Source organism: Mesorhizobium sp. B2-4-7, assembly GCF_006442685.1.
Taxonomy (GTDB): domain Bacteria; phylum Pseudomonadota; class Alphaproteobacteria; order Rhizobiales; family Rhizobiaceae; genus Mesorhizobium.
The window spans coordinates 166,224-221,624 of the sequence record NZ_VFVH01000012.1 but is presented as its reverse complement, the minus strand read 5'-3'; the positions used below and the strand labels follow the sequence as shown (position 1 = coordinate 221,624).

Annotated in this window: 57 protein-coding genes and 1 pseudogene (1 of these 58 cut by a window edge); 22 read left to right on the top strand and 36 right to left on the bottom strand. The window is 63.3% G+C overall.

Annotated elements, in window-relative coordinates; translation table 11 throughout:
* Positions 1-244: 244 nt before the first annotated feature.
* The 3 genes from FJ946_RS26890 to FJ946_RS31335 all read right to left on the bottom strand — a co-directional run bounded on the left by FJ946_RS26890 (position 245) and on the right by FJ946_RS31335 (position 2,126).
* The gene (locus FJ946_RS26890; RefSeq protein WP_140516721.1) at positions 245-601 is read right to left on the bottom strand and encodes a hypothetical protein; all 357 of its coding nucleotides are present in this window, start codon (positions 599-601) and stop codon (positions 245-247) included.
* Positions 602-858: 257 nt separating this feature from the next.
* Entirely contained in the window at positions 859-1,305 is a 447-nt protein-coding gene (locus FJ946_RS26885; RefSeq protein ID WP_140567158.1) for a YcgN family cysteine cluster protein, read from the bottom strand.
* Between the two features lie 380 nt (positions 1,306-1,685).
* Complete coding sequence (locus FJ946_RS31335) at positions 1,686-2,126, bottom strand: hypothetical protein (protein ID WP_246681597.1); 441 nt, start codon at positions 2,124-2,126, stop codon at positions 1,686-1,688.
* Between the two features lie 99 nt (positions 2,127-2,225).
* On the opposite strand from FJ946_RS31335, the gene FJ946_RS26880 reads away from it, so the two are divergent.
* Complete coding sequence (locus FJ946_RS26880; protein ID WP_246681598.1) at positions 2,226-3,710, top strand: OmpA family protein; 1,485 nt, start codon at positions 2,226-2,228, stop codon at positions 3,708-3,710.
* Between the two features lie 363 nt (positions 3,711-4,073).
* Here the strand turns inward: FJ946_RS26880 and FJ946_RS26875 are convergent, their stop codons facing one another.
* From FJ946_RS26875 to FJ946_RS26865, 3 genes are all read right to left on the bottom strand, one after another.
* Positions 4,074-4,940, bottom strand: a complete 867-nt coding sequence (locus tag FJ946_RS26875) for an NAD(P)-dependent oxidoreductase (protein ID WP_140555964.1) — start codon at positions 4,938-4,940, stop codon at positions 4,074-4,076.
* A 186-nt stretch (positions 4,941-5,126) separates the two neighbouring features.
* The gene (locus FJ946_RS26870) at positions 5,127-5,807 is read right to left on the bottom strand and encodes a helix-turn-helix transcriptional regulator (RefSeq protein ID WP_140566933.1); all 681 of its coding nucleotides are present in this window, start codon (positions 5,805-5,807) and stop codon (positions 5,127-5,129) included.
* An 8-nt stretch (positions 5,808-5,815) separates the two neighbouring features.
* Positions 5,816-6,688 carry a S1C family serine protease gene (locus FJ946_RS26865; protein ID WP_140566936.1) on the bottom strand — a complete coding sequence of 291 codons (873 nt, stop codon included), beginning with the start codon at positions 6,686-6,688 and terminating at the stop codon, positions 5,816-5,818.
* Between the two features lie 168 nt (positions 6,689-6,856).
* Here FJ946_RS26865 and FJ946_RS26860 point away from each other — a divergent pair, with 168 nt between their 5' ends.
* Positions 6,857-7,807, top strand: a complete 951-nt coding sequence (locus FJ946_RS26860) for a trypsin-like peptidase domain-containing protein (protein WP_140566939.1) — start codon at positions 6,857-6,859, stop codon at positions 7,805-7,807.
* Positions 7,808-7,817: 10 nt separating this feature from the next.
* Here the strand turns inward: FJ946_RS26860 and FJ946_RS26855 are convergent, their stop codons facing one another.
* Positions 7,818-8,243: a VOC family protein gene (locus tag FJ946_RS26855; protein ID WP_140495899.1), complete on the bottom strand. Its 426-nt coding sequence runs from the start codon at positions 8,241-8,243 to the stop codon at positions 7,818-7,820.
* A 66-nt stretch (positions 8,244-8,309) separates the two neighbouring features.
* Here FJ946_RS26855 and FJ946_RS26850 point away from each other — a divergent pair, with 66 nt between their 5' ends.
* A complete protein-coding gene (locus FJ946_RS26850) occupies positions 8,310-8,903 on the top strand; it encodes a TetR/AcrR family transcriptional regulator (protein ID WP_140495900.1) in 594 nt (197 codons plus the stop codon).
* A 42-nt stretch (positions 8,904-8,945) separates the two neighbouring features.
* Here the strand turns inward: FJ946_RS26850 and FJ946_RS26845 are convergent, their stop codons facing one another.
* Positions 8,946-9,899, bottom strand: a complete 954-nt coding sequence (locus tag FJ946_RS26845) for a LysR family transcriptional regulator (protein ID WP_140560664.1) — start codon at positions 9,897-9,899, stop codon at positions 8,946-8,948.
* A gap of 108 nt (positions 9,900-10,007) precedes the next feature.
* Between FJ946_RS26845 and FJ946_RS26840 the strand changes: the two genes are divergently transcribed.
* Positions 10,008-10,643 (top strand): FMN-dependent NADH-azoreductase, encoded by a 636-nt coding sequence (locus FJ946_RS26840; RefSeq protein WP_140495902.1) that lies wholly within the window; start codon positions 10,008-10,010, stop codon positions 10,641-10,643.
* Positions 10,644-10,697: 54 nt separating this feature from the next.
* Here the strand turns inward: FJ946_RS26840 and FJ946_RS26835 are convergent, their stop codons facing one another.
* Together FJ946_RS26835 and FJ946_RS26830 are read right to left on the bottom strand one after the other, a co-directional pair.
* Positions 10,698-10,997, bottom strand: a complete 300-nt coding sequence (locus tag FJ946_RS26835; protein WP_140516733.1) for an AzlD family protein — start codon at positions 10,995-10,997, stop codon at positions 10,698-10,700.
* Entirely contained in the window at positions 10,994-11,725 is a 732-nt protein-coding gene (locus FJ946_RS26830) for an AzlC family ABC transporter permease (protein ID WP_140566944.1), read from the bottom strand. Before FJ946_RS26830 ends, FJ946_RS26835 begins: the two co-directional genes overlap by 4 nt.
* A 171-nt stretch (positions 11,726-11,896) precedes the next feature.
* On the opposite strand from FJ946_RS26830, the gene FJ946_RS26825 reads away from it, so the two are divergent.
* Together FJ946_RS26825 and FJ946_RS26820 are read left to right on the top strand one after the other, a co-directional pair.
* Entirely contained in the window at positions 11,897-12,355 is a 459-nt protein-coding gene (locus FJ946_RS26825; protein ID WP_140495905.1) for an Lrp/AsnC family transcriptional regulator, read from the top strand.
* Between the two features lie 147 nt (positions 12,356-12,502).
* Entirely contained in the window at positions 12,503-13,705 is a 1,203-nt protein-coding gene (locus tag FJ946_RS26820) for an MFS transporter (protein ID WP_140566947.1), read from the top strand.
* 77 nt (positions 13,706-13,782) lie between these two features.
* Here FJ946_RS26820 and FJ946_RS26815 read toward each other — a convergent pair whose 3' ends face one another.
* The 8 genes from FJ946_RS26815 to FJ946_RS26780 form a co-directional block, all read right to left on the bottom strand.
* Positions 13,783-14,076 (bottom strand): HlyU family transcriptional regulator, encoded by a 294-nt coding sequence (locus FJ946_RS26815; protein WP_140495907.1) that lies wholly within the window; start codon positions 14,074-14,076, stop codon positions 13,783-13,785.
* 113 nt (positions 14,077-14,189) lie between these two features.
* Positions 14,190-14,864 (bottom strand): PadR family transcriptional regulator, encoded by a 675-nt coding sequence (locus tag FJ946_RS26810; RefSeq protein WP_140555979.1) that lies wholly within the window; start codon positions 14,862-14,864, stop codon positions 14,190-14,192.
* 168 nt (positions 14,865-15,032) lie between these two features.
* Positions 15,033-15,401 carry a DCC1-like thiol-disulfide oxidoreductase family protein gene (locus tag FJ946_RS26805; RefSeq protein WP_140556197.1) on the bottom strand — a complete coding sequence of 123 codons (369 nt, stop codon included), beginning with the start codon at positions 15,399-15,401 and terminating at the stop codon, positions 15,033-15,035.
* A 20-nt stretch (positions 15,402-15,421) separates the two neighbouring features.
* A complete protein-coding gene (locus FJ946_RS26800) occupies positions 15,422-15,643 on the bottom strand; it encodes a DUF333 domain-containing protein (protein ID WP_181167697.1) in 222 nt (73 codons plus the stop codon).
* 155 nt (positions 15,644-15,798) lie between these two features.
* Positions 15,799-16,092: a GYD domain-containing protein gene (locus FJ946_RS26795; protein WP_140495910.1), complete on the bottom strand. Its 294-nt coding sequence runs from the start codon at positions 16,090-16,092 to the stop codon at positions 15,799-15,801.
* Between the two features lie 209 nt (positions 16,093-16,301).
* Entirely contained in the window at positions 16,302-18,326 is a 2,025-nt protein-coding gene (gene rpoD / locus FJ946_RS26790) for an RNA polymerase sigma factor RpoD (protein ID WP_140495911.1), read from the bottom strand.
* Between the two features lie 521 nt (positions 18,327-18,847).
* A complete protein-coding gene (gene dnaG, locus FJ946_RS26785) occupies positions 18,848-20,782 on the bottom strand; it encodes a DNA primase (protein WP_140566949.1) in 1,935 nt (644 codons plus the stop codon).
* A gap of 141 nt (positions 20,783-20,923) precedes the next feature.
* Positions 20,924-21,319, bottom strand: a complete 396-nt coding sequence (locus FJ946_RS26780; protein ID WP_140495913.1) for an RcnB family protein — start codon at positions 21,317-21,319, stop codon at positions 20,924-20,926.
* A gap of 247 nt (positions 21,320-21,566) precedes the next feature.
* On the opposite strand from FJ946_RS26780, the gene FJ946_RS30885 reads away from it, so the two are divergent.
* From FJ946_RS30885 to FJ946_RS26765, 4 genes are all read left to right on the top strand, one after another.
* On the top strand, positions 21,567-21,713 hold the full coding sequence (locus tag FJ946_RS30885; RefSeq protein WP_181165210.1) for a hypothetical protein: 147 nt from the start codon (positions 21,567-21,569) through the stop codon (positions 21,711-21,713).
* Positions 21,710-23,371 (top strand): Na/Pi cotransporter family protein, encoded by a 1,662-nt coding sequence (locus FJ946_RS26775; protein WP_140566952.1) that lies wholly within the window; start codon positions 21,710-21,712, stop codon positions 23,369-23,371. The genes FJ946_RS30885 and FJ946_RS26775 overlap by 4 nt, the downstream gene beginning before the upstream one ends.
* 218 nt (positions 23,372-23,589) lie before the next feature.
* On the top strand, positions 23,590-23,799 hold the full coding sequence (locus FJ946_RS26770; protein WP_140495915.1) for a DUF2061 domain-containing protein: 210 nt from the start codon (positions 23,590-23,592) through the stop codon (positions 23,797-23,799).
* A 122-nt stretch (positions 23,800-23,921) separates the two neighbouring features.
* Positions 23,922-25,106 carry an MFS transporter gene (locus tag FJ946_RS26765; protein WP_140566955.1) on the top strand — a complete coding sequence of 395 codons (1,185 nt, stop codon included), beginning with the start codon at positions 23,922-23,924 and terminating at the stop codon, positions 25,104-25,106.
* A gap of 114 nt (positions 25,107-25,220) precedes the next feature.
* Here the strand turns inward: FJ946_RS26765 and FJ946_RS26760 are convergent, their stop codons facing one another.
* On the bottom strand, positions 25,221-25,778 hold the full coding sequence (locus FJ946_RS26760; RefSeq protein ID WP_140495917.1) for a GNAT family N-acetyltransferase: 558 nt from the start codon (positions 25,776-25,778) through the stop codon (positions 25,221-25,223).
* Between the two features lie 51 nt (positions 25,779-25,829).
* A complete protein-coding gene (locus FJ946_RS26755; protein WP_140495918.1) occupies positions 25,830-26,534 on the bottom strand; it encodes a DNA helicase in 705 nt (234 codons plus the stop codon).
* 289 nt (positions 26,535-26,823) lie between these two features.
* Between FJ946_RS26755 and FJ946_RS26750 the strand changes: the two genes are divergently transcribed.
* The gene (locus FJ946_RS26750; protein ID WP_140495919.1) at positions 26,824-27,813 is read left to right on the top strand and encodes a hypothetical protein; all 990 of its coding nucleotides are present in this window, start codon (positions 26,824-26,826) and stop codon (positions 27,811-27,813) included.
* A 46-nt stretch (positions 27,814-27,859) separates the two neighbouring features.
* Here the strand turns inward: FJ946_RS26750 and FJ946_RS26745 are convergent, their stop codons facing one another.
* Entirely contained in the window at positions 27,860-28,651 is a 792-nt protein-coding gene (locus FJ946_RS26745; RefSeq protein WP_140566957.1) for an alpha/beta fold hydrolase, read from the bottom strand.
* A 100-nt stretch (positions 28,652-28,751) separates the two neighbouring features.
* On the opposite strand from FJ946_RS26745, the pseudogene FJ946_RS26740 reads away from it, so the two are divergent.
* Positions 28,752-29,679 (top strand): annotated as a pseudogene (locus FJ946_RS26740) (LysR family transcriptional regulator).
* Positions 29,680-29,715: 36 nt separating this feature from the next.
* On the opposite strand, the gene FJ946_RS26735 reads toward FJ946_RS26740, so the two are convergent.
* A complete protein-coding gene (locus FJ946_RS26735; protein WP_140524847.1) occupies positions 29,716-30,165 on the bottom strand; it encodes a GatB/YqeY domain-containing protein in 450 nt (149 codons plus the stop codon).
* 278 nt (positions 30,166-30,443) lie between these two features.
* Between FJ946_RS26735 and carA the strand changes: the two genes are divergently transcribed.
* A complete protein-coding gene (gene carA, locus FJ946_RS26730) occupies positions 30,444-31,655 on the top strand; it encodes a glutamine-hydrolyzing carbamoyl-phosphate synthase small subunit (protein ID WP_140555988.1) in 1,212 nt (403 codons plus the stop codon).
* A gap of 13 nt (positions 31,656-31,668) precedes the next feature.
* Here the strand turns inward: carA and FJ946_RS26725 are convergent, their stop codons facing one another.
* From FJ946_RS26725 to mntR, 3 genes are all read right to left on the bottom strand, one after another.
* Positions 31,669-32,970, bottom strand: a complete 1,302-nt coding sequence (locus FJ946_RS26725) for a TCR/Tet family MFS transporter (protein ID WP_224680421.1) — start codon at positions 32,968-32,970, stop codon at positions 31,669-31,671.
* A 121-nt stretch (positions 32,971-33,091) separates the two neighbouring features.
* Positions 33,092-34,024 carry a neutral zinc metallopeptidase gene (locus tag FJ946_RS26720; RefSeq protein ID WP_140524850.1) on the bottom strand — a complete coding sequence of 311 codons (933 nt, stop codon included), beginning with the start codon at positions 34,022-34,024 and terminating at the stop codon, positions 33,092-33,094.
* Positions 34,025-34,228: 204 nt separating this feature from the next.
* Positions 34,229-34,678, bottom strand: coding sequence for a manganese-binding transcriptional regulator MntR (gene mntR / locus FJ946_RS26715; protein WP_181165236.1), 450 nt, complete (start codon positions 34,676-34,678; stop codon positions 34,229-34,231).
* 232 nt (positions 34,679-34,910) lie between these two features.
* Between mntR and FJ946_RS26710 the strand changes: the two genes are divergently transcribed.
* The 3 genes from FJ946_RS26710 to FJ946_RS26700 all read left to right on the top strand — a co-directional run bounded on the left by FJ946_RS26710 (position 34,911) and on the right by FJ946_RS26700 (position 37,917).
* A complete protein-coding gene (locus FJ946_RS26710) occupies positions 34,911-36,275 on the top strand; it encodes an Nramp family divalent metal transporter (protein ID WP_140524851.1) in 1,365 nt (454 codons plus the stop codon).
* A gap of 46 nt (positions 36,276-36,321) precedes the next feature.
* Positions 36,322-37,164 (top strand): protein-L-isoaspartate O-methyltransferase, encoded by an 843-nt coding sequence (locus FJ946_RS26705; RefSeq protein ID WP_181167698.1) that lies wholly within the window; start codon positions 36,322-36,324, stop codon positions 37,162-37,164.
* A gap of 102 nt (positions 37,165-37,266) precedes the next feature.
* Entirely contained in the window at positions 37,267-37,917 is a 651-nt protein-coding gene (locus tag FJ946_RS26700) for a dihydrofolate reductase family protein (protein ID WP_140524852.1), read from the top strand.
* Positions 37,918-37,978: 61 nt separating this feature from the next.
* On the opposite strand, the gene FJ946_RS26695 is transcribed toward FJ946_RS26700, so the two are convergent.
* The gene (locus tag FJ946_RS26695; protein WP_140524953.1) at positions 37,979-38,848 is read right to left on the bottom strand and encodes a LysR substrate-binding domain-containing protein; all 870 of its coding nucleotides are present in this window, start codon (positions 38,846-38,848) and stop codon (positions 37,979-37,981) included.
* A 95-nt stretch (positions 38,849-38,943) separates the two neighbouring features.
* On the opposite strand from FJ946_RS26695, the gene FJ946_RS26690 reads away from it, so the two are divergent.
* The gene (locus FJ946_RS26690) at positions 38,944-39,543 is read left to right on the top strand and encodes a LysE family translocator (protein WP_140495928.1); all 600 of its coding nucleotides are present in this window, start codon (positions 38,944-38,946) and stop codon (positions 39,541-39,543) included.
* Between the two features lie 62 nt (positions 39,544-39,605).
* On the opposite strand, the gene FJ946_RS26685 is transcribed toward FJ946_RS26690, so the two are convergent.
* Entirely contained in the window at positions 39,606-40,400 is a 795-nt protein-coding gene (locus FJ946_RS26685) for an SDR family oxidoreductase (RefSeq protein WP_140560656.1), read from the bottom strand.
* A gap of 192 nt (positions 40,401-40,592) precedes the next feature.
* Between FJ946_RS26685 and FJ946_RS26680 the strand changes: the two genes are divergently transcribed.
* Positions 40,593-41,057, top strand: coding sequence for a MarR family winged helix-turn-helix transcriptional regulator (locus tag FJ946_RS26680; RefSeq protein WP_140495930.1), 465 nt, complete (start codon positions 40,593-40,595; stop codon positions 41,055-41,057).
* A gap of 41 nt (positions 41,058-41,098) precedes the next feature.
* On the opposite strand, the gene FJ946_RS26675 is transcribed toward FJ946_RS26680, so the two are convergent.
* The gene (locus FJ946_RS26675) at positions 41,099-42,277 is read right to left on the bottom strand and encodes an MFS transporter (protein WP_140560655.1); all 1,179 of its coding nucleotides are present in this window, start codon (positions 42,275-42,277) and stop codon (positions 41,099-41,101) included.
* A 194-nt stretch (positions 42,278-42,471) separates the two neighbouring features.
* On the opposite strand from FJ946_RS26675, the gene FJ946_RS26670 reads away from it, so the two are divergent.
* From FJ946_RS26670 to carB, 4 genes are all read left to right on the top strand, one after another.
* Positions 42,472-42,828, top strand: a complete 357-nt coding sequence (locus FJ946_RS26670; protein WP_140566960.1) for a helix-turn-helix transcriptional regulator — start codon at positions 42,472-42,474, stop codon at positions 42,826-42,828.
* Between the two features lie 70 nt (positions 42,829-42,898).
* Positions 42,899-43,657 (top strand): metallophosphoesterase family protein, encoded by a 759-nt coding sequence (locus tag FJ946_RS26665; protein ID WP_140495933.1) that lies wholly within the window; start codon positions 42,899-42,901, stop codon positions 43,655-43,657.
* Between the two features lie 218 nt (positions 43,658-43,875).
* Positions 43,876-44,721, top strand: a complete 846-nt coding sequence (locus FJ946_RS26660) for an SH3 domain-containing protein (RefSeq protein ID WP_140566962.1) — start codon at positions 43,876-43,878, stop codon at positions 44,719-44,721.
* 256 nt (positions 44,722-44,977) lie between these two features.
* Positions 44,978-48,481 (top strand): carbamoyl-phosphate synthase large subunit, encoded by a 3,504-nt coding sequence (carB, locus tag FJ946_RS26655; protein WP_140566965.1) that lies wholly within the window; start codon positions 44,978-44,980, stop codon positions 48,479-48,481.
* A 57-nt stretch (positions 48,482-48,538) separates the two neighbouring features.
* On the opposite strand, the gene FJ946_RS26650 is transcribed toward carB, so the two are convergent.
* The 8 genes from FJ946_RS26650 to FJ946_RS26615 all read right to left on the bottom strand — a co-directional run.
* Complete coding sequence (locus tag FJ946_RS26650; RefSeq protein WP_140732290.1) at positions 48,539-49,942, bottom strand: RNA-directed DNA polymerase; 1,404 nt, start codon at positions 49,940-49,942, stop codon at positions 48,539-48,541.
* 103 nt (positions 49,943-50,045) lie between these two features.
* Positions 50,046-50,834 carry a type I restriction enzyme HsdR N-terminal domain-containing protein gene (locus tag FJ946_RS26645; protein ID WP_140566970.1) on the bottom strand — a complete coding sequence of 263 codons (789 nt, stop codon included), beginning with the start codon at positions 50,832-50,834 and terminating at the stop codon, positions 50,046-50,048.
* 162 nt (positions 50,835-50,996) lie between these two features.
* Entirely contained in the window at positions 50,997-51,389 is a 393-nt protein-coding gene (locus tag FJ946_RS26640; RefSeq protein WP_140516779.1) for a RidA family protein, read from the bottom strand.
* Positions 51,390-51,682: 293 nt separating this feature from the next.
* The gene (locus FJ946_RS26635) at positions 51,683-52,147 is read right to left on the bottom strand and encodes a cupin domain-containing protein (protein WP_140566972.1); all 465 of its coding nucleotides are present in this window, start codon (positions 52,145-52,147) and stop codon (positions 51,683-51,685) included.
* Between the two features lie 295 nt (positions 52,148-52,442).
* A complete protein-coding gene (locus FJ946_RS26630; RefSeq protein ID WP_140495937.1) occupies positions 52,443-52,994 on the bottom strand; it encodes a DUF4142 domain-containing protein in 552 nt (183 codons plus the stop codon).
* A 78-nt stretch (positions 52,995-53,072) separates the two neighbouring features.
* The gene (locus FJ946_RS26625; RefSeq protein WP_140566975.1) at positions 53,073-53,816 is read right to left on the bottom strand and encodes a DUF899 family protein; all 744 of its coding nucleotides are present in this window, start codon (positions 53,814-53,816) and stop codon (positions 53,073-53,075) included.
* 91 nt (positions 53,817-53,907) lie between these two features.
* Positions 53,908-54,732, bottom strand: a complete 825-nt coding sequence (locus tag FJ946_RS26620; RefSeq protein WP_140566977.1) for a carbohydrate ABC transporter permease — start codon at positions 54,730-54,732, stop codon at positions 53,908-53,910.
* Between the two features lies 1 nt (position 54,733).
* Positions 54,734-55,401 carry the 3' portion of a sugar ABC transporter permease gene (locus FJ946_RS26615; protein ID WP_140566980.1) on the bottom strand. Its footprint extends 289 nt past the window's final position, so only the last 668 of its 957 coding nucleotides appear in the window; the start codon falls outside the window, past its right edge — the gene reads right to left on this strand; it ends in the stop codon at positions 54,734-54,736.

Genomic DNA, 55,401 nt, shown 5'->3' with positions numbered 1-55,401 from the left:
CCCGACCCTGAACCGTCCGCCGTGGTGCATGAAAAAACCCGCGGGATCGCTCCCGCGGGTTTTTTGAGCCGCATTCTTCCCGAAGGAAAGCGGCTCCACTACTCCAGACCGACCTTCGCAGAAGGTCGTGTCTCCAGACTGATCCTGACAGGATCGATCTTCGCAGAGGGTGGGTGTCTGCCGACTGACCCCGCAGAGGATCATGCCGCTACCAACCCTCGCAGAAGGTCGCGCCTTAAGAGGCTCAGCGGTTGATGATCGGGCAACCACGCTCATTGGCGAACACGATGACGACGCGGTCGCCATACTGGCGGCCCATCACCTTGACCGTGCGGCGGCTGACGTCGACGACGCGGGCACGGTGCAGCCCCATGCGTTCGGCCTTGTTCAGGGCCCAGTCGGGCGAACAGCCGCGGCGCCAGTCGTCGCGGCGTTCATCGCGGCGGTGGCGATAGCCGTCATCGCCGGCATAGACGCCGAAGCGCGGATCGTTGTTGTTGCCGAAGCCCAGGTAAAGGCTGTCGGCATGGGCGGGAACGGCCGCCAGCGTGCCGAGGCCGACGAGGGCCGAAAGGGCTGCCGTTTTCACCGAGTTGAACATGGTCTTCTCTCCTTGTTGCGGGCTCTCGCCCGTCCTCTTGAAATCGATGATGGGAGAATGCACCCGCCTGTCTGAACTATTTACGAACCTGCCGTTCATCGGCGGTTCATGTGGCGGAAAAAGGAAGCTTCTACGGGTTTTCCAACAATGTGCCCCAAACGTCTCGCATGGTTCCTGGTTCCTGCGCGCCCTTGCGGACACCGGCCTCAGGGCTCGTCATCCCGATGCGAGCTATGGTTCCTCGTCCCGATGCGAGCTTATGGCTCGTCGTCAAGCATATAGTCGAAATAATCCTCCGGCTCGGCCAGATCCGTCTCGTTGGCCTTGACCCGGCCGCGCATCGACATGCCGGCCTCATGCACCGTCTCGGCACTGCCCGACACCAGACGGTGCCACCAGTAGAGATCGTGCCCCTCCGCGACCAGCCGGTAGGCGCAGGTGCTGGGCAGCCAACTGATGGTGCGTACATTTTGCGGCGTCAGCCCGACGCAATCGAGAACGCGCGCCAGCCGGTTGTGATAGTCTGAACAGCGGCATGTCTGCGCGTCGAACAGGCGGCAGCCGACGCTGGTCCAGTAGATGTCGCCAGTATCCTCGTCCTCGAGCTTCGACAGGCAGCATTTGCCGCAGCCGTCGCAGAGCGATTCCCACTCGGCCGGGCTCATTGTTTCCAGCGTCTTTGTTTTCCAGAACGGCGTTTCCATCTCCGGCATGTGGCCCCAGCCGCCGCGAAGGTCAAGCAGGGCAAAGGCTGGAATGGGGCGGCACCCCCGTCGAAAGACATGAAGTTGCCTTCAAAAGGCCGGCCAATCGCCCCGTACGGTCCCTAACCATGAGCCGCCGGAACCAATTTCGTTAAAATCGGTTTCGGCAAGGATGGGACCCCACAAGGAGAATTTCGATGAAACGCCAACCACGGATTCTGGCAGGCACCGCACTCGGCCTGCTGATGGCATCCGCGCCGTTGGGCGCATCCCCGCTTCAGGGAAGTGCCGCGTTCGGCCCCATGCGAGACAGCGCAATGCCGCTGGTCCTGGCCCAGGACACCCAGACTGACGATGCACAGCAGAGCGACCAGGAACTGCTACGCAAGAAGAAGCGCGATCAGCAACAACAGCAGACCGAACAGGCACCCGCACAGCAGCCCGCGCCAGCCGCCGAGGAACAACAGCCACGCAGGAAGAAGCGCGATCAGCAGCAGGTCGAGCAGGCGCCCGCTGGTGAAGCCGCGCCCGCCGTCGAGGAACAACAACCGCGCAGGAAGAAGCGCGATCAGCAACAGCAGACCGAACAGGCACCCGCGCAGCAGGCCGCACCAGCTGCCGAGGAACAACAGCCACGCAGGAAGAAGCGCGACCAGCAGCAGGTCGAGCAGGCGCCCGCCGGTGAAGCCGCGCCCGCCGTCGAGGAACAGCAGCCGCGCAGGAAGAAGCGCGACCAGCAGCAGCAGACCGAGCAGGCGCCAGCCGGTGAGGCAGCACCCGCCACCGAGGAACAGCAGCCGCGCAGGAAGAAGCGCGACCAACAACAGCAGACCGAACAGGCACCGGCGGGCCAAACGGAACCTGCCAACGACAACCAGCGCAAGAAGCGCAAACAGGAGCAGCAGGCCGAGCCCAGCGCCGTGCCGACACCGAAGGAAGCACCTGCCGCAGAAGCATCCAAGGCAGAACCGGCACCCTCAGGCGAGCGGCCGGCAGCCCAGGGCGAACAACCCCAGGACAAGAGGAAAAAGAACGCCAGACAACCGGCTAGCGAGCAGCCGGCCAATGGCGAACAGCAGCCGGCCAATGGCGAACAACAGCAAACCGGCAGGCAGCCTGCAACGGGCGAGCAGCCGGCCACGGGTGAACAGCCCAGTGCCGGCAAGGCCGCGCCTGTCCAGGGGCAAAACCCCGAGCAGGCCGAGACGTCCGCCGACAAGAACGCTGCCCCCATTCTCGACAGCCAGAAGGATGCCAGACGCCGCGGCCGCGGCGAGAACGGCCAGGCCAGCAGGAACCCCGCCAACCAGAATGGCGAGCAGCAAAATGGCGAGCAGCAGAATGGTGGGCAAAACGCCCGGCAGGGCGGTGCTCAGGGCCGCCAACCCGCGGTCGCTCCCGTCGACCAGGGTCCGCCCCCGACCGACGATAGAGCTGCTCAGCAGGAGATCAAACCGGAAAAAATCGTCCCGGTTACCGAGGAGAAGGGCAAACGCCTCGAGCGCGCACCGGACGAGAACATCCGCGACCGCCGCCGCCCCAAGGGTGTCGACGTGCTCAAGGAGATCGGCGATCGCGTCATCATTCAGCTCAACGATCAGACATACGTTCAGAGCAGTGACCGGCCGCGCCTGACCCGCGGCGCCAAGGATGTCTACTATGAGGATCTGTCGCAAGGCCGCACGCGCGAGACAGTCGAGCGCGACAACGGCGTGCAGATCGTCACCATCCGCAACCGCTACGGCGACATCATCCAGCGGTCGCGCATCATGCCCGACGGTCATGAGTATGTGTTGAGCTATGTCGACGAACGAAGCTACGACGACGATAACGATTGGCGCGATCCGGGCGACGACCTACCACCGATGCGGCTGACCATTCCGCGCCGGGACTACATCCTTGACTCCGAAGAGGTCGAAAGCCCGGACGACTACTACACCTTCCTCGAGCAACCGCCGGTGGAGAAGGTGCAGCGCCTCTATTCGATCAACGAGGTCAAGCGTTCCGCACGGGTGCGCGACATTGCCCGACGCATCGATCTTGACACGCTGAACTTCGAATTCGGCTCTTCCTCGATCTCCGATGCCGAGGTGCAGAAGCTCGAGGGTGTCGCCACGGCCATGGAGAAGCTGTTGAAGAAGAACCCGGCCGAGACCTTCCTTATCGAAGGCCACACGGACGCTGTCGGCACACCGGAGGCGAACCTCGCTCTGTCGGACCGCCGCGCCGAAGCGGTGGCCGAAGCGCTGACCAACGCCTTCGGCATACCGCCTGAAAACCTGACCACGCAGGGCTATGGCGAGGAATATCTGAAGGTCGACACCTCAGGCCCCAATCGCGAGAACCGGCGTGTCGCCATCCGCCGCATCACCTCGCTGGTGGCGCCGGTGGCGAGCAACAACTGACCACGATCCGGGAGCCGGAAACCGGCTTTCGGAAAAGATCATGGTCCACAAATGTCTGCATTTCCAGGCGCTTGAGCAGGCTTCTGGAATCGGATCGGTAAAAAGCCCATCCCGGTTTCGCCGGGATGGGCGAGATCGCGGCAACGGCCCAAGTTCAACAAGAATTGTCCTGGCGTCGGGTCCCGCTCATTGAATCGCGAGATGGCCTACCCCAGATTCAGGATCGGGCGTTCCCTGCCCCGTCCCGACTCCAGCGGGACGCACTGAGCCCCGCCGGCCCTCTCCGGCGGGGCTTTTTGCTCAGAGCAACTCCAGGAATGTCTGAAACCGAGTTCCATCCGGAATTTGCGCCTCGATACATCTTTAGAAAGCCGTCCTGATCTTCGTGTCGGAATTGGCAAACACCTCGTCCGGGACAAAAAAGTCGCCGGCCAGCGGCCCGGCCGCACCCGGCGCATACACCGAAAAATCGCTGATCCCCTCGGCGCGCAGCACTTCCTCGTCGATGTAGAAATTGCCGGTCGCTTCGCGTGATGGCCGCATGAAGATGGCATGCGCGGCATCGGCCATGATTTCGGGCGAACGGCTCATCGCGGCCACCGTCGCGCCGCCCAGAAGATTGCGCACCGCCGCGGTATCGATGGTCGAGATCGGCCACAGCGAATTGACCGCGATGCCGTCCTTGGCGAACTCCGCGCTCATGCCCAGCGTGCACATGGACATGCCGAACTTGGCCATGGTGTAGGCGACATGGTTCTTGAACCACTTGGCCTTCGTGTCGAGCGGCGGCGCCAGATTCAAGATATGAGGATTCCCGGCCAACTTCAGGTGCGGAATGCACATTTTGGAAACGAGAAACGTGCCGCGCGTGTTGATCTGGTGCATCAGGTCGTAACGCTTCATGTCGGTTTCCAGGGTCCCGGTGAGCTGGATAGCGCTGGCATTGTTGACACAGATATCGATGCCGCCGAATTTTTCGACCGTCTTCGACACCGCTTCGGCCACTTGCGCCTCCTCGCGAATGTCGCACAGGACCGGCAGCGCCTTGCCGCCGGCTTGCTCGATCTCTTCAGCGGCGGTGTAGATCGTGCCCGGCAGCTTCGGATGTGGCTCAGCGGTCTTGGCCGCGATCGTCACATTGGCGCCGTCGCGCGCGGCGCGCAAAGCGATCGCCAGCCCGATGCCGCGCGACCCGCCGGAGATGAACAGCGTCTTTCCCTTGAGCGACATTTTTCCTCCGCTTGCTTGTCTCGTAGCGCGATCCTTGCCTGTGGCGGTCCCCGGATACAAGAGCTTGCGGCAGCGGCTGACGGTGACGCTGCGGAGGGTCCGTTCCTTGCCGCTGTAAATGATCTGGAGCTATAGGGGCAGCGCTGACTTTGACGATGATCGTCAAATCCTGGCTGAGACGTCACCCTAGACCAGCACCAGCCCCTGCCGCATCGCAATGGCGATGGCATCCGTGCGGTTGGCAGCGCCCAATTTGATCAGAATCGCGGCGACATGGAACTTCGCCGTATGAACGGAAATGTCGAGCCGCCGCGCGATCACCTTGTTGGGCGCGCCTTCGGCCAGCAGCGCCAGCACTTCCGCTTCTCGCGGCGACAGCGTCGGGCGGGCGGCATGCTCGTCGGGATGCTCCTCGTCGAAAAGGCCGTCGCCGCCAATATCGCCGCCTTGGAAATCATCGCGGCGGCCAGGAACGGATCCGCTGTCGCCAAAGACGCGGTAGCCGGCCGCCGCCAGCCTGGCGGCGGCCGCAATCAGCATTGCATCCGCCGCCGTCGGCAGCACGGCGAACACCTGCCCCTGCGGCCGTGCCAGGCCGGCCTGCGAAGACAACAGCACCCGCGCGGTCGCGGCGGGAACGGCGTCGCCCTTCCCTGTTCCCGCACCCGTGGGGCCGGCGGTCTCGTCGACGATGGCGACATCAACCGCTTCGCTGCTGCCCGGCGTCACCGGCAGCAGATCGTCGGTCGCGGCAAGCGACACGGACAGCCGCTCGGCGCGCGCGGCATCACCGAGCGCCACCAGCACGACCAGCTGCCGCTCGCCGGTGCTGCTTTGCGTCATCTCGCCTGTCGCGATCGCGTCCATCAATCCTCTCAGTTAAGCGGCTTTTCGCCGATCGTCAGCGCCACGTCTCGCTGTTCTCCGCCGCGCACGACACCGAGCGTAACCGAAGCTCCGGCGCTGTCGGGCCCGAGCCTGCGGATCAGCTCGCGCGGGCCGCTCACCGCCTCGCGGTTCCAGGCGACGATGATGTCGCCGAGGGAAAGGCCGGCGGCCTTGGCCGGACCGTTGTCATCAAGGCTCATGACGATGGCGCCGCGGGCCTCGCCGTCGCGGATCGGATGCAAGCCGGCGCCGAGATAGCCGCGGGCGACATGGCCTTTTTCGCGCAGCGTCGCGACCGCCCGCTCGATCGTCTCGTAAGGCATGACCAGCGCGCGGCCGCGCGGCCCGAACAACAGCATGCCGATCAGCGCGCCCTTGGCATCGAGCACCGGGCCGCCCTCGAAACGGCCGCCGGCGCCCACCGCCAGGTTGATGCGCCGGTCGATGGTGCCGCCGCGCATTGAGCGCCAGGCCGGGCCGACTTCGCCGACCGAGCCTGAAACTGCCAACGCCGAACCCCGGCTGTTGCCGATGGCGACGGCAATGTTGCCGGGCCGCACCGCATCCGCTTTGGCCAACGGCTCGGCATTGGTAGCACCGGCCGGCTTGAGCAGGGCGACGCCGGTCGAGGGATCGCGGCCGACAAGATCGGCCTTCACCGTCTCGCCCGAAGCCAGCGTCAGCTCGATCTCCTCGCCGGCCTCGACGGCTTCCTCGGCGGCAACGAAGTAGCCGTCGCGCCAATGGAAAGCGCTCGCTGTGCGATGATTGTGGGTGGTGAAGCTCGCGGTCGCCGGTGCCGCCTTGGCTGCCAGATCGGCAATGGCTTCCGAAAAGGCACTTAGATTGAATTCGCTCATAACAGTCTCCTGGGTTCATCCATGCCCCAGATATCGCGCGGCAGCGCGCTTGGAGATACTCGCCTGACGGCTAGTCGGCCGGGCGACTGGCCATCTGGTCAGGTCGCGGCGGATGAAGCCGCTCCGCACATATAGTCATCGTTGCGCCTGAAAACATGGAGCCTGCCAATGGCCGTTGCTGCCGCCAAATTCCAATCCGACGCCGCGCTGCTCGACGCCTACTCGACGACGGTGGCCGATGCTGTCGACCGCATCGGCCCGGCCGTCTGCCGCATCGAGCGCATCGGTGGCCAGGGCGGGCATGGGTCGGGCTTCGTCATTGCGCATGATGGGCTCGTCGTCACCAACTTCCACGTCGTCGGCGATGCCAGAACGGTGCGCGTATCGATGCCCGACGGCGCCTCCAGCGAAGGCCGCGTGCTCGGCCGCGACGCCGACACCGACATCGCGCTGGTGCGCGCCGACGGCAGCTTTGCCGATGTCGCGCCGCTGGGCGATTCCAAGCGCCTGCGGCGCGGCCAGATCGCCATAGCCATCGGCAACCCGCTCGGCTTCGAATGGACCGTCACCTCGGGCGTCGTCTCGGCGCTCGGCCGCTCGATGCGCGCTTCCACCGGGCGGCTGATCGACGACGTCATCCAGACCGACGCCGCGCTCAACCCCGGCAATTCCGGCGGACCGTTGGTATCCTCGGCGGGCGAGGTGATCGGCGTCAACACCGCCATGATCCATGGTGCGCAAGGCATTGCCTTTGCCGTCGCCTCCAACACCGCCAATTTCGTCATTTCGGAGATCATCCGTTTCGGCCGCGTCCGTCGCGCCTTCATCGGGGTGTCGGCCGACACCGTCAACCTGCCCCGTCGCGCAGCCCTTCTGTCACAAATATCGAGCAAGACCGCGGTTCGGCTGCGCGGCGTCGAGAAGGAGGGCCCTGCGGCCAAGGCCGGCCTCAGGGAAGGCGATATCGTCGCCGCGATAGACGGCCGACCGGTCACCGGCGTCGACGACCTGGTGCGTTTGCTCGACGCCGAGCGGATCGGCCGCGAGACGCGGTGCACGGTGGTGCGCCGCACCGGTGTCAGCCAGGTGACAGTGACGCCAGTGGCAAGGGCTGGTTGAGGGTTTCCACTCAGGCGCTCACTGCACCCTGCGCATACTGTGCCAGGAATTCCTCGCTTGGCGGGATCGGCTTGATGACATCGATCAGGACGCCGTTGGGATCCCTGGTGATGAAATGGCGCTGGCCAAAAGGCTCGTCGCGCAGGGACCGAAGGATGGGCAGGCCGGCGGCTGTGATCCGCTCATAGACCGCATCGGGATCACGGACTTCGAAGTTGATCAGCAGGCCCGAGCTCCGACCCCGTCCCTCTTCCGGGATCGTCTCATGGTCGCCTTGCACGATACCGAGATTGACGCGCTTGCTCTCCACCGATTGCAGATGCACGTACCAGTCGCTCGTAAACAGCGGCCGGAAGGCGAAATGTTCGACATAGAACGCCGCTGTGCCGGCAACGTCCCCGGTCATCAGCACCGGATAATAGCTGGTCGTCTTCATCTTTCCTTCTCCCGTCAAGAAACATACAGTCTGCATGTAAATTGAATTAACATACAGGCTGCATGTATGCAACAGAGATCAGCGCGCCGTTCCAACCGTGACCGCACCGAGGCGACACGCGCCGATCTGATCGCCGCGGCGCGAAAACTGTTCATCGAAAAATCCTACGCCGAGACCGGCACACCAGAGATCGTCGCCGCGGCCGGCGTGACGCGCGGCGCGCTCTACCACCACTTCTCCGACAAGCAGGCGCTGTTCGGCGCCGTCGTCGAGCAGGAGGCTCAGGCGGTGGCGCGGGAGATCGAGGGCGCAGCGCCGCCTTCGCTCAATGCCCGCGACGCGCTCATTGCCGGCTCCGACGCCTATCTTGCCGCCATGCGCGCGCCCGGCCGCACGCGGCTCCTGCTGCTCGACGGCCCGGCCGTGCTCGGCCGCGCCGAAATGGACGCCATCGACAACCGCCATGGCAATCGCTCGCTGCGCGAAGGGCTGGTCGCGGCGATGCGGGCGCGGACCATAAAGAAGCTTCCGGCCGAAGCGACGACCGCCCTGCTCGCCGCCGCCTTCGACCGCGCGGCACTTGCCATTGAGGCGGGCGGTTCGGCCGAAGACTACCGCACCGTTCTCACGGCACTGATCGATGGGTTGTCCCGCGCGTGATCCGAGGCTTCCCGCCGATGAGATCCAGGGCAAAGGTTGGAATCAAATCTGTGCGCTGGAAATTTCCGGCTCTTCGTCGGGCACCTCGCCCGGCTCGAACTCGTTGAAGCAGCCAAGTTGGCGCTTGAACTGGTCGATCAGCCAGGCCGCCGCCGGCTTCGGGCTGCGGTCGGCGCGGTGCATGGCATAAAGCGGCGAACGCACCTCCCTGAAAGGCTCGAGGTCGAGTTCCACGAGACGGCCGGTAGCCAGATCGTCAGCGATCAGCCAACGCGGCAGCCCGCCCCAGCCCAGCCCCTCACGCATCAACATATGTTTGGTGCGCAGGTCCGTCAGTCGCCAGGTTCGGTAGGCGAAGACGCCAAAATCGCGCCCCTTGGTACGCTCGGACTGGTCGGTGACGACGAGTTGTGTGTGTTCGCGCGCGTCCTCGATCGCGACCGGTTTGGGCAGCAGCGCCAGCGGGTGGGTGGGCGCGGCCGCCAGCACTATCGACATGAAGCCTATGCCCACCAGGTGGACGTCGACATCGCCCAGCAGGCCGCCAATGCCGAGATCGGCCTGGCCACCGACAACATGGTCGGGGATTACGCCGAGTGTGCCGATGTGCAGGCGCAGCATCACGGTCGGAAATTGCGCCTCGAACGCCTTGAGCACCCGCACCAGCACTGGCGAAGGCAGCGCCGCATCCACCGACAGCGCGACTTCCGCCTCCAGCCCCCGATGGTGACCATCGACGCGCGAGCGTATGCGGTGCAGCACGCTGATCATCCGCCGCGCGTCTTCCAGCATCGCCCGACCGATCTCGGTCAGCTGCGGCTCTCGCGTGCCCTCGCGCTCGAACAGCTTCAGCCCGAGTTGCGCCTCGAGATTGGCGATGCCGTAGCTGATGACGGATTGCGCCCGGTTGAGCTTGCGGCCGGCGGCGGAAAAACTGCCGGTGTCGGCAACGGCCACGAGGATCTGAAGCTGGTCGAGTGTCGGATTAGGCTGCATCATTCTATCTAATTAATGGATGGATCATATAGAAAATATACCGGTTTATCTGATGGGTTGAAAGCCCATATGTAGCGGGACAATCCAATTCCACTGGAGAGACCCAACATGTCCATTCTTCTCGTCACGTCGAGCCCGCGCGGCGCTGCCTCGCACTCGACCCGTATCGCCACCGAATTCGCTCAGAAGCTGCTCGCCGCCGACCCGTCGAACACGCTTGTCGTGCGCGACCTCGTCGCCAATCCGCTGCCGCATATTGATACCGACTATGCGACCGGCATATATACGCCCGCCGAAGCCCGCACGCCGCGTCAGGCCGAAGTGGTCGGAGTCTCGGATGCCGTGCTCGACGAACTGTTTGCCGCCGACACGGTGATCCTGGCGACAGGCTTCATCAACTTCAACATCTCCTCGACGCTGAAGTCCTGGGTCGACCATGTCGCCCGTTCCGGAAAAACCTTTGCTTACGGCGAAAACGGCCCCAAAGGCCTCGTCACCGGCAAGAAGGTCTATATCGTGCTGGCATCCGGCGGCATCTACTCGGAAGGCGCGGCCGTGCAGTTCGATCACGCCGTTCCCTATCTGCGCTCGGTGCTCGGTTTCATCGGCATGACCGACGTCGACGTCATCCGCATCGAAGGCGTCGCCAAGGGTCCTGACGCAGTAAGCGAAGCGCTCGCCAAGGCAACCGCCAAGGTCGACGCCGTGGTGGCTGCCAGCCGGGATGTCGCGGCAGCCGCGTAAAAGCTCTGATTGCCAACCAGATCGAAGGCAGGCGCCCGCGCCTGCCTTTTTGGCCTATCCAATGATGTGCCGCAGCAGTCCCGCCGAAGCGACCCCGATCAGCACGGTCGGCAGCATTGAAAATCGCGTGGCGGCAATCAGCGTGGCGGCCAGGGCCAGAAGATCAGCCGGGTTTTTCGATACGAAGGCAGGCGCGATCACCGAGATCAGCACGCAGCCGGGCGCCGCCTCCATCACGGCCGTTGCCCGCGCGCTGAGCACCCGATTGCGCAGCACGACATAGCCGCCGACGCGGCTGAGGTACGTGACACCAGCCATCAACACGATGGTGAGAGCCGTCTGCGCGTCGATCATGCCTCATCCCTCGACAACAGCCAGGCCGAGACCAGCCCCGCCAGCGCGCCCGCCGCTACATACCAGGCGCCGGGAACGAAAAGGTAGGTCAGCGCCGCGATGATCAGACTGACCAGCCACGGCCGCGCAGCGGCAACATCCTTCCACATGCCGCGCAGCAGTACCAGGAAGACGGCCGCGAACGCCATGTCGAAGCCGTAGGTCTCGGCGTCGCCCAGCACCGGGCCGAGCAAGGCGCCAATTGTGGTGAAGGCCACCCAGGTCAGGTACATCGCCAGTGCCGCGCCCATATAGTAGCGCCGGCTGAAGGCCGGCGCGACGCCGTCGGCGGCGCGCCGTTTGGCGTCGGCCAGGCCGAGCGCCCAGCTTTCGTCGCACATGAAGAACAGCGCGGAAAACACCTTGCGCCGCGGCAGGTCGCGCAGGAACGGCGCCAGTGCCGCCCCCATCAGGAGATGGCGGCTGTTGACCAGGAAGGTGATGGCGACGATGAGTAGGACATGCGGCGGCGACGTCCACAGCTGAATCGCCGCGAATTCCGAGCCGCCAGCGAAGTTCAGTCCCGTCAGCAGCGACAGTTCTGCGGTGCTGAGCCCTCTCTGTGTGGCCTGTGCACCAAGCACCAGCGCATAAGGGATGGTGCCGAACAGCACGGGCGCGCAGGAGGCCACGCCCCGCCGGAACTCGGAGTTCAATCCGCCGCCCGCCGCCGATCTCGCAATGCTCATGATCTTCCTCCGGCCGCGCCGCGCGGCCGCCTCTGCCGGTTCCGTTGGATGTCGCTGATGTCAGGGCGACCATAGCCGCCAGGCCTCGCAATTTGGTTGCGAAGATTGTTGTCTTTCATCAAATTTTGGCATCTTGTACCATTAATCACCAGAGAAACGGAATTTAGAGCCATGAAACTTGACGAGATCGACAGGCGCATCCTGCGGGCGCTGCAGCGCGATGGGCGCATGGCCAACAATGAGCTGGCCGCTGAAGTCGGCCTGTCGCCGTCCCCGTGCCTGCGCCGCGTCAAGCTCCTGGAGGAGGCCGGCGTCATCGACCGCTACGTCGCAGTGCTCAATCCGGCCCGCATCGGCAAGGGCCTGACCTTCTTCACCCGCATCTGGCTGAAAGCGCAGGACGAAGACACGATCGAGCATTTCGCCACCGAAGTGGCCAAGCTGCCGCAGGTGATGGAATGTTATCTGATGCTCGGCGACTGCGACGCCATGGTGCGCGTGGTGGCGGCCGGCATCGACGACTACCGCCGCTTCCAGTCGGAACATCTCAGCCGCATCAAGGGCGTGCAGAACGTCAAGACCGACGTTCCCAGCCAGACCATCAAATACACATCGGAACTGCCGATCTAGGCGCCGGGAAATGGCCTCATCTCAGACTGGATAAAAAATGCAACCGGATTGTAGGATTGGTGCCGGCGCCGGCGTCCTTCGGACGCAAGCGGCAGGCCAGGTCAGGCCGTGCCGCACAACGAATGCCTTACGGCATGGGAGAAAACCATGAACCTTTCCTATCGTTGGGTCATTGTCGCGGCCGGCGCGCTGATGTCCTGTGTCGCCATCGGCACGATGTTTTCGCTGGCGATCTTCCTCGAGCCGATGGCGCTCGATACCGGTTGGTCACGCGCCGGCATATCGAGCGCGATGACGCTCAATTTCCTGGTTATGGGCCTTGGCGGCTTCGTCTGGGGCGCGTTGTCGGACCGCTTCGGCGCCCGCATCGTCGTCACGATCGGCGCGTTGCTTCTCGGCCTGGCCTTGGTGCTGGCCAGCCGCGCGGGCTCGCTTGTCACCTTCCAGATCACCTTTGGCGTGCTCGTCGGGCTCGCGGCCAGCGCCTTCTTCGCACCGATGATCGCGCTTACAACAGGCTGGTTCGACACCAATCGCGCCCTTGCCGTGTCGCTGGTCTCGGCCGGCATGGGCGTCGCGCCGATGACGATCTCGCCCTTCGCCCGCTGGCTGATCTCGGCCTATGAATGGCGCACCGCCATGTTCGACATCGGCATCATGGCTTGGGTGCTGCTCCTGCCGGCGGTGCTTCTGGTGCGCCAGCCACCGAAGCCTGTCGTGACCGTCACTGGCTCCTCGCCGGTTGCCGAGGGCGCCGGCCTGAGCGTCGGCCAAGCGCTGCGCTCGCCGCAATTCATCGTGCTGGGGCTCACCTTCTTCGCCTGCTGCGCGGCGCATTCGGGGCCGATTTTCCACATGGTCAGCTATGCCATGCTGTGCGGCGTGGCGCCCATGGCCGCCGTCTCGATCTACAGCGTCGAGGGCCTTGCCGGGCTTGGCGGGCGTCTGCTCTACGGCGTGCTCGCCGACAGGCTTGGCGTCAAGCCGGTGCTGATCGCCGGCTTGTTGATCCAGGCCGTGGTGATCGCCGCCTATCTCTCGATCAGTCAGCTCGGCCAGTTCTACATGCTGGCCGTCGTCTTCGGCGCCACCTATGGCGGCGTCATGCCCCTCTACGCAGTGCTGGCGCGCGAATATTTCGGCCAGCGCATCCTGGGCACCGTGTTCGGCGCCGCCACCATGCTGTCCAGCCTCGGCATGGCGCTCGGCCCGCTCGCCGGCGGCATGGTGTTCGACGCCTACGCCAACTACCATTGGCTGTTCATCGGTTCGGCCCTCATCGGGCTGGGTGCGGCGGGCATCGCCATCGCCTTCCCGCCACTGCCGCGCAGAGCGTTGCAGCCGGCATAGCGGAGCAAACGAAAGGGCCGGCCCAGGATTTGGGCCGGCCCTCGGGTCTGTCGAATTCTTGAGCTGTTCGTCGGCGCCTACCCGAACATCCGCTCGCCCTGCTCGTCGACGAGCTGGATGCCCTTCTTGATCGAGATGTCGACGGCATCGTCCAACCCGGCGAAGCGGTCGGCGCGGATGAATCTGTGTTCCTTCAGGACGCCGTCGACATCCTTGGAGACGACGCCGCAGGTCTGGTACTGGCCATCGGCCTTGTAGGGCGTGGCGCTGATCGTGAAACCCTTGTGCTCGACCTGCTTGGCCGGTGCGGCGCTCTTTGGCTCGGCCGCTTCATCACCGCCTCCGCCGAAAAGACGCTTCAGAAAAGACATCGGACTTCCTCCAACAGCATTCATCCCGCACCACATAATGTGGCGCGGGATGAATTTCACTATCGCTCCTTGCCTGAACGGGCAAGGGCCGTGCCGGTTGGACCGAAGCCGGGTTATTTGCGCGACAGCGCTTCGAGCGCCGCGGCGGCGTCTTCGAGGATGCTCATCGCCTCGGCCTGCTTGTCCGCCGGCGCATCGACGATGTCGCTCAGCGCGGCGCGCAGCCGGTGGCGCAGCGCACGGAATTCGTCGCGCTTTTCCGAACGGCCGCCTCGGCCGTCGCGCCGATCCTCGCTATCGTCGTTCCAGCCGAACCAGTCGCGCGCCTTGGCCATCTTGCGGCCGAAGCGCTCGAGATGGTCTAGCACGCCGTCGATCATCTCACGGTTGTCGGCAAGATGCGCCTGCCCGGCCTCGGTGATCGAAAACACCTTCTTGTTGCCTTCGCTAGAGGACACGGCATAGCCTGCCTCTTCCAGGAAGGTCAGCGTCGGGTAGACCACGCCCGGGCTCGGGCTGTAGATGCCGCTGGTGCGCTCCTCCAAGGCCTTGATGATGTCATAGCCATGGCGTGGCGCCTCGGCCAGCAGCGACAGCGTGATCAGCTTGAGGTCGCCGTCGGCCAGCATGCGCCCGGCGCGGAACATGTCGCCCGGGCCGCCGCGTCCGCCGCCCCTGCCATGGCCGAACGGGCCAAAGCCGCCGCCCCCGCCTCTGCCGCCAAATTTGCCGGCCATGTGCATGAAGACGCGCTCGGCGCGATCGCCAAAATGATTGTGTCTGTGCATTGATTGCTCCTTGAGTTCTATCTTACGATATATCTTAGCTAGGCGCACGCCAGCATGGAGTCAAGACATATCTTACGATGTATCGGGCCGGAAGCGAACAGCATCTGTCGGACGCCGATCCGTCGGTCGCGCTCGAACATGCGTTCATCATGATTGGAGTAGCCGGCGCTACCAGCGGCCGTTGCGCCGGTTCCAGGCATAGAGCAGGTCGGCGAAGCGGTCGTAGCCGAAGCGAGCGAGCGGCAGGGTAAGGGCGTTGCCGAGCAACTTTGCCAGCCAGCCCTCGCCCGGCGTCAGCGCCCACACGGCGATGGCGACATCGGCGCCGACCAGTAGCCTGCCCTGAGCATCGGTCGCGTGCAGCCGGCGGCGGATGTCTTCCAGCGAAGCGCCAAATCCGGCCAGTGCTTCCGGTTCATGATTGATGTCGCGAAATTCGATCCGCCCGGCCTTGACCACCTCGATCAGCCGCCGCTTCTGCCTGGTAATGCCGGCATCGCAGACCGGGCAGCGCGTGTTGTACCAGACGGTCAGCAAGGGCCTGGTTCTGCTATCGATCACTTCAGGCCCATCGCCATCTTCGGCCCTACGCATTTGTTGTCGCGAAACAGCGCCCATTCTTCGCATAGGCGCTGGTGGGACAGCCGGCAAAATCCATATTCATTGCCGGCCTTGTCCTTCTTGATCACCAGGCGCCCGCCGATCTCTCCGCAATGAACCGATGCGGGATTGGACATGCCGACCGGTTTTTGCGGGGCAGTGTCGGCATCGATCGGCATCGACGACTACGCGGCAAGGCTGATAGCCAATATCGAAACTGTCTTCATCGCGATCTCCGCTGGCTGCATTCTATCACGATGAAGCGCACTGTCTTGCCGCAAGGAGCCATCGAGCCCGGCACCTGCTCATCGGCTCCGGAACGTCCCGATTTGCATCATCCAAGCGACGAGATGATCTCGCGGTAAGCAAGCTCCGGGAAAGCCTTCAGGGTCCGTGACTTGACGTTGCCGCCCGCGGCCAGCATCAGCGCGAAACGCGCCAGCACCGCATCGTCGGGCGCTTCGACCACCGCCACCATGTCGAATTCCCCCATGGTCAGGTAGAACGACTTGAACGATCCCCCCATCTCGCCCAGTTGCGTCTTGGCGGCATCGAGGCGCTTGGGGGATTCGCGCACGTTCTTCGCGCCCTGCTCGGTCCAGTTCATCAGCATGATGTAAGTCGTCATGGCACGCCTCCTCCGGGGCCACGGAGCACGGTGCTCAGGCCATGGCGATGTCGACACGGCCTCGACCGGGGCGGGCTTCCCGGGCTGTCGCCCAGAAAAATGCATCCGACACGAAATTATCCTCCCTAAGGGCGCGTGCCGCAATGGCGAGCGCCAAAGAAAAAGGGCGCCACGATGGGCGCCCTTGATCTCTTCGCAATCGGTAGGCCTCAGCTATCCAGGAAGCTTCTCAGCTTGCGCGAGCGGCTCGGGTGCTTGAGCTTGCGCAACGCCTTGGCTTCGATCTGGCGGATACGCTCGCGGGTGACCGAGAACTGCTGGCCGACTTCCTCGAGCGTATGGTCGGTGTTCATGCCGATGCCGAAGCGCATGCGCAGCACGCGCTCCTCGCGCGGCGTCAGCGAGGCCAGAACGCGCGTGGTGGTCTCGCGCAGATTGGCCTGGATCGCCGCGTCGATCGGCAGGATCGCCATCTTGTCCTCGATGAAGTCGCCCAGATGCGAATCCTCCTCGTCGCCGACCGGCGTTTCGAGCGAGATCGGCTCCTTGGCGATCTTCAGCACCTTGCGCACTTTTTCGAGCGGCATTGCGAGCTTCTCGGCCAGTTCCTCCGGCGTCGGCTCGCGGCCGATCTCGTGCAGCATCTGGCGCGAGGTGCGCACGATCTTGTTGATCGTCTCGATCATATGCACCGGAATGCGGATGGTGCGCGCCTGGTCGGCGATCGAACGCGTGATCGCCTGCCTGATCCACCATGTCGCGTAGGTCGAGAACTTGTAGCCGCGGCGATACTCGAATTTGTCGACGGCCTTCATCAGGCCGATATTGCCTTCCTGGATCAGGTCGAGGAACTGCAGGCCGCGATTGGTGTATTTCTTGGCGATGGAGATGACGAGGCGCAGATTGGCCTCGACCATTTCCTTCTTGGCGATAGCCGCTTCGCGCTCGCCCTTCTGCACCTGGTTGACGATCTTGCGGAATTCCAGGATCGAGATGGCCGTTTCCGTGGCCAGATTCTGGATCTCGGCGCGCAGGTCCCTGATCGCGTCCTTCTCGTTCTTGGTGAACTCCTTCCAGCCGCGCGAGGTCAGATTGGCAATTGAGCGCGTCCAGTTCGGGTCGAGCTCGGAGCCCTGATATTCCTTCAGGAACTCCTCGCGGCGCACGCCATAGCTTTCGGCGAGACGCAGAAGCTTGCCCTCGTTCTGCACCAGGCGCTTGTTGATGTCGTAGAGCTGCTCGACCAGCGCCTCGATGCGCGCCGTGTTGAGCGACAGCGACTTCACCGCCTTGATGAGCTGATCCTTCAGCTCCTTCAAGCGGCGGTCCTGGCTGGGCGACAGCGTGCCGGCCGCGGCCAGCCGGTTCTCGACCTGCTGATCCTGCAGCTTGCGCAGCTTCTTGTAGGTGTCGGCGATGACGTCGAGCGTTTCCATGACCTGCGGGCGCAGCTCGGCTTCCATTGCCGCCAGCGACAGGCTGGCCTCGTCCTCGTCCTCCTCGTCGTCATCTCCGATGCCGCGCGTGTCGGCGCCGACATTGGTGATGTCGTCTTCATCGTCGCGTCCGCGGCGCGGCTTTTCCTCGACCTTGGGCGCTTCCTCGACGCGCTCCACCACCGGCGCCTGCTTGGCCTCGGGGCCGGCATAGGTGGCTTCGAGGTCGATGATCTCACGCAGCAGGATCTTGGATTCGTTGAGCTCGTCGCGCCAGATGATGATGGCCTGGAAGGTCAGCGGGCTTTCGCACAGGCCCGCGATCATCGTCTCGCGGCCGGCCTCGATGCGCTTGGCGATGGCGATTTCGCCCTCGCGCGACAACAACTCGACCGAACCCATTTCGCGCAGGTACATGCGCACCGGATCGTCGGTGCGGTCGGTCGGCTCTTTCTTCGTGGTTGTGGCGGCGACGGCGGTGCCGGTCTGCTCGGCCAGCTCGTTGGCGTCTTCCTCGGCATCCGCCGCGGTGTCGCCGGCCTCGGCCTCTTCGCCCTGCTCGTCGTCCTCGACGACGTTGATGCCCATGTCGGACAGCATCGCCATCGTGTCCTCGATCTGCTCGGAGGTCACTTCCTCGGAGGGCAGCACCGAATTCAGCTCGTCCATGGTGACATAGCCGCGCTTCTTGGCGGCCTTGATCATCTTCTTGACAGCATCATCGGAAAGGTCGAGCAGAGGGCCATCGGTGGCGCCTTCGCGTTCGGTCTCGACCTCTTCCTTTTCCTTTGTCGCCATAGTCTTTATCTTCTCCTAGCGGCCCGACATCGAGGCCGCGCAAGCTGTCGGACCGGTCAAATCGGCTGGGCTCGCTTTTGCAACGCGCTTCACCGGGCCAATAACTGCATCATCTCTTTGTTGGTGCCCTGTCGTCGCCCAAAACCGGTTTCCATTTTTGGGCGACATGCATTAAGTCCAGATTAACCCTGATATCTGTGGCAGGCTGGCTGCCTGTCCAGTGACCAAGACCTCACATCGCTGCTTTTCCCGTCGACGCGGGTGCGGGTTAACGTTTCGAATCGTCCTGATTCCGCCATTCTGCCGGAAGGTCAAGCGCCTCTCGCATGATTCGCATGAAAAAAGCGAATCAATTACCCGACTTAGCGCGGTCCGGCTCTAGAAGATCCATGACAACGCCGTCATTCCTGCACTTGCTGGCATGAGCCCGTCCCAACCCTCGGGCCGGAATGAGCTCCGCCTTTCTTCTGCTGGAGTATGATCGTTCCCGAAAACCGGGTCCCGCTTTTCGGAACCATGCTTCAGGCCCGACCAGCCCTGCCCGACGAAACACCGAAACCTTCGATCAGCGCTTCCGTCGCTTGTACATCCCGAAATTGCGCTTGAATTTCGATCAGATGGCGGAAATTCTCGTCCGAAGGATCCGCATCCATCGCCGCTTCCGCCTGTTTCAGCTCCTTATGTAAGGTGCGCGCGCTACGCTGCAAGTGCAGCGCCTGGTTCAGAGCGTCGCGGGCGTCCTCGAGCGCTGCCGTCTCCAGCGCCGGCCACTGCCGCGCTCGCCTGATCAGGCCGACGGCACGCTCCCAGATCTCGGCGCAGCCGGCGCGTTCGATCGTCGCCACCACGGCGTGGCGGTGATTGGCCATGTCATGTGCCATCGCGTCGAGGATGGCGCCGTGCAGCCGCTTCAGCTCGGAATTGGCGAGATCGAGGAACTCGACATGGGCGAAATTCTCGTCGATCAGCGCCGGGTGGTTGACCAGTGCGACGATGATCGTCGCCTCGCGCACCGACATGCCTTCGCTGCCGCGCTTGACCAGTGCCGACTGGCCGAGGCTTTCCGTGATGGCGATGCGACCACCGCCGGCCTTGGCGAATTGTCCGCCGGGAGCGGGCGCCTTGCCCTGCCCCGGTTTCCAGTCCGGACGACCTTGCCGCGTTCCGCGCTGAGAACCGAAGAAGTTCAGCACGCGCTCGCGCATCTCCTGCTGGTAGTGATATCGCAGGCTTTCATCACGGATGCGGCTGGTCAGTTCGCGCAGCCGCTTCTCCAGTTCGGCCCGGCGCTCCGGCGTGTCGAAGACGCCGCCCGCCGTCTCGCGCATCCATAACAGATCGGCAAGAGGACGCGCTTCCGCCAGCACGGCGCGGAAGGCATCCGGCCCCTCCGCCTTGACCAGGTCGTCGGGATCCTTGCCTTCCGGCAGCAGCGCGAAGCGTGCGGTGCGCCCCGCCTGGACTACGGGCAGCACCATGTCGGCGGCCCGCCATGCCGCCTTCAGCCCGGCCTTGTCGCCGTCGAAGCACAGCACCGGCTCGGCGGCCATACGCCACAACAGTTCGAGTTGGTTTTCGGTAAGCGCCGTGCCGAGTGGCGCCACGACATTCTCGAAGCCGGCCTGCGCCAATGCGATGACATCCATATAGCCTTCGACGGCGATGACCGTGCCGCCCTTGGCCAGCGCTTTTCGCGCGCGGGCGAAATTGTAGAGTACGTTGCCCTTGTGGAAGAGCTCGGTATCGGGCGAGTTCATATATTTGGCGAGCGCATCCGGCGCCAGCGCTCGCCCGCCGAAAGCGATGATCTTGCCGCGCGAATCCGGAATCGGGAACATGATGCGGTCGCGGAACCAGTCATAGGAAACCGGAATGTCGTCGCCATGGCGCACCAGCCCACAGTCCTCGATATCGGCCTTCGGCACGCCCTTTGCGGCCAGATGCTCCTTCAGCGAATTGCGGCTGTCGGGCGCATAGCCCAGCCGGAACGCATGCTGCGTCGCGGGCGTCAGTCCGCGGTCGCGCAGATACGCACGGGCTTTGGCGCCCTCCGCGCCCTGTAGCCGCTCCTGGAAAAAGGCAGTCGCCATTTCCATGACGTCGGTAAGGCTGGCGCGTTCCTTCTCGCGCCGCTCCTCCTGCATGTCGCGAACCGGCATCGGCACGCCGGCCATGTCTGCGATCTTCTCGACCGCCTCGGGAAAGCTCAGTCCGTCAAGTTCGGTCAGGAACTTGAAGTGATCGCCCGAGACCGAGCAGCCGAAACAATGATAGCGGCCCTTCTTGTCCTCGCAATGGAAGGACGGGCTCTTCTCGCCATGAAACGGGCAGCAGGCCCAATAGTCGCCGCGCGACGCATTGGTCTTCTTGCGATCCCAGGCGACGCGCTGGCCGATGACCTGCGAAATCGGCACGCGGTCGCGTATCTCGTCGAGGAAGGCGGGCGGAAAGCGCATCGGGGAACTCGTTTATCCCCCATATAATCATGCCCGCGAAGTCCGGCGACCCCTAATGCTGACGATGCCCGGTTTCCACAGGGCAAAAGGAAAGGCGGCCGTTGCGGGCCGCCCTTCCTCCAGTCTGGCACTATCGGGACTTTACTGCGCGGCGATGGCGCCAAAGATGATGCCGGAGAGGGCGCCGACCAGCACATAGTCGTTGCCGACGCGGATCCATTCCTGGCCACGGCCAGGACGATGCAGGCCGTAGCGACCATAATCGCGGACCGGCTGATGCTGCCGCCAGCCGGAATATTTCTGGCCATTGCGCCAGTTGTTCCGCTTCACGACGACCTTCTTTTGAATGATACGCTTCTGGATAACGCGCTTCTGGATGACGCGCTTCCTGACATCCCGGTTGGTGGGCTTCTGCCAATCGACATTGGTATAGTTCGACTGCGGCGCGACCGGCGCATTGAGCGGTGCGGCCTGGCCCGTCAGGGACGTGGCGGCCAGCATCGAGAAAGCAAGACCGGAAAGAACAATGCGCTTCATGAAGGAATCTCCTTGGTTGTCGATGCCGCAGAAATAGCCGTCGAAGAATGAACCGAAACTGAACATGAGCATTACAATTCCGTAATGAATCCGAAGCTTTAGGCCGATTGGTTGAACATCCTCGCAAATTCCGGGCGAAGGGCGGGCGGCAGCACCGGCCGATCCGCCGCGTCAAGGCGGCGAGGCTCATGCAACCATTTCGGCATCCGTCCATTCTCCGACACGCCCCGTCGCGCGCGGAGAGCCCTTGAAATCGACAAATTTTTATTATCCGGCTAAAATATTCGAGCTATTATCGGCCAACGTCATGATCATGATTCGCACCCCTCCTCTTTCTCCCGACCGCCGCGCTGCCCGTGTCGCCGGCCTTGTCCGTATCGGTGCGCCGCAATGAGCGGCTCCGTGGTTCTCCTGCATCTGGCCGGCGCCGTGGCGCTGATGCTGTTTGCCACGCGCATGGTGAAGACCGGCGTCGAGCGCGCCTATGGCGACGTGCTGCGCCACAAGCTGCGCGCCACCATGCGCAATCCTGTCATGGCGGTGCTGGCCGGCACCGGCCTCGCTATAGCGCTGCAGAGCTCCACCGCCGTCACGCTGCTGGTCGGCTCCTTCGCCGGCTCCGGCATTGTCTCGGGCGCGGCCGGGCAACTGGCCGTCCGCGGCGCCGAGATCGGTTCGGCTCTCGTGGTCAAGCTGCTCACCTTCGATCTCACGCTGCTGGTGCCGCTTTGCCTGATCACCGGCACGGTCATGTTCATGGCCACCGAGCGGCGCGACTGGCGCCAGACCGGTCGCATCCTGGTCGGCATCGGCCTTTTGATCCTGTCGCTGGAAATGATCGGTCAGGCATCCGAGCCGCTGCGCAACAGCCAGTTGATGCCGGTCATCATCAATTACTTCTCCGGCGATTCCATCACCGCCTATCTGCTGGCGGCGCTGATCACCTGGCTGTTCCAATCGAGCATCGCCGCGGTCCTGTTGATGGCGACGCTGGCGGGCCGCGGCCTGATCACGCCCGAACTCGGCGTCGTCCTCATCCTGGGCGTCAATCTCGGTTCGTCGATCATCGCGCCCATGCTGACCCGCTCCTCCGGCCCCGAAGTGCGCGTCGTGCCGATCGGCAACCTCTTGATGCGCGGGCTTGGCTCGCTGGTCATGCTGATCCTGGTCATGATCTTCAGGCCGCATTTCGCGTTCCTTGGCGCGACGGCAGCGGACCAGATCGTCAATGCCCACATCCTGTTCAATGTGCTGATCCTGCTCGCCGGCCTGCCGCTGGCGGGTCTCGTCTACCGCGCCTCGGAGAAGATCGTGGTGCTCGGCACCAAGACGCCAGCCGCCACGCTCGACGTCGTCGAACTCTCGGCGCTCAACGAAAGCGCGCTCGACGTGCCGAGCCAGGCGCTGGCCAATGCCACCCGCGAGGTGGTGCGGGTCTGCGAGACGGTCGAGATCATGCTCAAGCGCATCATCGAGCTCTACGAGAGCGCCGATGCCGACAAGATCAAGGCGCTGGCCGCCCTTGACGACCGCGTCGACCGCAAGCACGCGGCGATCAAGCTCTACCTCGCCAAGGTCACCAAGAACCCGCTGACCGAGGACGAGGCGTTGCGCTGCCAGGAACTGATCGGCGCCTGCGTCAAGCTGGAGCAGGTCGGCGACATCATCGTGCGCAACATGCTGGTACATGTGAAGAAGAAGTTCGACCGTGGACTGGAATTCACCGACGAGGGTTGGAGCGAGCTGTGCGCCTTCCACGCTTCGGTGCTCGCCAATGCGCGGCTTGCCTTCAACGTGCTGGTGTCGCGCGATGCCGAGACGGCTCGCCAATTGGTGCTGGAGAAGGAACGGCTGCGCGACGCCGAAAAAGAGACCAGCGCCAGCCATTTCCTGCGGCTGCGCGAAGGCACTGCCAAAAGCGTCGAGACCAGTTCGATCCACCTCGACACCATCCGCGATCTCAAACAGATCAACTCGCTGCTGGCATCTATGGCCTATCCCGTGCTGGAAGAACGCGGCCTCCTCGGCGGATCCAGGTTGAAGGCGAGTTGATCAACGACATCTCTCCCTTCTTTGAGACACCTCATCCCACCTCGCTTTGCGACGCCACCTCCCAACAAACAAGGGCAGAAGGAAGAGCGCCGCACTCTGTCGAAAAAATTGTATTGCGGCAGAATTGCATGGCGTCGGTCCTTCGGCGGCAAAATTGCCATTGCCGCGTTTCCATCGCTCGGGCTAGGCATATCAGCCAAAGCTTTCGGAGGAGATCGATGGACACCCATTCGCGCAGTTTCGCCAAGGCGCTTTCGTGGCGCGTGACCGGCACCATCGATACGATGATCATCTCGCTGGTGGTGACCGGAAGCGTCAAGCTGGCGGCCGCCATCGGCGTGACAGAAGTCTTCACCAAGTCGCTGCTCTATTATTTTCATGAGCGGGCATGGCTGAAGGTTCCTTATGGACGCAAGACCCCGTTCTGAACCCGGGGTCAAGATTTTGAACCCGGAGATCAAGAAAAGCTAAAGCGGCGACAAAAATTTCTGGATTGCCGGCAGCGCGCATCCGTGGTTTGAGGCCTGCATTCGAGGATTTAATTCCCGCCATGTCGCTTCCGCTCATCGCCCTGTTCATCGCTGCCTTCGCTTTCGGCACCACCGAATTCGTCATCGCCGGCGTGCTGCCGCAGGTGGCGCAAGGGCTTGGCGTTTCGGTTCCGACATCGGGCTATCTCGTCTCCGGCTATGCCTGCGGCATCGCCATCGGCGGTCCGCTTCTGGCACTTGCCACCAAGTCCTTGCCGCGCAAAACCTTGCTGCTCGGCCTCGCGGTCGCCTTCACCATCGGTCAGGCGGCCTGCGCGCTGGCGCCCGACTTCACCTCGATGCTGCTTCTGCGCATTGCCGTCGCAGTCGCGCATGGCGCTTATTTCGGCGTCGCCATGGTGGTTGCGGTCGGGCTGGTGCGCGGGGACCAGCGCGGCATGGCGGTGGCCGTCATCCTGTCGGGCCTCACTGTCTCCAACGTGATCGGCGTGCCAGCGGGCACTGCCATCGGCAACATCTGGGGCTGGCGCGCGACCTTCTGGGTTATGTGCGCATTGGGCGTGGCGGCCACGCTTGCCATGGCAGCCCTTTTGCCGCGCACCGCAGGCTATCAGGCCAAACCCGCCGGCCTCGCCCGCGAGGTCCGCGTGCTTGCCCGCCAGCAGGTCTGGACCTCGCTGATCCTGATGCTGATGCTGATGATCGGCCAGTTCGGCCTGTTCACCTACATCACCCCGACATTGCTTGAGATCACCCGCCTCGACGAGAACCTGGTGCCCTGGGTGCTCTTGCTCAATGGCGTCGGCGCCACGCTTGGCGTCTTCCTCGGCGGCAGGCTAGCCGACTGGAAGCTGATGCCCTCGCTGATCACCATGCTGGCCCTGCAGGCGGTGACGCTTGCGGTGATCTATGCCGTCAGCCCCTATCCCGTGCCGATGATCGTGGCGATCGTCATCTGGGGCGGCCTCAACTTCGCCATCGGTACGCCGATCCAGACCCGCATCCTGTCCTGGACTGCGGATGCCTCGAACCTGGCCTCCTCGCTGATCCCATCCGGCTTCAATGTCGGTATAGCGCTCGCGGCATCGCTCGGTGCTGCCATGCTCAATGGCGGTTACGGTTATCGCAGCCTGCCGCTGCTTGGCGCTGTGGCGATGCTCGTCGCCGTCGCGGTGGCGCTCGCCTCGCACATCTGGGAGTGGCGCAGCAACGCCACGCCACCGCTGACGGCAGCGGCTGAGTAGATTATCCGCGTCAGGACATCCACCACCGATCATGCCTGATCCGGGCGTCCACCGGCGCAAGCACGACGCGATGAACAGTCATGTCTCGCCCAGCGGCTGCGCAGCTCCAACGCATTACAGATCGATGCGGAACCGCAGGCTCTCCGCTCCGCCATAGGCGGCATCTTCGAGGAAACGTTCGACCAGTCTGCCGCCGTTGGCCAGGATCACTTTGTGCGAGGCCGGATTGCCAGGTTTTGCGGTGATGTCGACATGAGCCAGGCCGACCGCCCTCGCCTCATCCAGCATAAGCCGCAGCGCTTCCGTCGCGTAGCCGCGTCGCTGTTTCCACGGCACCACGGCGTAGCCGATATGGCCAAGCACGTGCGGCGGCAGCGCCGACGTGCCCTTCTGCCAGCGCAGGCCGATCGAGCCTGACGTCTCGCCGTCCCACATCCAGCGCCTGAAGCCCGGCAGGCGCGGGACCTGTCTGCCGTCAGGCAAGGTGATCGGCGGCCCCTTGGCCTCGGGATCATCGAGGCTGGCCAGGAACGCCGCCGGATCCTCCTCGATTGCGGCAAGCTGCTCGCGAGCTGCCTCCATGAGCCGTACATTGTCGGGCGACCAGCCGCGCTCGAGCGCAGCCTTGTAGGACGCCAGATGCTTGAGCCCGGGCTTGATGATTTCGATCATGATCCATGCTTCCTTGCAAGCAAGCAGGCATAGCGATGGCCACTGGAACGCTCAAGCGGGCTGGAACCGGATCGCGCCCCTGTTGAGGAAACATGCCTTGCTGAACAGCGACAGATCCAACGGGTTCGGCAGCCGAACGTCATTCAGATCGGGAAGCGGCTTCGTCGACGGATCGTAGGAGCGGTCGATCTGCGAGATGAAGACCAGGATCACGCCCGTGTCACGCGCAAAAGCTTTCAGCGTGCGGACCTGATCCATCAGCTCCGGATTGTCCCGTTTCTGGTCGAGCAGTTGCAGATAGTCGATGACAGCGAGCGTCCCGCGCGCCGCCGATCCCAACACCTCGACGATGTAGTCGGCGCTGATGCCATCGGAAGTGTCGAACGCGAACAATCGGTCGAACTGGGCGGGGTCCGCCCCGATGGCGCGAAACCGGTCCAGCACATCGCGATGCGTGTATTCCAACGAGAAGAACACGCCGCGATGGCCACGCTTCATGGCTTCGACCGCGAGTTCGAGGCTCATCAGCGTCTTGCCGTGGCCTGGTCGCGCACCGACCAGAACCAGGTCGCCGGGCATCAGCCGCGAGAACAGCCTGCCGGCGGCCGTCGTCTCGGCTGCCTTAGCCGCAAGCAGACTCCAACTCGCAAAACCTTCGCGGGCTGCAATACGGTCAAGCGCCTGATGGAGCGGAATCTTCTCCTCGCGGGACAACAGCCTGGCTTGACGCTTCAGATTGTAAATGGGCGCAATCATCGCAAACCTCCTGGTGCGAGCAGTCTTCGCAACCCCTCCTTATGCCTGGTGCTCGAACAGTCGGTTCGATGATCGGATTGCCCCGCATGAATGATGCTTTCCCGACGGAGGGAGGAGGCGTGGGCGCGCCGGAATCAGACAATACCCTAATGCTGGCGGGTCGAAAACGCGCATACGTGCCGGGAATGCTGAACAAGATGTGTTTCGCCGGCCGGCGTAAGCCGATTTATGATCGTGCCGGGGTGATTCACCGCCAAAACACAAACGCTTCGACAGGAGAACGGGTCTGGTGCGGTTGAGATCTATCCCGCTGGGTGTCGTCGCCAGCCTCTTCCTCGTTGTCGTCGCTTTGACGGCACGGTCCTTTGCCGCGCCCTCGGCCATTCCGGCCTGGCTGCAGGCCCATGTCGGCGAAGGTGATGGCCAGATCTCAACTGTGGTCCTGGAGCGGGCCCGAGCGCTTTACCTGAAGAAAGTCGGCGCAGGAGCCGTTAACAATCCCTGCTACTTCGCCATGGATGCGACGCGCCCTAGCGATCTGGGCAACAACAAACTGGGTCACCGTTATTACATCATCTGCGAGGCCAGCCAGGCGTTTCGCGCCGTTTCGGCGGGCCACGGCAGCGGCCGGAATCTGAAGGGCGTCGCAGATTTCGCCAATGGCAAGCGCTGCGCGAAGAACTTCGGCAATGCGCTGGATTCGTCACTGACCGCCGGCGGCGCCTATATGACCGGCGAGGCGAAAACCTCGTTCAAGGGCTACTATCGCACCGCAGCGAAGCAGGACGTGGCTTTCATGCGTACCTTCGTGCAGTTCGATGGCGAGGGCGAGGCCGCGAACGCCAGGCAGCGCGTGATCGGCGGGCATCCGGCGGAAGTGCTGAAGGGAATGTGTCTTCGCAAAGACCCGGCCAGCTCGCATGCCGACCATGACGGCTACGTGCCGTTCGGCAAACTGGTGGATTATGCCGGCGGCCGCAGCAATGGCTGCACCAGTTGGTCGGCGGCGGATGCGCGGCAGATCATCCCGATGGTGAAGGACAATCCGACTACGCTCTACATCTACCCTGAATCGCGCGACATCGCCGCCGTTGCGCAAATCGTGGCGGCGGGCCGTTCGCTGTCGGACGCTGGCCCCTATTGGAACGCATCCTGCCTGAAGGAAATCGGCACGCCGAAATTCTGGCCGCGAAAGACGCTCGAGCCGATCATTGCCCAATACAGGAAGGACCACCCGGCACCGCCGCCGCAGCCGGTGCCGATCTGCAAGGAGCCGTGAGGTCCGTCCCGGCTCCGGGGATGCGGGGTCTACGGGATCGCATCCCTCAGCGCAGAAAATCGAACACCGCCTGCATGAAACCGGATGGATATTCGACATTCGACAGGTGAACCGCCGGCAGGACGACCAGCTTCGCGCCGGGCACCGCCGCGGCGATCAGTTCGCTGTGGCTGGCCGCCGTCACCGTGTCGTGCTCGCCGGCGATCACCAGCGTCGGCCGCGAGATCAGCGCCACGGTGCGGCGAAGGTCGGCGTCGCGCACCGCCGCAAAGAGGCCCGCCAGGCCTTGTCGGTCGATGGTGAGCAGCATGGCGCGAAATTCCTCGATGAAGGGCTCGTTGGCCGCCACCATTTTTGCCGGGAACCAGTTGTTGAGGAACGTTTCGGCGGTATCTGCCATATCGGGCGCCTGCCGGACGGCGGCAATGCGCTCGTCGAAATGGCGTGCCGGTCCGAGATGCGACGAGGTGTTGCTCAGGATCAGCCGGTCGATCCGCTCCGGCGCGTGGATGCCGAGCCATTGCCCGACGAAGCCGCCCAGCGACAGGCCGAGGAAATGCACGCGGCCAAGGCCGAGCGCGTCGAGCAGTTCGATCACGTCGCCGCCGAGCCGATCGAGCGAATAGGCGCCGGCCGGCACGCTCGATCCGCCATGGCCGCGAAAATCATAGCGCAGAAGATGGAAATGCCTGGACAACTCGCCGACCTGTCCATCCCACATATGCAGCGTGGTGCCGATGGAGTTCGACAGCATCAGAACCGGCTTTCGCGCATCGCCGTCGAAACGGTAGGCGATGCGCGTGCCGTCGCCAACAGTCACAAAATTCAGCTCACTCATGATGAAAGATCCTTCTGGAAGGGTTGAATGACAGAGCGTAGTCAGATCGTTGGTTTGTTGATATTACAAAGTCAGGACAATCTCTGTAATCAAAGCTGACATGGCTGAATTCACCTTGCACGACCTGCAGTGCTTCGACGCCGTGATCCGCACCGGCGGCTTTCAGCCGGCGGCGGCCCTGTTGCATCGTTCACACCCGGCTGTATTCGCCGCTGTCGCCAAGCTGGAACGGCAGCTCGACCTCGTTCTCCTGGACCGCAGCGGCTATCGCGTGCGCCCGACCGAGGCCGGGCTGTCGTTCCACCGCCGGGCGCAATCGCTGCTGCGCGAACTGGAAGGCCTGCGCGTGCATGCCGCCCAGCTCTCGATGGGCGAAGAAAGCGAAATCCATGTGGTGATCGGCGACCTATGCCCACGACCGCAGGTGCTGGGCCTGCTCGGGCGGTTCTTCGCGCAATGTCCCGGCACGCGTCTGCACCTGCACTTCGAGGCCGTCGGCGGCCCTTGGGAACGCCTTTTCGACGACGAGGCCGATCTGGTCCTGCACTGGATCGACAAGGGCGATGCGCGGGTGGAATGGATCGATTTGTGCAAGGTGCCGTTCATTCCCGTGGTGGCACCGGGCTTTCTGCCGGAGCGCATCGAGCCGCCGATCACACCCGACCAGATGCAGGCGCTCACCCAATGCGTGATGCGCGACACTGCCCGCCATTCACCGCAACAAGACTACTTCATGGTCGAAGGCGCGCCGCAATGCCTGGTCGCCGACCAGGGCATGAAGAAGGAGATCATCCTGCAGGGCCTCGGCTGGGGCCACCTGCCACGCTTCCTGATCGAGGAGGAGCTGCGTGATGGACGCCTGCGGTCCATCGCCGGCCCTCATATGCCGGGCCGCACCGACGAACTGGTGGTTGCGCGTCGCCGCGACCGTCCCCACGGGCCGGTCGCCAACCGTTTGTGGGATCATATCCAGCAGGAGGCGCCAGCATTTGCGCCACGCGTTGGAGCCCCAGAAGGTTGTTTTATAGGCAGGCGAGCGCTGGCGCTCGCGCTCGACGCGCCGACTATTGCAAAAGCCCCTTGATGATGCCGCTTGCCTTGCCGAAATCCATCTGGCCGGCATATTTCTGCTTCAGTGCCGCGATCACCTTGCCCATGTCCTTCTGGCTGGCGGCACCGGTCGCCGCGATCGCCTCGCGCGCCGCGGCGGTGATGGCGGCATCGTCGAGCTGCGTCGGCAGGAAATCGCGGATGATCTCCATCTCGCTGCGCTCCTGCGCGGCCAGTTCCGGACGCTTGCCGTCTTCGAAGGCCTTGGCCGATTCTTCGCGCTGCTTCACCATCTTGGCCAGGATCTGCAGGATCGCCTCGTCGCTGGCCGGTTCCTTGCCGGCACCGCGATTGGCGATATCGCGATCGTGGATGGCGGCTTGGATCAGCCGCAATGTCGGCAGCCGGTGCTTGTCCTGCGCCTTCATCGCGCTCTTCAGGGATTCGGCGATTTTTGCGCGCATCGTGCTCTCTCCTTCGGTCGGCGCGGACAATAGCGCCCGGTGCGGACCAACGCAAACCCTGATATGTCGAGGCAAGCCTATGATATTGCTCAATGAAATAAATCGTAGCGGCATTTCCCATCATCATTGACCGACCTGCCCCCTTCCCCTATGTACTGGGCCTTGCATGAACTGAAGCTTGAGTGCGTGGAGGCAGCGAATTCGCCGCTCCGCGCCGTTTGCCGCGCAAATAGCCCGCCGGGCCTGTTTGAAGCGCGCGGCCTGATAGGAGTGCCGCCATGGCCGACACCGCGTCCACCCCCGCTTGGGCCACCGAGAAACCGACGGCATTGCTGGTGCTGGCCGACGGCACCGTCATTGAGGGTCGCGGTCTCGGCGCAACGGGTTCGGCGGTCGCCGAGGTCTGCTTCAACACCGCGCTTACCGGCTATCAGGAGATCCTGACCGATCCGTCCTATGCCGGCCAGATCGTCACCTTCACCTTCCCGCATGTCGGTAATATCGGCACCAACGGCGAAGACATCGAGGACCTCAATCCGGCTGCTCGCGCCGGTGCCGTCGGCGCCGTGTTCAAGGCCGATGTCACCAATCCCTCCAACTACCGCGCTGCCGGCCATCTCGATCAATGGCTGAAGAAGCGCGGCATCGTCGCCCTCTCGGGCATCGACACCCGCGCGTTGACCGCGTTGATCCGCGAAAAGGGCATGCCCAACGCCGTTATCGCGCATGCGCCCGACGGCGTCTTCGATCTTGACGACCTGAAACGCCGCGCCGCCGCGTGGTCCGGCCTGATCGGCCTCGACCTCGCCAAGGAGGTCACGTCAGGCCAGTCCTCGGTGTGGCGCGAGACGCCTTGGGTGTGGGACGAGGGCTTTGGCGAACAGGACGAGCCCTCCATGCATGTCGTCGCCATCGACTATGGCGTCAAGCGCAACATCCTGCGCCTGCTTGCGGGGCTTGGTGCCAAGGTGACCGTGGTTCCGGCCAAGACCGGCGCCGAGGAAATCCTCGCCATGCAGCCGGACGGCATCTTCCTGTCCAACGGCCCCGGCGACCCTGAAGCCACCGGCGCCTACGCCGTGCCGGTCATCCAGGACCTGCTCAGGACCGAGATTCCGGTGTTCGGTATCTGCCTCGGCCACCAGATGCTGGCGCTGGCGCTGGGCGGCAAGACCGCCAAGATGCATCAGGGCCATCACGGCGCCAACCATCCGGTCAAGGACCACACTACAGGCAAGGTCGAGATCGTCTCGATGAACCACGGCTTTGCCGTCGACGCCGACTCGCTGCCGTCAGGCGTCGAGGAAACCCATGTCTCGCTGTTCGACGGCTCGAATTGCGGCATCGCGCTGACAGGCCGGCCGGTATTCTCGGTCCAGCACCACCCCGAGGCCTCGCCCGGCCCGCAGGATTCGCATTATCTGTTCCGCCGCTTCGTCAACCTGATCCGCGAAAAGCGCGGCGAGGAACTGCTGGCCGAACGGGCTTAGTTCCGACAGATCCTCATATTCGTGCCCCATCTTCCGCGACGCCTTTGGTGACGGTTCCGAGTGCCGCAGGCCTCGCCACTTTCGTAACGAAGACAACGAGCGCCAGCACTAGGAAAACCGCGCCAACCAGGTAAGGCGCACCGCCGAAGGTCACTGGCGCGCTTGGCCCGGTGAACCAGGAAAAGATCGCGGTATAGAGCAGCGGCGTGACGATCGATGTGATCGAGAAGATCGACGTCATCGCGCCTTGTAATTCACCCTGCGCCGAAGGCGGCACCTTGGCGGCGGCGAGGCTCCTGAGCGGCGGGTCGGCCAGCGCTTCCAGGCAGCCGACGACGATCACCGCATAAATCATCCAACCCTGCGTCGCGAAGGCGTAGCCGAAAGCACTGAGCGCCGTGAACGCCAGACCGATCACCGCCGTCCTCCACTCGCCAAGCCTGGGAATGATGCGTGGCAGCACCGTTGCCATGACGATGGCTCCGCACAGGCCGAAAGCGCCGAGCGAAAAACCGATCTGCTGCTCGTTCCAGCCATAGCGATAGTTGGAGACGAACGACCAGACCGCCGGATACATCATGTGGCCGAGCGTCATCAGGAAGAAGACGAGCCCGATCCAGCCAATGCCTTGATATTGGCGCATCTGCAGAAGCGTGCCGACTGGGTTGGCGCGCTTCCACTCGAAGCGGCGGCGGTGCTTTTCATCGAGCGTTTCGGGCAGCAGGAACAGCGCGATCAGGAAGTTCACCAAGGCAAGTCCGGCGGCGAAATAGAACGGCACGCGCGGCCCGAAGGTGCCGAGCAGTCCGCCAAGGACGGGCCCGATGACGAAGCCGACGCCGAAGGCGATGCCGAGCAGGCCGAAATTCTTGGCCCGGTTCTCATCGTTCGAGATGTCGGCGATGAAGGCTGATGTGGTCGAATAGCTGGCGCCCGAAATGCCGGCCAGCACGCGCCCGATGAACAGCATCGGGTAGGACCAGGCTATGGCGCAGATCAGATTGTCGATGGAAAACGTCAGCACGGAGGCGAGAAGGATCGGCCGCCGGCCGAACCGGTCGCTCAACCCGCCCATGACGGGCGCGAAGAAGAACTGCATGGCCGCATAGACGAAGAACAGCCATCCGCCCTCGATCGCCGCCTCCGAGACGCCGACGCCGGTCAATTCTTGCAGGTAGGCCGGCAGCACCGGCATGATGATGCCGAATCCGATGATGTCGAGGAGCAGCGTCGTGAAGACGAGCGCAAGCCCCCGCTTGGCGGTTTTGGGATCGATCATGGTTTCGTCTGCTCCTTCCCGGCGCCTGGCGCGCAGGCGGAGGCACTTATAGGCGAGCAGGCCGTCAGGAACAATGAGGGAACAAGCAGGACGTTCGCATCCTGACACCCCCTGACGACATCCTTGCCGTCAGGTCACCCGTGAAAGAACCGGATGCTCAGATCGGGTTGTTGAACGTATCGCAGTCGGAAAGCTTGCCGCTCTTGTAGCCGCGCGCCAGCCAGGTCTGCCGCTGCGCCGACGTGCCGTGGTTGAAGCTTTCCGGCACTACGTAGCCCTGCATCTTCTTCTGCAGCGTATCGTCGCCGATCTGCCTGGCGGCATTGAGCGCGCTTTCCATATCGCCTTGCTCCAATATGCCCTTCTGCGCCGTGTAATGCGCCCAGACGCCGGCGAAGCAGTCGGCCTGAAGCTCGACGCGCACCGACATTTGATTGGCTTCGGCCTCGCCCATGCTTTGCCGCATCTGGTTGAATTTGGACATGATGCCGGTCAGATTCTGCACGTGATGGCCGACCTCATGCGCGATCACATAGGCCCGCGCGAACTCGCCCGAGGCGCCGAACTGCTGGTCCAGCTGCTGGAAGAATGTCATGTCGAGATAGACCTTGTGGTCGCCGGGGCAATAGAACGGTCCGGCCGCCGACGAGGCGAAGCCGCAGGCCGAGCGGATCTGCCCGCTGAACAGCACCAGCTTAGGGTCCTCATAGGTCAGTCCGTTGGCCTTGAAAATGCCGGTCCATGTGTCCTCGGTCTCGGCCAGCACGGTTGCCACGAACTGCTTCATCTCGTCGGAAGCCGGCGCACCGGTGCCGCCGTCCTGGCTGCCGCTGTTGTCCGTTATCTCGCCGCCGCCAGGCAGCAGGCCTCCACCGCCGCCGCTCAGCACCTGGATCGGATCGATGCCGAAGGCTTTCAGGCCGAAATAGAGCACGACGAGGATGATGATGGTCGAGATCGACATGCCGCCGCCGCTTCTGCCGCCGATCGGAATGCGGAACTGGCCGGGTCCGCCACCACCAAATCCGCCGCCGCCGCTGCTGCGCTGGTCCTCGACATTGTCACTCTGACGACGGCCTCTCCAGAGCATGGCAACTCCCCGCGCTGCGAATTTACTGGTCGATCCGGCGCGAGGCCGGCTCCACCTCATGAACAATTATCTCAATGGTTGCGCCAAGTCACAGCATTTTTCGCGGCCGTGGCCGTGCTGGCATGATGGCTCGCTGCTCTGGCCGCGACTGTGGAATGTCTATGGTATCGCCGGCGAAACGGGGCCGGCGTCTTGGCAAAGTCCCTAGCCCGCCGTCATCGCCTTGCGGAACGCTTCCAGTGTCTCGGCGCTGACATGGTGCTCTATGCCCTCGGCATCGATGCGCGCCGTCTCGGCGCTGACGCCGAGCGAACGCAAAAAAGCCTCCACCGTCTGGTGGCGAATGCGGCTCTCTTCCGCGACCTTGCGACCGGCTTCGGTCAAGAACACGCCGCGATAAGGCTTTCTGGAGACCAGCCCGTCGGCACACAGCCTGGTCAGCATCTTGGCCACTGTCGGTTGGGCGACCCCCAGCCTGGCCGCGATGTCGACCTGGCGAGCCTCGTTGCCGTCCTCGATCAGGTCGGCGATCAACTCGACATAGTCCTCGACCAGCGCGCTGCGGCGCGCTTCGCGCGTCTGCCGGAACCCTTCCGAATGGACATCGGCATCGGGCAGCGGCTCACGCGGGACCGGTCTGTTCTTCAGCGCCAATATGCGCTCCTCCTTGGCTGCCCGAAGATTGAATCGGCCCGCATTCATAGCACGGGCCCCCACAATCCTGGCGTTTATTTGCATTCGGGCCCAGGCGCAACCGCATCGCCGCCGCGTCGGAGCACGATCGATCACATCACAAAAGCATGATCAATGAAATATAGCATATTGCATAATGTTGAGCCGCGACATAGATAGGAGACATCATCCATTGCATCAAGCGGAATTCGCCATGTCCGAGACCGACGCCACCGCCATAGCCAGACCCGCGTGGCGGTTCGACAGGCCAGGCGACGAGCAGCCGAGTCTGCGCGAGGTCAATTCCTCGATCGCCGTGCCGAATTCGGGCGTCTGGTTCCGTCGCCTGTTTGCCTTCATGGGGCCGGGCTACATGGTCTCGGTCGGCTATATGGACCCGGGCAACTGGGCGACAGACCTCGCCGGCGGCGCCCAGTTCGGCTACACGCTGCTGTTCATCATCATGCTGTCCAACCTGATGGCGATCCTGCTGCAGGCGCTGGCCGCGCGTCTCGGCATCGCCACTGACCGCGACCTCGCCCAGGCCTGCCGCGCCTACTACCCGCGTCCGGTGAACTTCGTGCTGTGGATCGCCTGCGAGCTCGCCATCATCGCCTGCGACCTCGCCGAAGTGATCGGCACCGCGATCGCGCTGCAGCTCCTGTTCGGCATTCCGCTGATCGGCGGCGCCATGCTCACCGCGCTCGACGCCTTCCTGGTGCTTTTGTTGATGAACAAGGGCTTCCGCTATCTCGAAGCCTTCGTCATCGCGCTTCTGATCATCATCTTCAGCTGCTTTGCCATCCAGATCTTCGTCGCCGCGCCGCCGGCCGGCACGATCCTGCATTCGATGTTCGTGCCGTCATCCGAAATCGTCACCAATCCGGCGATGCTCTACATCGCCATCGGCATCATCGGCGCCACCGTCATGCCGCACAATCTCTATCTGCACTCCTCAATCGTGCAGACCCGCGCCTATGAACGCACCGACGAGGGCAAGCGCGACGCCATCAAATGGGCAACGACGGACTCGACCATCGCCCTGATGCTGGCCCTGTTCGTCAACGCCTCGATCCTGATCGTGTCGGCGGTCGCCTTCCACAACACCGGCCACCAGGACGTCGCCGAGATTGGCCAGGCTTTCGAACTGCTGTCGCCGCTGCTCGGCCTGAGCATCGCCTCGATCCTGTTTGCCGTGGCGCTGCTCGCCTCCGGCCTGAACTCGACGGTGACCGCCACGCTTGCCGGCCAGATCGTCATGGAAGGCTTCCTGCGCCTGCGCATTCCGCAATGGGCGCGGCGCCTGCTGACGCGCGGCCTCGCCATCATCCCCGTGGTGGTCGTCACCGCGCTCTACGGCGAAAAGGGCACCGGCCAGTTGCTGGTGTTCAGCCAGGTGATCCTGTCGATGCAACTGCCCTTCGCGGTAATCCCGCTGGTCCAGTTCGTCTCTGACAGGAAGAAGATGGGCAGCCTTGCCATCCCGCGCGGCGTTGCGGCGCTCGCCTGGGTGGTCGCCGCCATCATCCTGGTGCTCAACTTCAAGCTGCTCTACGACACGCTGTTCGGGATCGGCTGAGATCGGCCGCGACAAAGACGCGGCCCGCGCTATTTCTCGGTCGATCATGACCACGATAGCCCAATCCCGAAGCTTCTATGCCAAGCTGATGGCTGCCCAGGCGCGTTCCGCCGATCCGCGTCTTGAAGAGGTGTTCGCGGCCGTGCCGCGCGAGGCGTTTCTCGGTCCTGGCCCATGGACGATCGTCGCCGGCCAAGGCGCGGTCGAGACCCCGAGCGCCGACCCGCGCTTCATCTATCAGAACGTGCTGGTGGTGCTCGATGCCGACAAGGGCATCAACAATGGCGAGCCGTTCCTGCACGCCATGTGGATCGGGAAACTCGCGCCCAGGCCCGGCGAGGCTGTCACTCACATCGGCGCCGGCACCGGCTACTACACGGCTTTGCTGGCCAGGTTGGTTTCACCTGGCGGCACCGTTGCCGCCTTCGAACTGGACGCCGATCTTGCCTCGCGGGCAAAGGCAAACCTTGCGGGCTACGAGAACGTCACTGTCATTCCTGGCGATGCCGTCACATCGGATTTGCCGCCGTCGGACGTCATCTATGTCAATGCCGGCGTCGCGGCACCTCCACCCGGCTGGCTCAAGGCGCTGAAGCCGGACGGCCGCATGATCTTCCCGTGGCGCCCGGCCGAGCGCGTTCCCCTGGCCGTTCTGGTGACCCGCACCGAAAACGGTTTTGCCTGCGACCCTTTCATGCGCTCCTGGTTCATCCCTTGCTCCGGCGCGTCGGTTGCAAGTCTCGCGGCAAAAATCCCGACGCGCGACCAGGCCGCGCGCAGCCGCTCGATCTGGCTGACAGCGGACAAGTTGCCGGACCGCACCGCCACCGCGATCTTTGAGCATGTCTGGTTTTCGTCACGCAGCCTCGATGCGCGGCCTCGGGTCTGACGAACCGAAATTCGGCACGCCCTGTCGGACGGCCAGCCAGTCATCCGTCCTTGGGCTGAAGTCCGGCCCTGACGGCGTGGATCGAAACAGGAGGAGCATCCCATGAGAAAGATCATAGCGGCGACATTCGTCAGCCTCGACGGCGTCATGCAGGCGCCGGGCGGCCCGGAGGAGGATCCCGTCGGCGGCTTCAAGTTCGGCGGCTGGACGTTCCACTATTTTGACGAAGTGGCGGGCGCGGCAATGGATGAACTATTCTCCAAACCCTTCGCCCTGTTGCTCGGCCGCAGAACCTACGACATATTCGCCGCATACTGGCCGTATCAGAAAGATCCGATCGCGGATGCCTTCAACCCTGCGACCAAATACGTAGCGACGCATCGTCCGGATTCGCTCACCTGGCAGAACACGCAATCGCTTGGGCCTGATATCGTCCCGGCGTTGCGCCGCCTCAAACAGGAAGATGGACCTGACCTGCTCATCCAGGGATCGGCCAATCTGATCCAGACCCTGCTCGCCAATGGGCTGATCGACGAGATTCGGCTGATGATCTTCCCGCTGTTGCTGGGCAAGGGCAAGCGGCTGTTCGGCGATGACGCGATGCCGGCCGCCTTCAAGCTGACCCGCTCGCAGGCTTCCAGCACCGGCGTCATCATGGCGACCTACGAGCGCGCCGGCGAAATCAAGACCGGTTCCTTTGTCACGGGGGAGCCATCCGACGCCGAGCTCGAGCGGCGCAGGACCTGGAAGTAAACGCTTCTTTTCCTCTCCTCCACGAACGTGGAGGAGAGGAAACCAGGTTCTGAAAATTCCCTCAAGCCGCCTGCGGCCGGCGCGCCAGCCCGTCGCGTATATGCCGTGCGAACGCTTGCGCCGCCGGGCCGACGCCGTGCCTCGGCAGATGCAGGTTGATCGAGAAATTCGGCAGCGGCGGCAGGCCGGACTCGGACGGCAATATGTCGAGATCGGCCGGCACCGTGGAGGCCAGCCAGGTGGTGACGGCCAGATCGGAACGCACCGTTGCGGTCGTCGCGTCGATATTGCCGTTCTCGAACACGGTGCGCCATTCCAGCCCATGCTCGTGGAGCGCCGAAAGCACAACCGGCCGGAAGGCGCAACTGTCGGCGACCATCGAGACCGGTAGGGGGCGCTTGGCGCGCGCGACACCGCCCTTGGCGCCGACCCACACCAGCCGATCGATGGCGAGGCACTCGCCATCCGATGCCCCCACCCGCTCCTCGATGACCGCCAGGTCGATAGTGCCGGCCGCGAGCGCCGCGGCCAATTCCGGTGAGGAGGCGCAGACCAGCGATATCTCGACCTGCGGATAGGTTTGCGCATAGGCTTTCAGCACCGGCGCCAGCGTCGTGCCGACAAGGTCGTAAGGCACGCCGAACCGCACCTGGCCGGCCACGACATTGGCAGCCATTTCGGCCCAGATCTCGTCGTTGAGGCTGAGCAGCCGCTTTGCCTTGCCGAACAGCCGCTCGCCGGAAGAGGTCAGCCGCAAGCCGCGCCGGTCGCGCTCGAACAGGCTGCGGCCGAGCGCCTCCTCCAGCCGCCGGACTTGCTGGCTGACGGCGCCTTGCGTCAGGTGCAGCGCATTGGCCGCCGCCGTCATGCTGGCCTTGTCGGCGACGGTGACGAAGGTGCGCATGAGCGTCGTATCGAGGTTGCGGATCATGCCTGCATTATAGATGCTAATGCCCGTCATCGCAAATATTGCATTTACTGATATTCGGCTGCATCTACCATGGGGCCTCCGACTGAGGACGCCGCATGCTCCAACCCGTCATCCCCCTGATCCTGTTCGCCCTGGTGGCGACCAGCACGCCCGGCATCGCCACCACCTTGTCGACGGCGTCGGGCGCGCAGTTCGGCTTTCGCCGCTCCATCCCGCTGGTGGTCGGCAGCGCGGCCGGCTTGGCCACCGTCACCGGGGCGGCGGCCGCCGGGCTGGCCGGCCTGCTTCTCGCCATGCCGTCCTTGCAGCTTGCCATGAAGATCGCCGGCTCGCTCTACCTCGTCTGGCTGGCGCTCAAGATCGGCCGTGCGGGGGCCCCCAAGCTCGATGTGACGATGATCAAACCGAACAGTTTTCTCGGCGGTGCCGGCATTCAGTGGCTGAACCCCAAGGGCTGGGCGATGGGGCTTGGAGCCGCGGCATCCTTCGCCGCACTCGCCGACGGGCCGGCGCGGCTGGCCCTGCTGCTCGGCTCCACCTTCGGCCTCACCGCCGCCTTCTCGCTGTCGCTATGGTGTGTGGCCGGCATGCTGCTCGCCCGGCTGCTGAAGACCGAGCAGCAATGGCGCGCGCTCAATATCCTGCTCGGCCTGGTGCTGGCGGCATCGATCATTCCGATGTGGCGGCAGGCGTAAGATGGGCCTGCAGAACCTGGGTTCCTCGCCCCCGCAAGGCGAGGCGAGGAACCCGAATCCTGTCAAGCCGCGTAGCGTGCGGCTGGCTTGTCGGCGTGCAGGCTGCCGTAGAAGGTCTGCCGGGCGCCAAGGAAGGCGTCCAGCTTGGCCGTATCGGCAAGCGCGGGCACGGTGACGGCTTCGCCCCTGGCCAGGCCGACAAGGGCAGCATCGACCATATCGTCGGCGGTCATGATGATTTCCTTCGGAAGCTGGTCGATATCGCTTCCCGCGACTTCCCAGAAATCGGTCCGGGTCGCCCCCGGCAGCACCACCTGCGCCTGGACATGGGTGCCGGCAACCTCGCGCTGCAGGGCTTCGGTGAAGTTGACGACATAGGCCTTGGTGCCGCTGTAGATGCCGCCGAACGAGGTGTCAAAGGCCAGCACCGAGGCGATGTTGACGATAGCGCCGCGGTTGCGCGCGAGAAATCCCGGCAGCACAGCACGCGTCAACCGCGTCAGGGCGATCACATTGACCTTGATCATGCGTTCAGCCGCATCGGCGTCCGCCGTCGCAACCACCTGCGCACCACCAAGCCCGGCATTGTTGACCAACAGCGTGACGCTGTCATCCGTCGACACCGTCCGCTCCACCCGCCGCACATCATCGTCGTTGGCCAGATCGGCACTGATCACGCTGACCTTGCGGCTGTAGGCATAGCGCAGCCTTTCAGCCAATTCCTCGAGCCGGTCCGCGCGGCGCGCCACCAGCACCAGGTCATAGCCCTGCCCCGCCAGCCGGTCGGCATAGACAGCGCCGATGCCGGAGGAAGCGCCGGTGATGACGGCGGTGCCCTTGTTCTCATTCTTGCTCATTGTCCTGTTCCTTTCGCGCTCTTCGCTCTGGTTCGGCTTCGACGGATGCGCCGGCTGCCGAGCTTCTCGATCGTCAATTGGTGGCATATGCCACTTTCGGCGAAGTAGGTATATGCCACTATCTTGTCAACGGCGGCCGCGAAAACTATTTCTGCGGCAGGCTGGCACAGGCTTTGCCAGCGAGGAGTTGACATGACCGATCTTCAGCAACCGGGATTCAGCCGATGCAACAATGCCACCTTGCGGCGCACCGCGCGCAGGCTCGGCCGCTTCTACGACGACGCGCTTGCGCCTTCCGGGCTGAAAGGCACGCAATTTGGCCTGCTCTTTCAGATCAGTGCCAGCAGCGAACCGGCGATGGGGACCGTTGCCGAGGCGCTGATCATGGATCTCTCGGCGCTCGGCCATACGCTGAAGCCGCTGGTCCGCGACGGCTATGTCGAAACTTTCCCCGATAAGGACGATCGCCGCGTCAAGCGCGTCCGGCTGACGCCGCACGGCCAGGCCAAGCTCGAAGAGGCGATCAGGCTGTGGAGTGTCGCCCAGCAGCGCTTCGAGGAGATGATCGGCGCGGAGCAAGCCGCGAAGCTGCGTGCGACGCTGGATGATGTGGCCTCTCTGGACCTCGAAACGCCGGCGGCCGCTCCCTCCAGTTGAAGCGGCCGCGTAAGAACCAGTGACGAAAAGCTCGGCACCCTCTACTCCGCCGGCATGGCGACCGGCCGCGCCAGCATCCGGCCGGCCAGCACGATGCCGAGCCCGACGACGGGGAAGACGGCCGCGATGAGGCCCAGATCGGCCGGACCGCCATAGCGCAGCACGGCGCCGCCAACCACCGCGCCGAGCGCCACGCCGAGGTAGAGCGCCGAGGCATTGAGCGACAGCACGATCGGGGCAGCGTCGGGGGCGAGCTTGATGATGCGGCTCGCCTGCGCCGGCGGAAAGGCCCAACCGACGATGCCCCATGGCACCATCATGCCCATCAGCGCCGGCCCGGCGAGATGATGCGGCAGAAAGGCCGGGATCAGCGAGAAGGTGACGAGCATGGCAGCGCTCAGCGCCAGCGACCAGCCGACGGTGCGCGTCGCGCCAAACCGGTCCGCGGCCTGGCCGCCGGCGATGTTGCCGATGACGGCGCCGACACCGAAGGCGAGCAGCATGCCGGGCAGCGCTATCGGGGAGAGCCCGCTGGCTTCGATGGCCAGCGGCGCGATGAAGCTGAACACGGTGAAGGCGCCGATGAGGGCAAGCGTGGTCGTCACCAGGATCGGCATCACGCCGGGACGCATTGCCGCCGCCAGCCGGCGCTTCAGCGGCAGCTTGGTGCCGATGATGCCGCGCGGCAGCCGATACCAGAGGATGGCGCCGGCGAGCGCGCCGAGGCCTGCGATGGCATAGAACGTGCCGCGCCAGCCGGCTATCGCCGCGACCAGCGCGCCGAGCGGGGCGCCCACCGCTACCGCCACCGTGGTGCCGCCGACGACGACGGCAATGGCGCGGGCCCGGTGATGGTCATCGACCAGCGCCACCGCCGTGCCTTGCGCGGTCGCCGCGAACAGGCCAGACGACAGCGCCATGATGATGCGCGCGGCGAGCAGCACTTCGAAGGAGGAGCTCAAGGCCGCGGCAACGTTGCCAATGACGAAGAACACCAGCGTCCACAGGATGACGCGGCGCCGGTCCCATTCGCCGGTCAGCGTCGCCAGGATCGGCGTGCCGACCGCATAAGCGAGCGCGAAGGCGGTGATCAGCGTGCCGGCGAGCGGAACGGAGATGCCGGCATCCCTGGCGATGTCGGGTAGAAGGCTGGAGACGACGAAGCCTTCGGTCGAGATCGCAAACGATCCGAGCGCAAGCCAGAAGATCCGCTTGTCCATGGCGATGTGTCCTTAGTTCAAAGGTTATTGAACAATTGGACATAACCCGACAGGATGTCAATGAAGCCAGGAAAAAATAGCACAACCATCCTGACAGCCCTGTGTCAGCACGATCGTGAAAGGGAGAGCGGTGTGCAGGGCAGACGCGGAGCGGGTGCGTTGAAATCGGCCGGAACTGTGCTTAGGTTGCAGCCATGAGCCTGCCACATCCCAATACGGACCAGATCAGCCTGCCGATCGTGCTCGCCGTGCTCGGCGACCCGACGCGGCTGGCGATCGTGCGTTATCTCGCCAGCAAGGAAGGCGTGCCGCTGAACTGCAGCAAATTCCTCGATCTCGCCTCGAAGACCAATCTGAGCTACCACCTGGCAAAGCTGCGCGAGGCCGGCGTGACTCGCGCAGAAGTGGCCGGCACCAACCGCATGATCACGCTGCGCCGCGCCGATCTCGATGCCCGTTTCCCCGGCCTGCTCGACAGCATTATTGCCGCCGCAGGGGACGGTCCGGCGCTGCCGGCCGTCGGCGGCCATGATATCGAAGTGACGGCCTGACCTCGCGGGATCTGGGTTCTCGCCCCACGGTAATGGGGAGAGGAAACGCTGCCTCACAACCGGAGCTCCCATGCGCATTGCTGTCCTCGCCGATATCCACGGCAATGTTCTGGCGCTTGACGCCGTGCTCGCCGACCTCGAGCGGCGCGGCGGCGCGGATATCACGGTCAATCTCGGCGACAGCGTTTCGGGTCCGCTCTGGCCGCGCGAGACGTTTGCGCGGCTGGAAGCGCTGGACCTGCCGACCGTGCGCGGCAATCATGACCGCCGCGTCGCCGCCGATCCGGCCGATGAGACCATGTGGGCCTCCGACATCTACGCGCAGGAACGGCTGACCGGGGCGCAGCGCGAGGTACTGTTCGCCCAGCCTCTGACGCTGGAGATCGCGCCCGGCGTGATCGCTTTTCATGCCAGGCCCGATCACGACGAGAAATACCTGCTCGATGCGATCGCCGACGGCCGGCTGGTGCGTGCGCCGCTGGCGGCGATCCGGCGGCGGTTGAAGGCGCTCGATCCGGCCTGCCGCCTGGCCCTGTGCGGCCATAGCCACCGGGCCGAACTGATCCGCTTGCCCGGCGGTCCGGTGATCTTCAACCCAGGCAGCGTCGGCTGTCCCGCCTATGAAGACTCGACGCCGCCGGCGCATTCCTCCGAGCAGGGCGCGCCGCATGCGCGCTATGGCATCGTCACTTCAGGCGAGCCCGGCCGGCCCGACCGTTTCGAGGCCATCGCCGTCGATTACGATCACGAGGCGGCCGCTGGCCAGGCCGAACAGGCGGGACGGCCCGAATGGGCCCATGCGCTGCGAACCGGCTTCATGCCCGGCTGAATGCTTTTTGCATTCATGCCGCGAGCAAGCGCATGCCAGGCTGAGCTCTCTCCCCGCTCTCCGATCATCGCCCTCACGCAGCTCCGTCCCTGCCGGAAGAAAATCTCGCTTCTGGACATGGCGCAGCGTCGTCGCCTATAAAATCGGCTTCGCGTGTGGCGGCGTTTTCGTATCTGGCGGTGCCTTTGGTAATGCAATCTATCGGCCACGGCGAAGTGATGAAGCGCTGGTCTACGCTCCGAACGACGCTCTTCGCGCTGATCGCCGCTCCTTTGCTTCTGACGGTGGCCCATGCCGAAGAGGGGCCGTTCATCTCCATCGTCACCGGCCTCGCCCCCGACGATCTCCTCAACGTCCGCGCCCAGCCATCGCCGATCGGCAAGACCGAGGCGCGTCTGGCCAATGGCGCCAGCGTGAACAATCTCGGCTGCATCGACGTAGACGGCCGGCAATGGTGCAAGGTCGAGGCCGAGAACCCGAAAATCAGCGGCTGGACCCCTGCCCGCTACCTGAACCCCGTCAATCCGGCTTCGCCGCCCGATCCGGATCAGGCGGATGCGGCCGCTGCCGCGACCAACAATGCAGGCCAGGCGCTCGGCGCCGCCAGCCCCGCGGCCGCTCAGCCGCCCGACCTGACGGCGCGGCTAGGCGGAGCCGACAATGCGGCTGCCCCAGCAACCACGCCGAAATCCGCCGCGGTGATCGCCATGCAGGATGCTTACGGCCTGGCGCTGGTGGCGAATGAACCGCGCACTGGGGAGAATCCGGCACAGGCGGAGGCCACCGCCGGAGGCGCCGCCATTGAAATTCCCTGTGCGCGCAATGTCGGCCAGCCGATGACCCTTTGCGCGGCAAGCGTCGAGCACAAGGGCAGCGACAAGGCCGACGTCACCGTGACCTGGCCGGACGGCGGCAGCCGCGTCATCTCCTTCTATGGCGGACTGCCCGCCGGCTCCGACGGCGACAGCGATTTCCGCTTCACCCGCGAAGGCAGCCTCAGCATGATCCGCGTCGGCATCTCGGAGCGATTCGAGATTACGGATGCCGTGGCGTTTGGGCATTAGTTTGGAAGGCAATGGGGCAGTAGGGCAGTAAGGCAATATGTGAAGTGCCTGGAGTGACTGCCCTACTGCCCTACTGCCCTACTGCCCTACTGCCCTACTGCCCTACTGCCCTACTGCCCTCATTTTCGGGGTTACATCCCGCAAAACTCTTCCCTATAAGGCCCTCCTAGCCTGATACCAGAATCGCAAGCACAACCGGCCGGGTCTCCCGTCCCGGTTTTTCGTGCAAGCCGCTCGCCGAACGGAATTCATAAAGATGCCAAGACGCACCGACATCAAGTCGATCCTGATCATCGGGGCCGGCCCCATCGTCATCGGCCAGGCCTGCGAGTTCGACTATTCCGGCACCCAGGCCTGCAAGGCGCTGAAGGAAGAAGGTTTCCGCGTCATCCTGGTCAATTCCAACCCGGCCACCATCATGACCGACCCGGAACTGGCCGACGCCACCTATATCGAGCCGATCACCCCCGAAGTCGTGGCCAAGATCATCGCCAAGGAGCGCCCGGATGCGCTGCTGCCGACCATGGGCGGCCAGACCGCGCTCAACACCGCGCTGTCGCTGCGCCGCATGGGCGTGCTGGAGCGCTACAATGTCGAGATGATCGGCGCCGACGCCACGGCCATCGACAAGGCCGAGGACCGGGCGCTTTTCCGCGAAGCGATGAAGAAGATCGGCCTGGAAACGCCGAAGTCGATGCTGGCCAACGCCACCGACGTCAAGAATGCCGACCGCAAGACGCATGAAGCCGAACGCGCGGCACTGAAGGCCGAAAAGCCCGACAATCTCGATGCCGCGCTCGACGCGCTGGAGACAAGCTGGAACCTCGGCGAAGGCGACCGCAAGCAGCGCTACATCAGCCACGCCATGGCGATCGCCGCCCAAGCGCTCGACCATGTCGGCCTGCCCGCCATCATCCGCCCCTCCTTCACCATGGGCGGCACCGGCGGCGGCATCGCCTACAACAGGGCCGAATTCTTCGACATCGTCCAGTCCGGCCTCGACGCCTCGCCGACCACCGAGGTGCTGATCGAGGAAAGCGTGCTCGGCTGGAAGGAATACGAGATGGAGGTCGTCCGCGACAGAGCGGATAATTGCATCATCGTCTGCTCCATCGAGAACATCGATCCGATGGGCGTGCACACGGGCGATTCGATCACCGTCGCGCCGGCGCTGACCTTGACCGACAAGGAATACCAGATGATGCGCAACGCCTCGATCGCGGTGCTGCGCGAGATCGGCGTCGAGACCGGCGGCTCCAACGTGCAGTTCGCCGTCAACCCGGCCGATGGCCGCCTTGTCGTCATCGAGATGAACCCGCGCGTCTCGCGCTCCTCCGCACTGGCCTCCAAGGCGACCGGTTTCCCGATCGCCAAGATCGCCGCCAAGCTTGCCGTCGGCTACACGCTGGACGAGCTGGAGAACGACATCACCGGCGGCGCCACGCCCGCCTCGTTCGAGCCCAGCATCGACTACGTCGTCACGAAAATCCCGCGCTTCGCCTTCGAAAAATTCCCCGGCGCCGAGCCGGTGCTGACCACCGCCATGAAGTCGGTCGGCGAAGTCATGGCCATCGGCCGCACCTTCCAGGAATCCTTGCAGAAGGCTTTGCGCGGTCTGGAGACCGGCCTCACCGGCCTCGACGAGATCGAGATCCCCGGCCTTGGCCATGGGACGACGCCCGCCAGCCATGTCGACGACCGCAATGCCATCCGCGCCGCACTCGGCACCCCGACGCCCGACCGGCTGCGCATGGTGGCGCAGGCGATCCGCATGGGCACCTCGCTCGAAGACGTGCACGCAATGTGCAAGATCGACCCGTGGTTCCTCGAGCAGATCGCAGGCATCCTGGCCATGGAAGCCCGCATCCGCGAGCATGGCCTGCCTGAGGATGCCGCTAATCTGCGCATGCTGAAGGCCATGGGTTTTTCGGACGCCCGCCTCGCCTCATTGACGAAGAGCGACGTGGAAGTCGTTCAGAAGATTCGTGAAAAGCTCGGCGTTCATCCGGTTTATAAGCGCATCGACACCTGCGCGGCCGAGTTCGCCTCGCCCACCGCCTACATGTACTCCACTTATGAAGTGCCCTTCGCCGGCGCGCTCGCCAACGAGGCGCAGGTCTCGTCGCGCAAAAAGGTGGTCATCCTCGGCGGCGGGCCGAACCGCATCGGCCAGGGCATCGAGTTCGACTATTGCTGCTGCCATGCGGCCTTCGCACTGCGCGACGCCGGCTATGAAGCGATCATGATCAACTGCAACCCCGAGACCGTCTCGACCGACTACGACACGTCGGACCGGCTCTACTTCGATCCCCTGACGGCGGAGGACGTGCTGGAGATCCTGCGCGCCGAGCAGGCCTCGGGCGAGCTGGTCGGCGTCATCGTCCAGTTCGGCGGCCAGACGCCGCTGAAGCTCGCCGATGCGCTGGAGAAGGCCGGCATCCCGATCCTCGGCACCTCGCCCGACATGATCGATCTGGCGGAGGACCGCGACCGCTTCCAGAAGCTGCTGCACAAGCTCAATCTCAGCCAGCCGAAGAACGGCATTGCCTATTCGGTCGAGCAGGCCCGCCTCGTCGCCGGCGAGCTCGGCTTCCCCCTGGTGGTGCGCCCCTCCTATGTGCTGGGCGGCCGCGCCATGCAGATCATCCATGACGAGGGCATGCTGCAATCCTATCTGCTCGACACCGTGCCCGGCCTGGTGCCGGAGGACATCAAGCAGAAATACCCCAACGACAAGACTGGCCAGATCAACACGCTGCTGGGCAAGAACCCGCTGCTGTTCGACACCTATCTCAGTGGCGCCATCGAGGTCGATGTCGACTGCCTCTGCGACGGCAAGGCGACCTTCGTGTCGGGCATATTGGAGCACATCGAGGAGGCCGGCATCCATTCGGGCGACTCGGCCTGCTCGCTCCCGGTGCACTCGCTGCCTTCGGAGCTGGTCGACGAGTTGGAGCGCCAGACGGCAGCCCTTGCCCGCGCGCTCAATGTCGGCGGGTTGATGAACGTGCAGTACGCGATCAAGGACGGCACGGTCTATGTGCTGGAGGTCAACCCGCGCGCATCCCGCACCGTGCCCTTCGTCGCCAAGACCATCGGCCGCCCCATTGCCAAGATCGCCGCCCGCATCATGGCCGGCGAGAGCCTGGAAGACGCCTTCGCCCATTACGGCGCCATGCCCGACCCGCGCAATCCCGGCCACATCGCGGTCAAGGAAGCCGTCTTCCCCTTCGCCCGCTTCCCCGGCGTCGACATCCTGCTCGGCCCGGAAATGCGCTCGACCGGCGAGGTCATGGGCCTCGACCGCGATTTCGCGCTTGCCTTCGCCAAGAGCCAGTTGGGCGCCGGCGTCGACCTGCCGCGCTCCGGCACGCTGTTCGTCTCGGTGCGCGACGAGGACAAGAAAGGCATATTGCCGGCGGTCAAGCGCCTCGCCGGCCTCGGCTTCAAGGTGATGGCCACGTCAGGCACCGCCCGCTTCCTCGCCGAAAACGGCGTCGTCGCCGAGAAAATCAACAAGGTGCTCGAAGGCCGCCCCCACATCGAAGACGCCATCCGCAACCGTCAGGTCCAGATCGTCTTCAACACCACGGATGGCCAGAAGGCGGTGTCGGACTCGAAGTCGTTGCGGCGAGCGACGCTGATGCAGAAGGTGCCGTATTACACGACTCTGTCGGGTGCCGCCGCGGTGGCCGAAGCGATCGCGGCGCTGAAGGCTGGGAGCTTGGAGGTGCGGCCGCTGCAGGAGTATTTTGCTTGAGGCATCTACTTCCACACGAGAGGGGAGCCGGCAGCAAGCATGAGTTCATCCGTCGAATCAGATAGCGGCCTTCGCCGCAGGAACGCATATTGACAGGTTAATTTCACTGTCCTGCGATTCCACTTCGATTCGCTCGACAAATTTCTTCAAATTAGATACAGAAACGCCTTCTTTAAGAAGTCTAGCTTTGTATTTTCTAATAAAAGACAGAAATGTCGCACGCGGCGCCGCGTATGGATGCCTAAGGATAATTTCTATATCCTTTTTAAGCTCAGTTCCGATATTTCCATAAAGAAGATACTTCTTTAATAGTTGGCTCTCGTTCAACCCTGACAAAAACTCATACTCACGCAACCTTTCGCGTAAGTAATTCATCGAAAATAAGGTTCTAGCTCTCGGTTCGGCAGAAAGAAGGTTGAGCGAGGCTTTAACTACGGTATCGATTCGACCGCCTTTCAACGGATACCTTGCAGAAAATCTCCTTAACTCTCTATCGAATGCACCTATATTTTTCTTCGAGACAGCACTAAGTAATGAAAGAGCCCTATACTCTTTGAACTCACGCTTTGAAAAATGCCTTGTCTTAGAGGCATTAAAATTTAGACCCAAGTTTAGTAAGAACCTAGATGCTTGATGCATGGTAGCTTCAAGGTGAATCCTTGACTTTCCGAACAGGACTATGTCGTCAGCCCACCTTAGATATAATATTCCTTCACTTTTACAATATTCAATAAACTTTCTGTCGAATTCATTCAGATAAAAATTTGAAACAATTCTAGACGCGTCTGAAATTATTTCCTGAGGTATTCCCTTTGATGAGGGGCTGTACCCCTTTATACGCCTGTCCCAATAATTTAAAAAATACCCAAGCAGAGAGACAATCTCGTCGTTTCCAGGAACCTTGCTTCTGATGTTATTTATCAGGCGACCTATGTCGATCGTGTCATAAAAGTTAGCAACATCAGACACAAGAACGTAATTTCCAACAGTAGAATCGTTACAAGTCTCAATGAGAAGATCGGTAAACTGAGACCAATCCTTGAACCAAGCTCTCCTAGAAAAGGTGTCGCGAAAATAAGGATCGATTACGTCATCTTCTTTCTCCGGGTCCCTTACCTTCTTGGCCAATTTCGGAACGGACCGGTATGCGCCATACACTCCCTCGAAATCCTCAATGAGGTACTCTTGGAGGGCGAGCACAATTAAGTAATATACAGTCATATCTTCAGCTGTCAGAATCGGGACAAACCGGGTACAGCCAGCAGATTTCAGATAACCAAGGTAGCCATGCCCTATTGATGGAATGTACTTATGTTGCTTAATATCTGATTTTAGTTGGTCGATCGATGCAACAATTTCTTTTAGTTCTTTTGCGCCGATGATTGGAACGATACTCTCACTAAGTTTTTTCCAAATTGGGCGAGCATTTTTGGTAGTGATTATTGCGTCAAAAGCACTCATACTTGTCCTGAGCAATTGAAAGGCATTTTGGCACCGTCACGGACAAAAACCGCAGCTGACTGGCGTGAGGTACCGGCAAAGGTGTTACGATTCAACTGAGACGTCAGGTCTCAACATTAATAGCAATTGGCTTCGACGCCTTAGCTTTCGCTCTTTCCAATTTGCTCGCGGCTTTTCGCATCCTAGCGACCGCTTCCTTCGCCTTGTCGCCTTCGATCGTGTCCCGCTTGATCACCTCATTTTCGACCAACTGCGATAGGTTCTCGTTACCGACTTTGAGGTCTGGAAAGAGCTTCCGGATTTCGCGACGTACCACCGAAATTACTGCTTCGGACCGGATGACCGCCGAAACCGTAAACTTGTTGAACAACTGGGCCTGCTGATGGAAGGCATCCATCGCATCGGTGGTCAGCCCTTCCTTGGCATATAGGAAGAGGCATTGCAGATGATCCTCATTCTTGGGATTCATGTCGGCAAGTACGATGCGGCAAACTTCTTCGTGGCTGATCTGGTTTGCTACGTAGATGCGGACCAGCCGCCATTCGACCGCATTGGTCAGGATCACCCAGTGAATGCCTTGGTGAGCCCCATAGTCAATAACCTGCCTCAGGTGATTCTCGGCCAAGCTGCTGCCTGCTGATTTCACTTCGACAAGCAATCGCAGTTTCCCTGCGATCTTGATCGCGAGATCACAATATGTGGCCTTAATCTGATGTTCCGATGTCAGTTCATCATATTTATCATAGCCAAAGACATCAGCCAGGATGTCTTTGACTAAGGTAACTGTGTCGGCTTCCGCGACATCCGATTTTTGCTGAGCGAGCGTGATCCGCTGATACTTCTTGAGATTCAACGGAACCCGTTCGACGAATTTTTTCGGTAATTTGTTCAATGACTCGCCCTCCCTATCCCCGAAGTGAGTTGAGGACGAGTTTACTTGAAAGACAAGTAAAAACTTGCGCTAAGGATTCCCGCCCTTGGCGGGCTCAGAGCATTCGAAACTCGAACCGCCAAACAATCAGCTTTCGTCCGCTACCCGCGTGCTTCTCACCCCTCACCCCACCGCCACGCACTCAATCTCAATATCAAACTCCATCGGCCAGGACGCAACCGGCACGAAACTCCGCGCCGGCGGGTTCACGCTGAAGTACTTCGCATAGACCCGGTTGATCGCGTTGTAGAAGCCGGAATTGACGGCGTAGATGCGCACCATCACCACATTTTCGAGCGAGGTGCCGGCCGCCTCCAGGCAGTGCTTCAGCGCCTTGAGCGATGCCTCGGTCTGCGTCTCGATGTCGCCGCGCACCATCTCGCCGGTCACCATGTCCACCGGCGGGGTCGCCGAGATGAACACGAAGCCGTTGGCCTTGACCGCTGTCGAACAGGGCAGGCCGAGCGCCCGCACCTTGGCCGACATGACGGGCACTTCGATGAGTTCTTTCTTCATGGTGGTGCTCCCTGGGTTTGGGGGAGCTTATAGTGCCGGCCGGGGAACGCCAGCGCCGACCCGCAGTCCAGAGCCGGAACTCGTCCCTCGCCTGCGAAATCTCGTCGGGCGCTCCCCCTCTCCGTCCCGGCTTCGCCGGGCCACCTCTCCCCCATTTCATGGGGGCGAGGAAAAGCCAATCACTGAGGTCGCGACACCGGAACGCTTGGGTTCCTCGCCCCCACAAGGTGGGGGAGAGGTGGCCCGGCGAAGCCGGGACGGAGGGGGGCTGGCGCCGACGCGTTGTCCAGCCTTCACCCTTGCCCCGGATAAGGCGTGCCGTCCTTGTGCAGGAAGCGTCCATCCGAACTCGGACTAATCATGTCGATGTCGGAGCAGGTGATGACATCGTCCGGGTTCCGCGATCCGACCTCAAGGTAGCGCGCCGTCGTGGATGACCGGTTGATGAGATGGTGGCCGTTGCCGCTGTTCTTGGCGAAGGTGGCACAGTCGCCGGGCTTGAGCAGCGTCTCGCCGCCATCCTCGACCAGCGTCAGCTCGCCTTCCAAAACATAGACGAACTCGTCCTCGTGGCTGTGCCAGTGGCGCTGGCTGGACCAGCCGCCGGGCGGCAGCGTCATCAGGTTGACGCCGAAATCGGTGAGCCCGCCGGCATCGCCAAGCCGGCGGCGCGTGCGATCGACGCAAGGGGCATCGAAGGGCGCGGGGTAGCCCGAGCCCTTGCGGATGGGCAGGGATGCGAGGCCGAGTTTGGGCATGGGTGCTCTCGGGGTGGTGGTGCGGCAGTGTAGTGCCACGCATGCCTGGGAAGAACCCTGTTGCGATATGTGAGCCGTCGCGCCCTACGGCGCCCCCCTCTGTCCTGCCGGACATCTCCCCCTCAAGGGGGGAGATTGGCAGCTTCGGCCCCGGCGCTCTTTCTGCCCACGCCGAAAATTTGGCGAAAGCATTCGCAACAGCCAATCTCCCCCCTTGAGGGGGAGATGTCCTGCAGGACAAAGGGGGGCGCCGTAGAATGCTATCGTCTGCCGTTCAGCTCCTGTCGAAACACCCTCACCCCTGATGCGCCGCGCCCAGTTCCTTCACATGCTTCTCGTGCATCTTCAGCGTCGGCAGCGTCTTCTTGGCGAATTCCTTCATCGCCGGATCATCGCCCGATTGGGCGTAGGTGCTGAAGAGCGCGACGGCGTCCTTGTGAGCTGCTGTCTGCATCATGATGTATTTGGTGTCGAAGTCCTTGCCGCTGGCGGCCTTGAGTTCGTCGAGCTGGCCCTGTTCTTTCGGCTGAAGCGCCGGGCCGGCCGGCTTGGTCGAGGCGGTGGTCTGGCCCTGCGCGAGCGCCGCCTTGAAGTCCTCGCCGGCCTTGGTGTGGTCCTTGATCATCTGTTTGGCGAAGGCCTTGACGTCGGCCGACGCCGATTTCTGCTCGGCGAGCTTGCTCGACTGGATCTCGAACTCGTTGGCGCCGGGCACCGTCTTGATGAAGGTCTGCGTGTCGACCTTGCTGTCGGCCGCCAACGGCGTCGTTTGGGCGGTGGATTGGGCAAGCGCGGCGGGCGCGGCGGCGAGCAAGGCCGCGGCGGTCATGGTCAGAAGCGTTTTCATCTGCAATCTCCGGTCGGAATGGTTCCCTCGGGATTCCAACGCCGCAGATGAGCGGAAGTTGCGCCGGGCGCCTTGCCGTCAATGGCAGCATGCCTCGCCATATTGCAGCTGCTCGTGCCAGTTCGGCCGGCCCTCCGGGGTGAAATCCATCAGGTTCCACAGGATCTCGCAGGTGCCGATGGCGCGCGGGTCCTGGCCGGGCTCCGGCGGGGCGAAGCCGAGTTCGGACGACCAAAAATGCCTGATGCCGTCACCGTCGCGATGAAACACCGACAAAAGCGGGATCTGCGCGCCGCCGGCATCCTCGGCATTGTAGTCGCGCTTGAAGCTGTTGGGGGCCGACGACACCAGCCGCATGTTCTGCCAGCCACGGTCGCGGCCGAGCGTGACGAGGTTTTCGAGCGCGGTTTTCGCCACCACGGCGAAGTTGAAGCCGGCCGCCTGAAGATGGCCGACGGCGCCGTCGAACTGGTCGAGCAGCGCCGTGCAGGATGGGCATGGCTGGTCCGGCCGCGCCAGCTTCGCCGTGCCGCCCGTCATTGCCACGTCGCGCGTCTCCTGCGGATGGCGCGGAAACATCATCTGGTAGAGGATCAGCGTGTCCTTGCCGGGTGCGAACAGTTGCGACAGCTTTATCTCGGCCGCCCTGCCCTCGGCATCCAGCCCCTCGAACACGTAATCCTGTGGCACCAGCCCGCCCGGCGGCAACGCGCGGCGCGCCACGGCCACATCCTCCATGGCGCGGCGCAGCGCGATTTCCTTCTTCAGCAGCTTTTCGCGGGCGGCGCGGTATCTGGCGGATTCGTTGGGGAAGGTGATCATGATCGGCTCCTTGGGTCACAGCGCCGGCGTCCCGGCGCGGTTGCTCTAGACCTAAGGACGCGCCGCTGCGGCCGGTTCCGACATTTTCTCCTCACCCCTTCACGCCCCCGGCTGTCAGGCCCGAGACGATCTTGCGCTGGAAGATCAGCACCAGCAGCACCAGCGGCACGGTGACGATCACCGATGCGGCCATGATGTTGCCCCATGGAATCTCGAACTGCGAATTGCCCGACAGCAGCGCGATCGCCACCGGCACGGTCCGCTGCGCGTTGTTGGAGGTGAATGTCAGCGCAAACAGGAACTCGTTCCACGCGCTGATGAACGCCAAAAGCCCGGTGGTCGCCAGCGCCGGCCACATCAACGGCAGGAAGATGCGCGTGATGATGATCCACGGCGTCGCGCCGTCAAGGATCGCCGCCTCCTCGACCTCGACCGGCAGGTCGCGCACGAAGGCGGTCAGCACCCAGACGGTGAACGGCAAGGTGAAGATCATGTAGGAGAAGATCAGCGCGACAAGCGAATTGTAGAGGCCGAACATCCGCACCAGTTCGAACAGCCCGGCCAGCACCGCCACCTGCGGAAACATCGACACCGACAGGATGGTAAGCATCAGCGCCGAGCGGCCGCGGAAGCGCACGCGCGCCAGCGCGTAAGCCGCAGTGACACCGAGCAACAGCGAGAGCGCAACGACCGCGCCGGAGACCACCAGCGAGTTGATGAGATTGCGCACGAAAGCGCCTTCTGTCAGCACATTCCTGTAATTTCCGAGGCTGAACGTCTTCGGCCAGAGATCGGCCTGGAACAGTTCGGTCCCCGATTTCAGGCTGGTGACGATGGCGTAATAGAAGGGGAATACCGCGACCAGCACGATGACCGCGACCAGCAGGTAGAAAGCCGTCCGCTTCAGGATCCACATCTCAGCGGCCCCCCTCGAGGCTGATCCGGCCGATCCGGATATAGGCCATGGTGAGAAGGGCAAGAATGAGGAACAGCAGCGTCGAGGCGGCCGAGCCGTAGGCGAATTTGTCGAACTCGAACAGGTTCTCGCGGGTGAACACCGACATCGACTTGGTGTGCACGTTGTTGGGCGTCAGCACATAGATGAGGTCGAAGATGCGCAGCGCGTCGAGCGCGCGGAAGATCACCGCCACCATCACCGCAGGCCGGATCAGCGGCAAGGTCACCCGCCAGAATATCTGCCACGGATTGGCGCCGTCGAGCCTGGCGACCTCGATGATCTCGCGCGGCAGCATCTGCAGCGCGGCAAGGATGAGCAGCGCCATGAACGGCGTCGTCTTCCAGATGTCGACGACCAGCACGGCCGCCATCGCCGTGTCGGCGTTGGCCGTCCAGGCGATCTTGGTGTCGATCAGGCCGAGATTGAGCAGAACCACATTGATGATGCCGAACTGGTCGTTGAGCATCCACTGCCACATCTTGGCCGAGACGATGGTCGGGATCGCCCAGGGGATGAGGATCGCCGCCCTGACGATGCCGCGGCCCGGGAATTCGGCATTGAGCACCAGCGCGACGACCATGCCGAGGATCGTCTCGCAAGTCACCGAAATCACCGCGAAGCGCACCG

Bases quoted from the DNA above. Each gene is read 5' to 3' on its own strand.
- FJ946_RS26890 (WP_140516721.1), bottom strand. From the start codon at position 601: ATGTTCAACTCGGTGAAAACGGCAGCCCTTTCGGCCCTCGTCGGCCTC.
- FJ946_RS26885 (WP_140567158.1), bottom strand. From the start codon at position 1,305: ATGGAAACGCCGTTCTGGAAAACAAAGACGCTGGAAACAATGAGCCCG.
- FJ946_RS26875 (WP_140555964.1), bottom strand. From the start codon at position 4,940: ATGTCGCTCAAGGGAAAGACGCTGTTCATCTCCGGCGGGTCGCGCGGC.
- FJ946_RS26870 (WP_140566933.1), bottom strand. From the start codon at position 5,807: ATGGACGCGATCGCGACAGGCGAGATGACGCAAAGCAGCACCGGCGAG.
- FJ946_RS26865 (WP_140566936.1), bottom strand. From the start codon at position 6,688: ATGAGCGAATTCAATCTAAGTGCCTTTTCGGAAGCCATTGCCGATCTG.
- FJ946_RS26860 (WP_140566939.1), top strand. From the start codon at position 6,857: ATGGCCGTTGCTGCCGCCAAATTCCAATCCGACGCCGCGCTGCTCGAC.
- FJ946_RS26855 (WP_140495899.1), bottom strand. From the start codon at position 8,243: ATGAAGACGACCAGCTATTATCCGGTGCTGATGACCGGGGACGTTGCC.
- FJ946_RS26850 (WP_140495900.1), top strand. From the start codon at position 8,310: ATGCAACAGAGATCAGCGCGCCGTTCCAACCGTGACCGCACCGAGGCG.
- FJ946_RS26845 (WP_140560664.1), bottom strand. From the start codon at position 9,899: ATGCAGCCTAATCCGACACTCGACCAGCTTCAGATCCTCGTGGCCGTT.
- FJ946_RS26840 (WP_140495902.1), top strand. From the start codon at position 10,008: ATGTCCATTCTTCTCGTCACGTCGAGCCCGCGCGGCGCTGCCTCGCAC.
- FJ946_RS26835 (WP_140516733.1), bottom strand. From the start codon at position 10,997: ATGATCGACGCGCAGACGGCTCTCACCATCGTGTTGATGGCTGGTGTC.
- FJ946_RS26830 (WP_140566944.1), bottom strand. From the start codon at position 11,725: ATGAGCATTGCGAGATCGGCGGCGGGCGGCGGATTGAACTCCGAGTTC.
- FJ946_RS26825 (WP_140495905.1), top strand. From the start codon at position 11,897: ATGAAACTTGACGAGATCGACAGGCGCATCCTGCGGGCGCTGCAGCGC.
- FJ946_RS26820 (WP_140566947.1), top strand. From the start codon at position 12,503: ATGAACCTTTCCTATCGTTGGGTCATTGTCGCGGCCGGCGCGCTGATG.
- FJ946_RS26815 (WP_140495907.1), bottom strand. From the start codon at position 14,076: ATGTCTTTTCTGAAGCGTCTTTTCGGCGGAGGCGGTGATGAAGCGGCC.
- FJ946_RS26810 (WP_140555979.1), bottom strand. From the start codon at position 14,864: ATGCACAGACACAATCATTTTGGCGATCGCGCCGAGCGCGTCTTCATG.
- FJ946_RS26800 (WP_181167697.1), bottom strand. From the start codon at position 15,643: ATGCCGATCGATGCCGACACTGCCCCGCAAAAACCGGTCGGCATGTCC.
- FJ946_RS26795 (WP_140495910.1), bottom strand. From the start codon at position 16,092: ATGACGACTTACATCATGCTGATGAACTGGACCGAGCAGGGCGCGAAG.
- rpoD (WP_140495911.1), bottom strand. From the start codon at position 18,326: ATGGCGACAAAGGAAAAGGAAGAGGTCGAGACCGAACGCGAAGGCGCC.
- dnaG (WP_140566949.1), bottom strand. From the start codon at position 20,782: ATGCGCTTTCCGCCCGCCTTCCTCGACGAGATACGCGACCGCGTGCCG.
- FJ946_RS26780 (WP_140495913.1), bottom strand. From the start codon at position 21,319: ATGAAGCGCATTGTTCTTTCCGGTCTTGCTTTCTCGATGCTGGCCGCC.
- FJ946_RS26775 (WP_140566952.1), top strand. From the start codon at position 21,710: ATGAGCGGCTCCGTGGTTCTCCTGCATCTGGCCGGCGCCGTGGCGCTG.
- FJ946_RS26770 (WP_140495915.1), top strand. From the start codon at position 23,590: ATGGACACCCATTCGCGCAGTTTCGCCAAGGCGCTTTCGTGGCGCGTG.
- FJ946_RS26765 (WP_140566955.1), top strand. From the start codon at position 23,922: ATGTCGCTTCCGCTCATCGCCCTGTTCATCGCTGCCTTCGCTTTCGGC.
- FJ946_RS26760 (WP_140495917.1), bottom strand. From the start codon at position 25,778: ATGATCGAAATCATCAAGCCCGGGCTCAAGCATCTGGCGTCCTACAAG.
- FJ946_RS26755 (WP_140495918.1), bottom strand. From the start codon at position 26,534: ATGATTGCGCCCATTTACAATCTGAAGCGTCAAGCCAGGCTGTTGTCC.
- FJ946_RS26745 (WP_140566957.1), bottom strand. From the start codon at position 28,651: ATGAGTGAGCTGAATTTTGTGACTGTTGGCGACGGCACGCGCATCGCC.
- FJ946_RS26735 (WP_140524847.1), bottom strand. From the start codon at position 30,165: ATGCGCGCAAAAATCGCCGAATCCCTGAAGAGCGCGATGAAGGCGCAG.
- carA (WP_140555988.1), top strand. From the start codon at position 30,444: ATGGCCGACACCGCGTCCACCCCCGCTTGGGCCACCGAGAAACCGACG.
- FJ946_RS26720 (WP_140524850.1), bottom strand. From the start codon at position 34,024: ATGCTCTGGAGAGGCCGTCGTCAGAGTGACAATGTCGAGGACCAGCGC.
- FJ946_RS26710 (WP_140524851.1), top strand. From the start codon at position 34,911: ATGTCCGAGACCGACGCCACCGCCATAGCCAGACCCGCGTGGCGGTTC.
- FJ946_RS26705 (WP_181167698.1), top strand. From the start codon at position 36,322: ATGACCACGATAGCCCAATCCCGAAGCTTCTATGCCAAGCTGATGGCT.
- FJ946_RS26700 (WP_140524852.1), top strand. From the start codon at position 37,267: ATGAGAAAGATCATAGCGGCGACATTCGTCAGCCTCGACGGCGTCATG.
- FJ946_RS26695 (WP_140524953.1), bottom strand. From the start codon at position 38,848: ATGATCCGCAACCTCGATACGACGCTCATGCGCACCTTCGTCACCGTC.
- FJ946_RS26690 (WP_140495928.1), top strand. From the start codon at position 38,944: ATGCTCCAACCCGTCATCCCCCTGATCCTGTTCGCCCTGGTGGCGACC.
- FJ946_RS26685 (WP_140560656.1), bottom strand. From the start codon at position 40,400: ATGAGCAAGAATGAGAACAAGGGCACCGCCGTCATCACCGGCGCTTCC.
- FJ946_RS26680 (WP_140495930.1), top strand. From the start codon at position 40,593: ATGACCGATCTTCAGCAACCGGGATTCAGCCGATGCAACAATGCCACC.
- FJ946_RS26675 (WP_140560655.1), bottom strand. From the start codon at position 42,277: ATGGACAAGCGGATCTTCTGGCTTGCGCTCGGATCGTTTGCGATCTCG.
- FJ946_RS26670 (WP_140566960.1), top strand. From the start codon at position 42,472: ATGAGCCTGCCACATCCCAATACGGACCAGATCAGCCTGCCGATCGTG.
- FJ946_RS26665 (WP_140495933.1), top strand. From the start codon at position 42,899: ATGCGCATTGCTGTCCTCGCCGATATCCACGGCAATGTTCTGGCGCTT.
- FJ946_RS26660 (WP_140566962.1), top strand. From the start codon at position 43,876: ATGAAGCGCTGGTCTACGCTCCGAACGACGCTCTTCGCGCTGATCGCC.
- carB (WP_140566965.1), top strand. From the start codon at position 44,978: ATGCCAAGACGCACCGACATCAAGTCGATCCTGATCATCGGGGCCGGC.
- FJ946_RS26650 (WP_140732290.1), bottom strand. From the start codon at position 49,942: ATGAGTGCTTTTGACGCAATAATCACTACCAAAAATGCTCGCCCAATT.
- FJ946_RS26640 (WP_140516779.1), bottom strand. From the start codon at position 51,389: ATGAAGAAAGAACTCATCGAAGTGCCCGTCATGTCGGCCAAGGTGCGG.
- FJ946_RS26635 (WP_140566972.1), bottom strand. From the start codon at position 52,147: ATGCCCAAACTCGGCCTCGCATCCCTGCCCATCCGCAAGGGCTCGGGC.
- FJ946_RS26630 (WP_140495937.1), bottom strand. From the start codon at position 52,994: ATGAAAACGCTTCTGACCATGACCGCCGCGGCCTTGCTCGCCGCCGCG.
- FJ946_RS26625 (WP_140566975.1), bottom strand. From the start codon at position 53,816: ATGATCACCTTCCCCAACGAATCCGCCAGATACCGCGCCGCCCGCGAA.
- FJ946_RS26620 (WP_140566977.1), bottom strand. From the start codon at position 54,732: ATGTGGATCCTGAAGCGGACGGCTTTCTACCTGCTGGTCGCGGTCATC.